This is a genomic window from Myxococcus sp. CA033, assembly GCF_013336625.1.
Taxonomy (GTDB): domain Bacteria; phylum Myxococcota; class Myxococcia; order Myxococcales; family Myxococcaceae; genus Myxococcus; species Myxococcus llanfairpwllgwyngyllgogerychwyrndrobwllllantysiliogogogochensis.
Genome location: NZ_JABUMU010000003.1, coordinates 229,486 through 286,442, shown reverse-complemented (window position 1 = coordinate 286,442; position 56,957 = coordinate 229,486). Strand labels below are relative to the sequence as shown.

Below are 56,957 nucleotides of genomic sequence, written 5' to 3'. Positions count from 1 at the left end.
GACGGCGCTGGGATTGGCGGCGCAGAAGCGACGCCCGTCGTGAGCCCTGGCGCGGGGGCTCAGTCCTTGTTCTCGCGCCGGTTCTCGAAGTGGACGAAGTCGATGAGGAACGTGGCGGCCACGGCCAGGGTGCGCAGGAGCGCGCCCCTCAGGGCGCCGTCGAACTGGACGCCGAAGCTGTCGGCGTCGGTGAACAGCTCCTTGCCGAAGCCGCTCCACCGCTTGGCGATGGTGCCCACCTCGCGACCGCCCTCTTCAATCACGAACGTCCACGGACGGAAGAGCGGGCCGCGCAGGTGGCCCAGCTCCTCTCCGCCGGGGCCGACGATGTCATAGGCGCGCGTGAAGAAGCGGAAGCGCTGGCGCACGCTGCCCAGGAGTCGCCCGTCGCCGTCCTCCACATCCATGCGGGCCAGCCAGAAGCGCCACGGCCGTCGCAGCCGCAGCGCGACGGCGCCCGAGGGCGACTTCAGCTCCATCGTGAAGGGGCGTTTGGCCTTGAAGAAGTTGCGCAGCAACAGCAGGCCCAGCCCGCTGCCCACCTCACCCGCGAAGAAGACCGTCTCTCCGTCGTCCCCCACCACCTGGTACTTGTTGCGTCCCTCGAAGCCGGTGAGGATTTCTCCCCACTCCTTCACCTGACGGACGCGCAGCGCGCGCTGATGTTGGAGGGACGCAAGGGCGGTGGAGTCGACGGGCATGGGCTCTTTCCAGGCACTGCGAGGCGGCGTGATTAGAACTGACCCGCCAGCGCCATGCCCGCGCCTTCCTTGCCCATCAGGGTGGGAGTCAACATCACCTGGGGGAGCCGGGGCGCGTCGAAGTTGCGCGTGAGATAGGCCGTGAGGGCCAGCCCGCCCAGGGCGCCGACGCCCGCGCTGATGAGGATGGCGTCGCCGTTGTCGCCGCTGTCGCCGTCGTCGCCGCCCGTGAAGGTGTACATGGTGCTGGCGCCGAGCAGTCCGCCGACGATGCCGCCCGCGTCGATGAGCAGCATGCGGCCCCGGGATACGGGCAGGCTGCGCGACAGCACCGCGAAGCCGATGATGCCGGCGGACGTCGCGGCCAGCTCGGCGGCGAAGAAGGACTTCGTGTTGTCGCTCTCCGACGTGGCCAGGAACAGGGCCGTCACCACGCCGGCCCACAGGCCACCGGAGTTGGCCATGGACACCTGCCCCGCGGTGGGCTGCACCAGGTTGGCGAGCAGGACGCCCACGCCGGTGAAGCCCGCGCCGCCGATGATGGCGGCCCTCAGCGCATCATCGTCCTCCAGGTCGAAGGCGAGCATCGACGCGATGCCGAACCAGAAACCCCATACGGTGCCGGAGTTGATGACGGCCGCCTGCCCGGAGGTGATGCCACCTTGCGACAGCAGCAGCGCGCTGGTGACTCCCGCGCCCGCTCCGAGCATGGACGCGGCCACGTAGCCCTGGTCCCTGCAGTCCGCGATGGCGCACAGCAGGATGCCCTGCGTCGCGCCGTGCAGCGTCTGCACCACCGTCAGCGAGGCGACGGCGGCGCCCGAGCGACGCTCCGTATTCTCATAGACCGCCGCCTGCGCCAGCTTCGCGCCGGGCTTGAGCCGGGCCCGGGTGAGCCGTCCGAACTCGGTGGCGTAGGGGTGCTGGGGACAGACGGCGAGGACCTCGGTGAAGGCCTCGGAGGCCTGGGTGTCCTTGCCTTGGATGAGCGCGTTGAAGCCCTCGTTGTAGCGAGCCTCCGCTTCGGGAGGGCACGCGTCGGGCGTGGTCATCAACGGAGGCGCCGTCAGGGTCTCCGACGTGAGAGGTGCTGATGAGGCAGGTGCGGTCTGCGCTTCATCCCCGACTTGGGTGGCACTGAGAGCAACGAGCAGGAGGGTGGCGAGCGTCATGGGCGCCACCCACTCTATGCGACGACCTCGGCCCGTTCACGAGGGAGGGGCCGAGGTCGCCGGAGACTTCAAGGAGTCATGCCCAGAAGCGCCGCGTCAGCGGGTGGCGAGCGTATCGACGTGCTGACGCAGCTCGGCGTCGTTGCCCAGTCGGCCGTTGAGCCCGGCGAGGGGCCTGGCCGCCTGCTCGATGCGACCCCGGGTGCGCGGGCCCGCCGCGACGAGCCAGGCCACGCCCAGGGCCAGCTCCGCGACCTCGGGAGCGCCGGTGAGCTGGGCGGCGAGCGTCAGCAGGGCCTCCACCGCCTTCTTCACCTGGGCACCATGGAGCGCGTGGCTGCTGGTGATGCCCTCGCGCAAGAGCTCCAGCAGCGCGAGCGCGGTGGCGCGAGCCTGCTGCACGGGCTCCGGTCCGGGGCCGGTCCCCGCCCACAGTCCATTGGCGAGCTGTCGTCCCAGCAGGGCCTCGGCCCCCGCTTCCTGGGGTTCGGCGTCGCGGGCGGACGCGGAGAAGCCCTCCTCCTGCTCGGAGGCCAGGCCGTCCGCGTAGGTGTCGTCATCATCGGAGAAGGAGGGTGGCTCCATCTTCGACTCCTTCATCACGGACTTTTCGGCCGAGCCTCCTCCGAAGAGGCCTCCCAGGAGGCCTCCCTTCTTCTTCTTCGCCATGTCCGGGGCCTGGGCCGTGCTGACAAGCTTCCTGAGCGGGGCGGCCGGTGCGGGGGCGGGAGGAGGCGGGGGTCCGCCGGCGGAAGCCATGACGGCGTGAGCGGGGGCCTGCCTCGACGGGGGGCCCGCGGCCACGGGTGCGCTACCACCCCGGCCGCGAGCACCAGGGCGCTGGATGACGGGAGCGACCTCGGCCTCTTCGTGCTTCTGCGTGCCGAACATGGCCCAGCCCGCGGGCGCATTCACCGGGACGACGCGCGTCTCCGGCTGGCCCGAGGCGCGCCTGTCACCGGTGCGCTCCTCCACGACGACGAAGGACGTGTAGCGCGTGACAATCTGGTGCTCGACGGCGAGCTCGACGATGCGCTTCTTCATGGAGTCGGCGCGGCGGCCGGTGAGGCTCGCGGCCTCCCAGCCCTTGATGCGCTCGGCGGCCCACAACTTCTCCACCGCGGGGCGGTCCGACTCGGCGGGAAAGTCCACGCGAACGGTGAGCGCGAAGGGCTCGCGGCCCGACCGGCCCCTCAGCGTCACCTTGCCGGTGCCCGGCGTGGGGTAGCGGCCCAGGAGCGTCCAGGGCATGCCGTCGACCATGGGAGGCAGCTCGCCGGGGGCCAGTTCCGTGCCCTCGACGCCGTCGAAGTAGACCTGGAGTTCAGTGATGCGCGGCGCGAGCGCGCGGGAGAACTGGGCGACGACCTTGTCGTCGATGCGCTCGCCGGGGTGGATGAACTCCACGTCGCCGCCGGTCTGCTTCGCCATGTCGCGCAGCAGGGCATCACTGACGTTGGTGCCGATGCCGAACGAGTACACGCGCGCGGACTTCCGCTCGGCGAGCACGGCGCGGAGGATTTCGTCCTCGTTGCCCACCTGTCCGTCCGTCAAGAGCACGAGCACGCCGTCCGGCGCGGTGCGAGCCGCGGCCTGCATGGGCCCGAGCAGCTCCGTGCCGCCGTCGGCCCGGAGCGCCGCCACCCACCGGTCCGCCTCTTCCAGCATGCGCTGGGTAAAGGGCACGGGCAGGGGCTGGAAGGAGCGGAAGGAACTCTCGAAGGCGATGACGTTGAAGCGGTCGCCTTCGCGCAGGTGTCGCAGGCAGAGCCGGAGCGCGGCCTGGGCCTGGGGCAGGCTGTCGCCGTCCATGGAGCCGGAGACGTCCACCAGGAAGATGACCTCCTGCTTGGGGGGCGCGGAGGCCATGCCCAGGAGGTCGGGCACCACGGTGAGGGCGAACGTGCCGGGCTTGTCGCCCTTGCGGTGCGTGGCGAGCGGGGTGAAGACGGCGCTCGTATCGGAGCTGCGCAGGGAGAGGACCAGGTCGCGGTCCAGGGACACCTCTCCGCGAGAGAAGCTCACGCGGGCGCGGGTGCCGCTCTCGCGGGTGACGGTGATGGCGTGCGAGGGGCTCTCGACGATGACCTCGCGGCCCAGGTCGACGAGCAGGTCCATGCGCAGGCCGTACTGCACCTGGCCGATGGGAGGAGAGATGCGGTCCGCGTCGGGGACTCGCGGCGTGGGCTCGGCGCTGCCGTGGCCGGTGCGGTCTCCGGCGGGCTTGCCGGGGATGTAGCGCGGGGCGACGAGCGTGGGGAGCATCCACCGGACGCTGCCTTCCTCGGCGGTGACGGCCTGGAGGAACTCCACCTCGACGATGGTCTCCTCGTTGGGGAGGAGGTTGCCCACCTGGGCGGTGAAGACGTTGGAGCGCTCCTCGTCGAGCAGGGCGGCGCCATGGCCCGCGGTGACGGCGTCGTCATAGGCGCGGAAGGCCTCCTCGCGCTCCTTGACGATGCCTTCGACGCGGCGGCCCGCGCACGTCATGGAGAAGGCGGAGAGGGTGCCATCCGAGGGCAGGGGGAAGGTGTAGACGGCTTCGATGGGGCGGGGCTCGTCGTTGCGGTAGCGCTGGCGCACGCGCACGCGCGCATGTCCGCCGAGCAGCTCACCAGTGACTTCGACGCCCTGAAGGGGAACCTGCGCGCCCTCGCGAGTGAACAGCCCTGCATGCTCTTTCGTCATGGCTTCTCCTTGTCCTGGAACTCTTCGATGAGGGCCCGTACGCGCTCGGCGAGGGCTCGAACCTTGGCATCCGCTGAATCCGCCACATGCAGCTCCAGACCGGGGATGAGTTCCCAGCGCTGGTAGCGTGTCGTCGTCGTGGGACGCGGGCCGGTGGCCGGCGGTGCCACGATTTGTGAATCGGTGAGGCTCGTCGGCCCGTACGTGGGCGGAGTCGGGGTGACGTCCGACTCGGCGAGCTTGCGCAGCTCGTCGAGCGACAGGCGCTGGAGCTCCACCTGGATGGCATCCAAGGGGAGGAACCGTGCCTGGAGGACCCGGATGGCCTTGAGTCGTATGACGTGCTCCTCGCCATACACGGTGTCCGGCCCCCGAAAGGGCGGCGCGGGGAGCAGACCCCGCTGGACGTAGTAGCGCACCGTGCGTGGCGAGACGCCCGCCTCCTCGGCCAGCTCCGCCAGCTTCCACTCGCTCTGTGTCTTCCGCGTGTTCACGACTCAGACAGTATGACTCGACACCTTTAGTGTCAAGTCATCAGTGTCGAGTTTTCGCGAGGGTGGTGTCGAGATGTCCGGGTGGGATGGTGTCGGAATGGTGCGGTTCGAGTGTCGAGATGGACTGTCGAGTTCGAAGGGTGAGGAGGGGGCCGAGGGGTGGGTTGCATGGGGGAGGGGAGGGGTGGAACAGAGGGGGGATGAACGGTGTGTCGGATGGGTTGGACCTCTCGTCGATACGGCTGATTGGGACGGCGGTGACGCCGGCGGTGATGGTGTCGGCGTGCGGCATCGTGGCGACGGGGTTGGACAATCAGATTGCGCGGATGACGACGCGGATGCGGGAGATGTTGAGGGAGGCGCGGCAGTTGCCGGAGGGGAACTCGCGGCGGGATTTGTTGCGGCAGGAGGTGGTCATCCTGGACCGGCGGCACGCGATACTCGCGAGGGCCATCGCGCTCACGTACACGGCGCTGTTGGCGTTCGTGGTGACGTCGTTGCTGTATCTGACGAAGCGTCAGCTCGACATCCCGGAGTCGCTGCCGGTGTTGTCCTTCGCCATCGGCGTGTTGTTGCTGGGAGCGGTGGCGGTGCTCGCGTTGGCCTCGCTGCGGCTGAGCCGCCTGGCCATCAAGCTGGAGCGGGAGGAACTCTTCGGAATCACCCGCCCGCCACCGCGCCTGTAGAGGTCCGCGTCAGGTGAGGCCGCCCACGGGAGGTCCGTCCTCGTCGCCATGACTGTTGGAGTGGCGCCTGTCGTCCTCGCCCGAGCCGAAGCCGCTGCGAGCCGCCGCGGCGCCGACGGCGCGCAGGATGTCGAGCGGGATGGGGAGGATGGTGTGATTGCCGCCCGTGGTGATCTCCACCAGCGTCTGCAGATATCGCAGTTGAAGCGTGGCGGGGTTGCGGCTGAGCACGTCCGCCGCCATGGCGAGCTTCTCGGCGGCCTGGTGTTCACCCTCGGCGGCGATGATTTTCGCGCGACGCTCGCGCTCGGCCTCGGCCTGTCGAGCGATGGCCCGCTGCATCTCCGGGGGCAGGTCGATGTGCTTCACCTCCACGTTGGAGACCTTGATGCCCCACGGGTCCGTGCGCGCGTCGAGCACCTGCTGGATTTCGTGGTTGATGCGCTCGCGCTCGCTGAGGAGTTGGTCCAGCTCCACCTGACCCAGAATCGCGCGCAGCGTCGTCTGCGCGAGCTGGCTGGTGGCATAGAGATAATCCTCCACCTGGAGCACGGCCTTGTCCGCATGGATGACGCGGAAGTAGACGACGGCGTTGACCTTCACGCTGACGTTGTCGCGGGTGATGACGTCCTGTGGAGGCACATCGCGAGTCACGGTGCGCAGGTCGATGATGACCATGCGCTCCACGAAGGGGATGAGCCAGCGAAAGCCCGCGCGCTTCAACCCCACGAAGCGGCCGAGCCGGAACACCACGCCGTTCTGGTACTCGTTGACGATGCGCACTCCGGACATGAACAACAGGAAGAGCACGCCCAGCGGAATGAGGAACCCGAGCAGTCCGAACAGGTCGGTCATGTCTTCACCTCGTCGACGAAGAGGGTGAGCCCTTCCACGCGCCGCACCACCACGTGTGCGCCGCGCTGGATGGGTGAGGGAGAGGTGGCGCGCCAGCGCTCACCATGGACGAACACTTCACCGCTCTCGGGAGTGACGGGGGCCAGCGTGGTGCCCTCCTCGCCCACGAGTCCCACGTCTCCGCCGCGCTGGGGCAGTCGCCGCGTCTGCGCGCTCCTCCACGCGACATAGGCCGCCGCGCCCGCGAGGACCAACGTGGTGGGAATCAGCCACGCCCACGACACCCCGAAGGAGCGGTCCACGAACCAGTCCGGGTCCACGCGGTCCACCAGGAACAGTCCTCCCAGGCCCAGCAACACCACGCCCGTGGCGCCGAGCAGTCCACTGGTGACGAACAGCTCCGCGATGATGAGCGCCGCGCCGAGCAGCAAGAGGAGCAAGGCCCCCGTGCTCACGGGCAGCGCGGACGAGGCCACCAGCGCGAGCACCAGCGCGACCACGCCGATGAGTCCGGGGGCGATACCACCCGGGTGTGCCAGCTCGACGACCAGTCCCAGCGCGGCCATGAGGAACAGCAGATAGACAATCGCGGGATGCGCGAGCGCATGGACCGCGCGCTGTGAAAGGCTCGGAGTCAGCTCCACGAGTCGAGCGTCGCGAGTGGACAGCCGCACCGTGTCCCCCCCCGCCACCTGCACCGAGCGCCCATCCGCCCAGGCGAGGAACTCCGACTCGCTGGAAGCGAGGTGCTCCACCACGCGCAGTTCGACCGCGGCGTTCGCGCTGATGGCGACGCTGTCGCGCACGGCGGAGGCGGCCCACGAGGCATTGCGGCCCCGCTGCCGAGCGATGCTCTCCGCGAACGCGACGGTGTCGTTCTCCACCTTCCGAGCCATCTGAGCACCACCGGTCGCCTCCGGGTCCTGCCCGGTGATTCCCGCGACAGGATGCGCGGCGCCGATGTTGGTGCCGGGAGCCATGGCCGCAAGAGTGGAAGCCAGGGTGATGAAGACGCCCGCGCTGCCCGCATGCGCGCCGGAGGGCCCCACCCAGACGAGCACCGGCACGGAGGATCCAAGGAACGCCCGGACGATGGCGCGAGTCGCCTCCAGCGAGCCGCCCGGCGTATCCAGTCGAACCAGCAGCGCCGAGTGTCCACCAGCCTCCGCGCGCCGCACGCAGTCGGACAGATAGGCGCCCGAGCCGGTGTCCACCACGCCTTCCAGTTCACAGGAGGCCACGGTGGAGGAGCCGGGCGTGGGGCTCGCTGGAGGTGTCGCCGCGAGCAGGCCCAGGGCCATCAGCATCAAGAGCAACGCGGCTCCGGTCTTCCCGAGCTGGACATGGCGTGAGCGCAAGTCACACCCCCTGAAGAGAGAGGGGGGAAGGATGCGATGGGACGATGTCTCGCGCGGGGAGGGGCCGTGCGGAGGACATGGCGTCGAGCAGCCTCAGGTGGTCCAGCAGCAGCCGTGGCATGAGGAAGTGCTGGCGCACATGCTCTCGGCCGCGTTCACCCAGGAGGTGGGCCTCTTCCGGCTGGCGCAGCAGGTGGAGCAGGGCCTCGGCGCACTCCTCTTCTGTGTCCACGAGGACTCCGCCCGTGCCCTCGGGAAGCTGCAGCGGAATGCCGCCCGTGCGACCGCCGACGACGGGAGTGCCCTTCCAGAGCGCTTCGGAGACGACGAGCCCGAAGCCTTCGCGCAGGGACTTCTGGACGACGACCTCCGAGCGCGCCTGGAGCGCGTTGACCTCGATGTTGCCCACACCGACCAGGTTGGTGAGGACGTGGATGAGTCCATCGTGCCGGGTAGCCGCGCGGAGCTCCTCGTAGACCTCCCAGCCTTCGGGGTCATCCAGGGCGAGCGAGCCGACCAGCGCGAGCTGCAGGTCGGGGACATGTGGACGCACGCGCTGGTAGGCGCGGACGACGCCCAGCGGGTCCTTCCAGCGGTCGAAGCGACTGACCTGCGTGACGAGGGGCCGGTGGGTGCGGATGCCAATCCACTCGAGCACGTCGCGCGCGAGGGGCTCGGGAAGGGGATGGTTCTTGGGACTGAGCGGGTCGATGGCCGGCGCGTGGACGCGCACGTTCCGGATGGGGAGCGCGGGAGGAATGAACTCCGGCAGGGTGAAGATGGCGGCGTCGTAGTCGAGCAGGTAGGGCGACAGCAGTTCCCAGAAGCTGGGGTTGGGTCGAGACGTGTCGATATGGCAGCGCCATATCCAACGCGCGTCGCGATTGCCGCTGAGGGCCGCGAGCGCCGCGGGCTGCGGGTCGTGGACGAAGATGAAGTCGTAGTCCTCGGAGTCGGAGATGAGTCGGCGGGCGTTGAGCTGGGAGTTGGCCAGATAGATGGCCTTCTCGGACTCGGTGAGCTCGCCCGGAGCGCCCTGGAGCCCGTTGTGGATGCGTTTGGTGACCTGGAAGAAGGCCTCGTCGCCGTGGATGAGCTTCCAGTCGGTCACGATGCCCAGGTCGTTGTAGAGGGGGACCAGCGAGCGGAGGATTTCGGAGACGCCTCCCCCATAGGGCGTGGCGCTGAGGTGCAGACAGCGAGCGCCGCGCAGTCGTTCAGCGCAGTGGGAGAGGGCGTCGAGCTGCGCGTCGGGAGCGACACCGCGATAGGTGGCGAGTGAGCGCTTGCCGACATCCACGACATCCAACATGGCTTGAGGCTCCCGGGGTGTGAGGCCACTCCCGAGCCAACGGTGCTCATGCCCGACGGGGTCTTCCCGAGGTGCCGCGTGCATGTCCGGTAGCCGGCATCAGAAGTGGGCGCCAGCCTGTCGGGCTGCTCACCGGGTGGTGAGCGCGCGCCACAGGCAGCACCTTTCCTCGTGCGGCGTGGGCCGCCCAAGTCGTGCCAAGACTCGAAGGGGAGGAGTCATGCGCCGTGTCGTCCTCATCGCCGCCCTGTGCCTGGCCGCCGTACCGCTGGCTTGCAAGACCACCCAGCCCCCTGGGGCGGAAGAGCAGGAGCCGCTTCAGGGCCCTGACCAGGTGAGGGAGCCCGTGCAAACCGTACCGGACGAACCGCCCGGGCCCGCCACGCCCATGCCCGCCCAGCCCGACGCGGGCACGACGGAGACGCAGCCGCAGCCGGAGTAGCGCGGCGTCACGCGACGGAGGTCCGCCGCGGCGAGTCGCGAGCCAGGAGGGTGCTCCTCTCCTGGTCCGCGAGGTCGTGACACACCACCCGACGGTCCTCGTGACACCGCCGCTCGGCTCGCGCACAGTTCGCGCGGACCCGCGTGGAGGCTGAATCCGCCGGGACAGGCGGAGGCGCACGGTGCAGACCACGGTCTATCTGGCAGAGCGAATCTGGACGCTGGACACGGAGCGTCCGCTGGCGCGAGCCCTGGCGGTGCGTGACGGGCGCGTGGTGGCGGTGGGCACTCGCGACGAAGTGAGAGCGACGGCTCCCGGTGCGCGAGAGGTGGACCTGGGAGCCGCCACGGTGGTGCCAGGACTGGTGGATGCTCACGCGCATCTGCACGGCCTGGGTCGCAGTCTGACGACGGTGCGACTGGAGAAGTCGCCGTCCGTGGAGGAGGCGGTGCGTCGGTTGTCACAAGCGCCCGAGTCCAGCTTCCAGGGCGACTGGCTTCTGGGAAGAGGCTGGGACCAGAACGAGTGGCCCGGTGGTGCCTTTCCGGGGAGGGCCGAGCTGGATGCCCATTTCCCCACGACGCCCGTGTTCCTCACGCGAGTGGACCACCACGCGGCCTGGGTGAACGGCGAGGCGCTGCGCAGGGCAGGCATCTCCCGCGACACGCAGGACCCCGAGGGTGGCCGCATCTTGAGGGATGCGAAGGGAGAGCCCACGGGCGTGCTGGTGGACAACGCCATGGACGTGGTGGCCGCGGCGATGCCGCCGCCCACGAAGGCGCAGCTCGAGACGCGGCTCCGGGCGGCGCTGGAGCGCTGTGCACAAGTAGGACTGACGGGAGTCCACGACGCCGGCATGGACCTGGATGCCTTCCGCCTGCTTCAACAGTGGGACGCGGAGGGCACGCTCCCGCTGCGCATCTACGCCATGGCCGCGGGCCAGGGGGACGAGCGGCACGCCTATCTGGAGCAGGGCCCCTGGCAGGGACGGATGTTGAAGATGCGGGCGGTGAAGTTCCTGGCGGATGGTGCGCTGGGCAGCCGGGGCGCGGCGCTTCATGAGGACTACTGTGACGAGCCCGGGCAGCGCGGCCTGTTGTTGATGTCGCCCGAGGAACTCGAGTCGCGGGCGCGTGCCTTCATGTCGAAGGGCTTCCAGGTCTGCATCCACGCCATTGGAGACCGTGCCAATACCTTGGTGGTGGATGTGCTGACGCGCGTGTCGGAGGAGACAGGCACGAAGGCGTTGAGGCACCGCGTGGAGCACGCGCAGATTCTGCGGCGCGAGGACATCACCCGCCTGGGGGCGGCGGGGCTGGTGGCGAGCGTGCAGCCCACCCATGCCACCAGCGACATGCCGTGGGCGGAAGCGAGGCTGGGCCGCGAGCGGCTCCGGGGTTCCTATGCGTGGCGCAGCCTGAAGGAAGCGGGGGCGAACCTCGCGCTGGGCAGCGACTTTCCCATCGAGAACCCGGACGTCCTGGCGGGGCTGTACGCGGCGCGCACGCGACAGGACGCCACGGGAAGACCGGAGGGCGGCTGGCTGCCGGAGGAGGCGCTGTCGGGGTACGAGGCCCTGGAGGGCTTCACGCGGGGGCCGGCGTGGGCCTCCTTCGAGGAGGCCAGGCGCGGCGGGCTGGCGCCAGGACAGGACGCGGACTTCGTGGCGCTGTCGGTGGACCCGGTGGAGGGACCCGCGAAGGCGCTGGTGGATGCACAGGTGCTGGCGACGGTGGTGGCGGGCGTGGAGGTGTACCGCGCCTAGCCTTGAGCGCCGGAGGGCTCACACGCTGAAGATTTGAGAGCGCGCCGCCTCGGCGATGGCGACGACGGCGGGGTGGCGCAGGCGGCGCTCGACGGTGATGGCGTAGAAGCAGGTCTCGATTTCGTCGGTGCGGCCGATGACGGAGCAGTTGTACTCACGCTCCATCTGCGCCTCGATGACGGAGGGCATGGCGAAGACGCCGTGGCCGCTCTGTCCAAAGGCCTGGAGCAGCGCGCTGTCGTCGAAGTCACCGGCGATGAGGGGGCGCAGGCCCTGTCGCTCGAACCAGAGGTCCAGCGAGCGGCGCACGGAGGACTCGTCCGAGGGCAGCAGCATGGGCGCGCCGTCGAGGGAGCGGGGGAAGTCCTTCTTGAGATGCCGCAGACTGTCGGCGGCGAAGAAGGACACGCCACACTTTCCGAGCAGGTGGTTGAAGGAGCGGACGCTGACGGGCTCGGAGCTGGGAGCGTCGGCGAGCACCACGTCCAGCTCGTGCAGGGCGAGCGAGGCGAGCAGCTGGGGCAGGGGGCCTTCGCGGCAGATGATGCGCAGCGACGGGCCTGCTTCGAGCGCGGGCTTGAGGAGCTGCTCGGCCACGAGCTTGGGAATGACGTCGAGGATGCCCACGTTGAGGCGGAGTTGTTGGCCGGGGGGCAGGCCAGCGACCACGTTCTTCAGCTCGTTGCCCAGGCGGAAGATTTCATCGGCGTAGCGCATGACGGTGCGCCCCACGTCCGTGAGGACCAGCTTTCGGCCCTGTCGCTCGAAGAGCTTGTGGCCCAGCGACTCCTCCAGCAGCTTGAGCTGGCTGCTGATGGTGGGTTGAGCGAGGTGCAGTTCTTCGCCCGCCTTGGCGATGCTGCCCGCCCGCGCAACCGTCCAGAAATACAGGAGATGGTGGTAGTTGAGCCAACTCATACCCATAGAGATAACCTATGGGTTGCGTTCAAACTACCTAATTTTATTAAGAATGGTCCTGGCTTATCTCTACGTGCATTCGGGGGCGAGTTCATCGCCCCGAAGAGACCGGAGGAGGTCCATGGAAGCCATCAACGTGAGCGTGTCCTGTGAGTCGCCTGAGCTTGTCGTGGTCGACGAGGCGGTGGAGGCGCGGGTGCGAGAGCACCTGGTGCTGGTGGAGCGGCTGGCGTGGAAGTACCGCTGGACGGGGTTGCCGCTGGACGAGCTGGTGGCGGAGGGCAACGTGGGGTTGATGGAGGCGGCGGGTCGGTTCGAGGAGCGGGGGATTCCGTTCGGGGCGTACGCGAGCCAGTGGATTCGGGCGCGCATCCGGGCGTACGTGGGCCGCAACTGGAGCATGGCGGGCGGGCGGGCGCCGTGGGTGGTGTTCCAGCTTCGGCGGGAGCGGGCGCGGCTGGAGGCCCGGTGGGGGGAGGGGCACCCGGAGGTGATGCGCCGGCTGGCGGACGCGCTGGGGAAGAAGGAGGAGGACGTGGCCCGTGCGACCGAGTCGTTGGCCAGGGACGTGTCGCTGGACGCGCCGGTGACGCCGGACGGGGAGGTGACGCGGCTGGAGGTGTTGGAGGGGGAGGGTGAGTCGCAGGAGGAGGTGGTGGACCGGGCGCAGTGGGCGGCGAGGCTGCGGGCGAGCGTGGAGGAGGCCTGGCCGGAGCTGGACGCGAGGGAGCGGGCGCTGGTGGAGGAGCGGATGTTGGCGGAGGAGGCGGCGAGCGCGGAGTTGCTGGCCCGGCGCTTCGGGGTGACGGCGGTGCGCATCCGGCAGATCGAGCAGGGGCTGAGGGCGAAGCTGAAGAAGAGGCTCACCGCGAGTCTGACGACCTGGGACGCGGAGGCGATGCCTCGTGCCGCATGACGAAGGGAAGGGGCGCCGGGAAAAGGGTGCTTGACGGCCCTGGGAAGGGCTCGATATGAGAGCGCGGCCTCTCGCGGTGACCCGTACGCCCAGGTAGCTCAGTCGGTAGAGCAGGGGACTGAAAATCCCCGTGTCGGTGGTTCGATTCCGCCCCTGGGCACACAGAGTTGAAAAGTTTGGGGCCCTGGACTTCGGTTCAGGGCCCTTTCTTTTTGGCCTGGAGGGCCCACGCTGACAGGGCCCCCAGGGTGTGCGTGCCGACGTCCTAGTTACAGGGCGCGCCGCAGACGCCAGCCTCACGGGCCACACATTGGGGCGTGTTGAGGCAGGGCAAGCCATCGCCCGTGCAGCAGCCGATCAACGCCTCGGACTCGACCGGTGGATTCGCGGGTGGAGCCGAGGGGATGAACAATCCCACCGCGAGGGCGAAACTCAGGACGACTCCCGAAACGAGCTTCAGCATCATCTGGGGCTCCTTGGGTTGAGAGGCATCTGGAAGGGTGCTCTCAATGGGGCTTCAATCCAAGACGCCCTCTGTCGATGGAGCCGCTCATATGTTGAGCGTCCATCGGTTTGTCTGTTCATCCCACTGCGCGCTTCCCCGGTACAGCCAGGGGGCCAGAGGTGCCTCTCGGCTGAAGACGAATGCGGTCTCTCCAGGTCTACGGTCCGCGATTCGCGACGCCATGACGCCGAGCGCCTCGAATTCGCCTTCTCCCGTGGCCATGAGGAACAGGTGGCCTTCGTGTCGTCCTGTCTTTGGGACGGCGCTCAATCCAAATCGGCCCATGAGCTGCTCGTCCGTGAGTTGTGCTCCTGGCGTAGGGCCCACGCTTTCGGGTGTCACGACCTCCACCAGCAGGGCGATGGGCATCAGGCCCTCGGCTGCCTGTGACGTGGCGTAGCTTGGATTGTCGGACCGCAGGACCCAACGGCCTTCGTCCTTCGCGAGCCTCTTCACTTGATAGGCATACCCTGCGGCGTCGGGGACCTGGATGAGCGCCACCCTGCCTTCCATCGCCTGGAGTGAGAGGTCGCGCGCGTAGCGCATCACCAGCCAGTCGCCGTTCCGGATGGGCCGCTCTCCTCCGTTCATGGAGTCGCCAGTGGCCCTCACCGCGAACAGCCCGTCACCCTGTGCCTGGATGGGAAGCCGGACATGTTCCGCCTCGGGTGCCTGCTCCAGCGCCAGTACATGGCTCGCGGCCCCCGCCGCGGCGCGCAGGGTGGGGAACGCGACACAGCGCACCGCTCGCTTGAAGGGAATCACCTCGGCCTGTATGGGCTCGACCGACCAACCCTCTGTTCGTGGCGTGAAGCGCACTCGAAATGCCGTGCCCCGCTTGCCAGCGGCGTCGCCGAACCATTGCGTCAGGAGCTTCGGGAGCTGGTTCTCCTCCGTCCCAGATGGCCTCGCGACGTTGACGGCGATCTTCACGAAGTTGAATCGCCAGACGGCTCCATCCGGAACCCTGACGTCGGTGAGGCCACTGGGAAGGTCCGGACGCTGCTGTCGCTCGGGCAGCTTGAGAATCGGGTGGCGCCCGTTGGTGATGACCTGTGCCTCGAAGGCTGTCCCTGGAGCCTGACTCTGGACGAGCCGGCGACGACGGTATTGCGCCAGTCGGTACTCGACCAGCTCTCGCGTCATCTCCTCGAAGGCTGCTCGTGTGTCCTCGGACACCGTGAACCGGGGCACGAGCCTGTCTCCCTCGATGCGGAACCACCTGCCGTCCTGTGTCCACTCGGTGACCGGGTTCGCCGTCCAGAACGCGAGGAACTTCGATGCGCTCGGCTCCCGTGGGTCATCCAGCGTCGTGACGCCATCGAGGTCCTGGAGCAGCTCGGGCGAACGCTGGAGAATGGACAGACTCCGGTGGGCCAGCTCGGACAATGACAGTCCTCCCCACAGTGCCTCCGCTTCGAGCAAGGCCTCCAGCAACACCAGCTTGAAGCACTTGCTCATGGGCGTGAGCTCGAGGTTCCGGAACCAACCCGGGTCCTGCTTCAGGGTGCGTGCCTGTGCTTCGGTCAGGTCGCGCTCCGCTTCCACGAAGTGGAACCAACCCGCGTACGCATCCCGCTTGAGCAAGGAGGCGGGGGAGTAGCCCGAGCGGTAGAGTTCTCCGATGGTCGGACGCTGGCCGCGCACGGTCCTCAGCTCGCGATACATGCGCGCGACATCGGTTTCGCCAGGGGCCAGGAAGTGTTGAAGCAACTGCTTGGCTTCCAGCGCGACCTGCACGGAGCAGCCCGGAGGGAGCTCGGGTTGCTTGCCTTGGACCAGGAAGTCCCTCAGCGAGACGGAACTCCGGCCCAGTGCCAGCAGCGTGCGCACCCGGTCGAGGAACATCCGATGGTTGCCCACGAAGTCGATGACGGTGACGCGCTCCTTGCCGTCGTGCTTGCGCAAGCCACGGCCCAGTTGCTGAAGGAAGACCACGGGTGACTCGGTCGGTCTGAGCAGGACCACGCGGTCGATGCTCGGCACATCCACCCCTTCATTGAAGAGGTCCACCGAGCACACCGCGTCCAGCGTGCCGTTCCCCAGTTCTCGCAAGGCCTGCGCCCGGTCCGCGGAGTCGGGCCCCGAGTACACCGCCGCCACCCGCACGCCCTGCCTGCTCAGCCACTGCTGGACGCAGTTCGCGTGGGAGACGGAGACGCAGAACACCAGGGTCCTGCTCGCCGCGTGCTCCTCCCAGGCGCGCCACAGCGTCTTCATGCGCGCTTCCGTCTGAACCGCCTCGCTCAACGCCTCCGGGTCGAAGCTCCGGCTGCGCCACGGAATGTTCTCGTACGGAACGTCGTCCTTCAGCCCGAAGTAGGCGAAGGGCGCGAGCAACCCTTGCTGAATGCCTTCGCCAAGGTCCGCGCGGTAGGCCAGGTGGTCATCGAACAGCCCCAGGATATCCCCGTCGTCCGCTCGCTCGGGCGTCGCCGTCAGGCCGAGCAGGAACGCCGGTTCGAGACGCGAGAGGATGGCCCGGTAGCTCGCGGCGGCGGCATGGTGCACCTCGTCCACGATGACGTAGTCGAAGGCCGCCGCTTCTCGCAGCGCCTGGAGTCCTTCGGGATTCGAGAGCTTCTGGACCGAGGCGAACACCAGGTCGCCCGCGAGCGACGACTTCGCTCCGACAAACCAACCGAAGCGCAGCGACGGGAACTGGCGGCGGAAGGTCTCCGCGGCCTGGACGAGCAGCTCCTCACGATGGGCCAGGAACAAGACGCGCGGCTTCTCGGCTCGCTCGTCACCGAAGGCCGCGACGTCCAGCGCGGCGAGCCACGTCTTGCCGAGTCCCGTCGCGAGCACCACGAGTGCTCGGCGGCGACCTTCTCCGCGACTCGTCCTCAACGCGAGCAGGGCTTCCTGTTGGAGGATGTGCGGCTGGCGTGGCGGGAGCGCGGGTTCCTGCTCCACGGGGGCGACGACGCGTTCCATGATTCGTGCACGGCGGGCGTACTGCTCGACCCAATCCGCTTCCAGGGGCGAGGCCCTTTCCCACCACAGCTCGAAGGCGTCGACCACTTCGCTCCAGGCCTTGGGGTCCCGGTCCTGCTCGACGCGCAGGTTCCACTCGATGCCTGTCTTCAGCGCGGACCGGGAGATGTTGCTCGAGCCCACGTATGCCACCGCGAGCCCCGGGCCCTTGAAGCGCCAGGACTTCGGATGGAAGGACGACACACGCGCCTTCTCCACTTCCACCACGCGCGCCTCGAAGTGTCCCCGGGCACCGCCTTTCAGGACCGTGTCTTCATCCATCCAGTCCAGCAGGCGACGCAGGGCCTCCGCCTGGGTGATGGTCAGATAGTCGCCCGTGAGGATTCGCACCCGCGCTCCTCGCGCCAGGGCCGCATCCACGGATTGCCGCAGCACCTCCAGCCCGCTGTCCTGAACGAAGGCCGCGAGCACCGCGATGTCCAGCGCGCGAGAGAACAACGGCTCCAGGTGAGTAAGGAACGGGTCCTCCAGTCCACCCGTGGCGAGTGGCTTTGTCTGAGCCGCCAGATAGTTGCCCTTGCCCGGGATGACGTGACGGATGCCCCCGCGCGCGTCCGCGACGTCATCCTGGAACCTCGGGATGACGTGTACATGCAGATGGAACACCGTCTGCCCGGCCGCCACGCCCACGTTGATGCCCAGGTTGTAGCCGTCCGGTCGCAGCTGCGTGTCCAGCCCCCGCTTCACCTCGTCCACCAGCTCGAAGAGGGCCCGCTGCTCCTCGGCCGTGGCGTCGAACCAGGTGGCCACGGAGCGGCGGGGAATCACCAGCGTGTGCCCGGGACTGACGGGAGAGCCATCCCGGATGGCGAAGGCGAGCGTGTTCGAGGCGACCCACTCGGCTTCGGGAATCAGCAGGAAAGGGGAGGACACCTCGCCACCCTATCCCAGCCACTTGGTTCTTCAGGACGGACCTGGCGTGTGGAGTGACATCGCCTCGCGGAAGGACTCAGAGCTCGTTGAAGATGAGCAGGCCGCGGGTCGAGTCCACGACGTACACGTAGCCGTCTCCTGGGACGCGGATGCCCATGGCGCCTTCGACATTCCAGTCACCTCGGTCGGGGTCGGACTCGCGGAAGGTGTTGAAGTAGGCGATTTCGCGCGGGTTGGTCGGAATGGAGACGTCCAATACCCGCAGCCCCTCCTGGTAGTAGGCGATGTAGAGCCGCTTGTCCTTGAGGATCATGTTGTGGATGGAGGCGTGGAAGCGGAGCTTGTACGTGCCGATGAGCGGGATGTTCGTGGGGTCCGTGACGTCCAGCACGCGCAGATGGGTTCCCTGTCCTTCTCCACCCTCGAAGGCGATGGTCCTCCCCGCGAAGGTGCCCACCGCGCCCGCATGGCTCATGGACGAGCTGTTCTCGGTCTGGAAGGTGTATGTGCCCAGCTCGCGCGGACTCATCGGGTCCTTCACGTCGAAGACCACATAGCCCGAGCTGAAGTGGTTGATGTAGAGCCGGTCCTGGTAGGCGAAGGCGTCGTGCGCCGAGGGGATATAGGACGTGGTGTCCGAGACGACGATGCGGTTGAGCAACGTCGGGTCGCGCGGCGTCGAGATGTCGAACACGAGCGTCTCCCCGGTGGGCGCGGGCCCGGGCGACACGGCATACAGCCTGTTGCCATCCACGAAGAGGGTGTGGACGTTGATGGGCTCACCCCCCGGCACATTGCGCACGAAGAGGGGGTCCGCGGGGTTGGAGATGTCGAAGACGATGACCCCTGAGTTCCTGCTGGCCACGTAGAGCGTGTCGTCCTTCGTCCACGCGGCGTTCCAGAACGAGTCCCCTGGCAAGGTGATGCTCTTCTTGAGGACGGGGTGGCTCGGGTCGCTGACGTCGAACACCGCGAGCCCACCCTCTGTCCCCGCTTCGAGGCTGGTGGACACGACGTAGGCGTGCTTGTGGGCGACGTAGACGTCCACATGGAGCCCGTTCTGGGGGACATCCGATTCGGAGATGAGGCGCAGGCCGCCCGATGACTCGCTCTCCCCTCGTCCCCACGTCATCCGCGCGGCCTCGAAGGTGCCCCAGGAGGCTTTTCCATTGGCGCAGCGGGCGAAACAGCCCGTCACCATCCCAGATGGCTGAACGCCACACCCGACGATGACGGTCTGCCGGACCAGGTTCCGCAGGGTGTAGCGTGACGAGAACTGGAAGCTTCCAGTCACCTGCTGACGTGTGAGGGGGCGGCCCTCCATCGTTCCCGTGCTGCCGTCCGGCGGAATCCGGACGCCAACGAAGTCCGGATAGCCCGCGACGTTGCGCACGTCCACCCCATAGATGCCGTGCGCATCGAGGGTGGAGAGCGAGGCGGTGTCACACTTCGACAGGTCGAAGAGCGATGGCGAGTCGCAGTCGACGATGGAGCCCTGCACCCCGGTGAAGGTGCACGGTGCGTAGGGGCCCCGGTCGACCCAGTCCGTCGTCTCCACGAGCGGCGTGTACGTCCCGTCCCAGGGTTCCACGGGAGGAGGCGGTGGCTCCGCCGGCCCCGGCTTGTCGGAGCAGGCGAAGCACAGCAAGGCGCAGCCAATGACAACCGCACGGGGGGACAGTGAACCGAGGGCCATGCGAGGCTCCTATCGGGAGGCGAGGTCCGGAACGGACGCCGCACGCGAAGGGAGCGATTAGCGCAGGATTGCCCTTCGGGTCTGTATGGCAATGCCCTTAGCCCGGCGGGATGGCATTCACCGGGCAAGGATTGTTTGACCTCCGGACCAGGAGGTGCTCACCCGGCCGGAGGCTTCACCCCAATCACAGACCCTCCATGGCTGCGGAGGCGATTCGCGGGGCATGGCCGCCAACGTGGGATGCCCGCGCGTGAGGCCGCCCGCTTGCCGCGCCCATCCCAGCGAGCGCCTCCGCCCCCGTCAGGACCATGGCCACGTCAGGCGCCGTGATTCGCCGGCGGACAGGCAGGCGAGGAAGCCCCTCCTGCCGAGGTGCCGTGCCTCCCGGGAAGTCCCGCGAGTCGCCTCGGCACTCGTTTCGGGATTCAGGTACGGTCGGCCCGTTTCAGCAATGGCGTGGCCGTCGACAGCGGCCCGGAGGGTAGAGCGCGATGGTGGTGAGAAGCGAGGCGGGACCGACAGACTCGACCCGACAGGGGCGCCGGTTGCCGCCAGGGATGGGCCAGGTCCTGCTGGCCCTGCTCGCGGGCGGCATCGTGTTCGGGGGCATGCGGCTGACCTGGCCGTCAGGTCCCTTCCCCCGGTTCGAGCGACACGTGCTCCAGACGAGCGACATGGTTCTCGCGCTCGTGGTGGCGGTGGGCACCTTCATGGTCGCCTGGTCCTTCAGCCAGGGCGCCCGGCGGGAAGACCCGGTCTCGGTCCGCCATCGGTGGCGCCTCTTCCTGGGGCTGTGGGCGCTGTTCGCCCTTCCCCTGCTGCTGTGGTGGGTGGGCGAGTGGCCCGGCCATCTGCACAGCGATGCACGCCAATCGCTGCTCATCTCGTCGCTGCTCCGCGTGGAGCCCTGGCTGAGCACGCTCTGGAGCATCTGGGTGCAAGGGATTCACCGGTCCACCGGTCAATTCCCCTTCCTCTCCCTCTTCTGCGTCGTGGGCCTCGCCGCGCTGCTGGCGGACTTCTTCTCCCTGCTGCTGCACCTGGGGTTGTCGCGACGCCTGGGCGGCGTCTTCATCGCGCTCGTGGCGACGTCCATCCCCGTCGCCGTGCTCGTCACCAACCTCTCCCATGACGCCCTCAATGCGCTGCTGCGGCTGGGAATCGCGCTCATCCTGCTGCGGGTCCTGTCGCGGAAGGTGCTCTCCGGACAGTCCGGCGTCACGCCCGTGACGTTGCCCTCACTGGCGCTCCTCACCGGGGTGGCCACGTTGCTGCGGGGCGACAGCTTGGTGCTGTTCCTCTATGTCCCCGCCGTGCTGCTCCTGTCGCGGCAGGTGCGCATCGGCGCCGCCGTGGTGTTGTTGCTGGTCCCGGTGGCCATCAACCAGGTGTTCCGTCGCGTCATCGAGCCGCGGTTGATACTGAACGGGCCCGAGCTGGCGGAGCGGTATGCGGTGTCGCTGCTGCTCAACCCGCTCGGGTTCATGGTGGTCAACAAATACGTCACCGCCACCCCAGAGGAGGACCAGGCCACCATCGAAGCCGTGGTGACCTATTCCTGCCTGAGGGACCGCTACATCCTCGAGGAGTCCCCCTGCTACTGGAGCGACCTGCGCGCTCCCATCACGCCCGAGAAGATTGTCAGGCTGCGCGCCCTCGTCCTTCGCATGGCGCGAGACAACCCGGCGCTGATGCTCTCCAACCGGCTCATCACCTTCGCGGGCACACTGGGCCTCAGCCCACGCGCCTCCTTCCCCGTCATGGACTTCCGGGAGACGGTTCGTCCCGAGGACCTCTACTCCCCCAACGGCGCGGAGCTGCTCCGGCGATACGGGTTGGAGCACTCCAAGGCGCCCCAGGCCCTGGCGCGTGTCACCCACTGGCTGCGCGACGCGAGCCTCCCCTACGAGCATGGACGCTGGCTCTACTTCCCCTGGAATGGCCTGCCAGCGCTCCTGCTCACGTTGTGGCTGGTGTCGCGGTGGCGCACCCTGCCCGTGTCGGCGATGGTGGCGGGCGCCATCCTGGCACCCGCGGGTCTCGTCTTCATCGCCGCGCCCGCAAGTCACCCCTCGTACGTCACGGACCTCTGGGTGTTTGGCTACCTCGCCGTGCCACTGGCCTGGTTCGAGGCCCGCGTCCTGCGTGTGAGGGCGGCTTCCCGGGCCTCAGCGGGTGGGGAAGGCGGGAGCGCGGGTGCGGTCGACGTGGCCCCCGCTCACCTGAGCCACCACGGTTGAGGTGTACGGCCGTCCAGGTTGGCTGCTCCAGTCCTTCGCGAGGAAGGCCTCCGGGCTCCTCGCGAACTCCAGCGCGATGCGGCCCGTCTGGAGCGACTGGCGCATCATCCGCACGTTGCTCACCTGGTCCTCCTCGCGCCAGCTGAGCGGGAAGAAGCCGAAGCGCGAGCGCCGGTGGATGCCCGCCAGCAGCATGTGGATGTTGAAGGTGAGGCTGTCCGGAAAGCCCAGGTAGAAGCGGGGCTCCAGATAGCGGGCCGAGTACAGGTTGAGACCCGAGCCCAGGTCATGGACGCGGTGGCGCGCCGCCGCGGAGAACAGCAGGTTGAAGACGTGGTTGCCCAGGGTGCGCACGTGCGAATAGCCCTGGAGCCGCGAGCCGCGCATGAAGCGGCTTCCCAGCAGCGAGTCCTGCGCCCGGTACGCCCCTTCGTCCAGGTGGGGCACCAGGTCGTTGATGTCCGCCTGGTCGTCGCCGTGGAGGACGACCACCTGGTCGAAGCCGTGCGCGAGCGCGTACTCGAAGGCCACCTTGTGGGAGCCGCCCAGGTTGTAGTTGTCGTCGTTGACGAGCACCTTGCCCGGCAGATGGACCAGCTTGGACAGGCCCGTCACGGCGGCTTCCACGCCGTTGTCGCGACTGCCGTTGTCCACCACGATGATTTCGGCGAAGCGACGCTGGAGGGCTTCGCCGAAGCGGGCGAGCACCCGGGGAATCTGCCGCTCGCAGTTGTACATGGGGATGAAGACGAGCATGCGTTCGGCGGCCACGAGAATCTCCTTCGAGGGATGAGGTGCTGCGACGCGGGGGCTGCCTGGCGGGCCCCTTCGCGCCATTCAAGGCACGGTGGGGCCCTGGGCCTCGTACTGGCGCAGCTCTTCCGGGGTGCCAAAGGAGGCATAGCGGGAGACGCGCGCGGAGCGCACCGTGCCTCCGGCCTCCAGGAGCAGGTTGTAGAGCAGTGACAGGTAGTACTCCCGCATCCCCTCCGTGATGGGCCGCTCCATGAGGTGCTGGCCCGCGGTGAGGAAGTGGCGCTCGGTGGCGAAGAAGTACGCGCCCATGATGGCCGCATCGGAGATGACCACCTTCTCCGCCGTGCGCACCACCTGGCCCGCCTCGCTCTTCGCGTAGCTGTAGCGGGGAAGCTGGGAGGGAAAGGTGAGCAGGCCGCCCGTCAACGTCGGGTCCTCCCCGGAGAGCGCGCCGCGCACCAGCTCGCGGTAGGCGGGGCTGTCGAACCACAAATCACAGTCCATCACCAAGAGGCCGCGCTCGCCCGTCATGCGCCCGGAGGCCGCCAGGGCCGTCTCCACCGCGCCTCGGGTCATCTCCTCCAGAATCACCACGTCCAGCCCAGGGATGGCCTCGCGCAGCAGCGTGGCCAGTTGGAACTGCTCCTCGTGGGGCCTTCGCACCACGGCGGTGTGCACCACGTCCAGCCCCCAGTCCGACAGGCTGGAGAGGGCCTTGAGCACCATGGGGATGCCATCCACGGGGATGAGGGGCTTGGGCGTGGTGAAGCCCGCATCGGCGAAGCGCGAGCCGAGGCCCGCCATGGGCAGCAGGACGTGGAGCGGACGCATGAGGGCGGGGACCTTTCCGGAAAGACGCTCAGGCCAGACGCTTGCGCGAGGGGTCCTCGCCCTGGAGCGGACTGGCGGACGTCTCCGACGCGTACTGGTCATTGAACTGGTTGAAGAGACGCACGGCGGTGGCGAAGAAGGCGGGCAGGCTGCTCGGGTTGATGCGGGCCCGGTAGGTGAGCATGCGGCAGTAGTGCACGGCCTCGTGGAAGAGCACCGTGCGGCGCACCTCGGGCGGCAGCGTGGTCTCGAAGCGCCGCTGGAGGTGGAGGTACAGCTCCGCGTAGCGCGAGGACATGGACTCCTCATACTCCACCACCGCGCCCTCCACCTTCGCGCGGGAGACCTGGCAGAGGAACTCGTAGCCGGAGTGCAGCGACTGGCACAGCTTGCCCAGGTCCACCACCGGGTCGCTGATGGCGTTCTCGTTGTTGGGGTCCAACACCAGGAAGTCGCCGTCCTCCTTGCGGACGATGAGGTTGTCCACCGTCAGGTCGCCGTGGATGGGGGTCTGCCGCATGCTGGCCAGCTCCGCCAGGGCGCGCGGGTTGGCTCTCAGTCGCGCGAGGGCCGGGCCCATGTTCTCGTAGTGCTGACCGTTGATGCAGAGCGTGTCGTGCGCGAGCAGCGCGGCCAGCGTCGGGCTCAGGGCCGCGGCGTCGTTCACCTTGGCCACGACCTTCTCGCGGAGGTAGCGCTCCAGCATGTCCGGCTCGTCGCGGCGCTCGGCGTGCTCGTAGAGGTGCTGGTCCACGAAGTCGAGGACCCGGTCCAGCACCTGCTTGCCGCGCTCCACATCCTCGGAGTGGATGAACTGGAAGAAGGGGACGTACTCCTTCCGGTACTCCAGGTCGAACGCGTAGTAGTCCTCCGTGCGCAGCTCCCGCAGGGGCCGTGGCAGGTGGGGCAGATGGCGGCGGGACTCCAGCCAGTCGTGCTGCGCCTTCAGCTTCTCCAGGTGCTGGGGCAGCGTCACCTTGCGCACGCGCAGGCCTTCACCGTCCCAGACCAGCAGGGTGCTCGCGTTGGAGCCGCCCTTGAAGGTGTGCACCATGCGGAAGTCGCCGCGCAGCTCGCCGGTGGACAACACGTGGCTGAGCGCCTGTCCGGAGAAGTACTCGTCCAGGAAGTGGCTGAACTCACGACTGATGTCCGAGTCGCGGTGCAGCTTGTTCTTCAAGGGCTCCAGGGCGACGGGGGCATCGGCGGCCTGCTCGCGGCCGCGCTGCAGCAGGAAGTAGAGCCCCACCGCGGAGAAGGGGCCGATGAGCACCGCCCAGGACACCAGCGACAGGCCCAGCGGGACGCCGTCGATGCCCAACATCCCGCGCGCCAGCTCGGAGAAATAGTAGTGGAAGGTCCCCAGGAAGCCCGGCCCCGACGGCACGCCCACCGCGAGGTAGGCGGAGACGGCGGTGCCCAGGATGGCCAGGGCCCCGTGGCCCGGCGCGAAGCCGTGGGCCAGCGCGGCCATGGAGCCCAGGTAGAGCACCCACATGCCCATGGAGGTGACGACGAAGCGGCCCAGGCGCGCGGAGCGGAAGATGACGTGGGTGCCGTAGATGATGGACCAGAGCACGAAGCGCGTCCGGTCCTTCAGTCTGTCATTGAGCAGCGCGGTGAAGGCGCCGACCGCGCGCAACATGCGGCGGTTCTGCGTGAAGAGCAGCCAGGCGAGGACGGCGACCGCGACGCTCGCCGCGCCCACGCCCATTGCCAGGCGCAGCATCAGCGCCGCCGCTTCAGGGGCCTGCGCGCGCGTCGCGAGTCCAATCCCCACCGCGCACAGCGCCAGCACGAGGCCATCCACCGCGCGCTCGAAGAGGATGGTGAAGAGCACCACCGCGCGGCTGATGCGCATCTGCCGACCGATGAGGTGCGCACGCACCAGCTCACCGAGCCGGAAGGGGAGCAGGGCGTTGAAGAGGAAGCCGACGGAGAGGCCGGAGAAGAGGATGCGCCATGTGGTGGGCCGCACCACACGCAAGAGCCGCTGGGCGTTCTTCGCGCGCAGGACATGGGCCAGCCCCTGGCAGAGCACGGCGAGGGGGATGACCCACACCGCCAGGGTGCTGTCGGGCACCCACTGACCGGACTGGTGAGACCCGTCGACGAAGCGGGAGAGGAAGGCGGCGCTGACGAGCAGCCCCACCGCCACCAGGGCCAGGCCCCAACCGCGAGCATGCTTCAAGGGGCCTCCTGGACGCGGACCACGGTGATGCCCGCGGCCTCGGCCGCCGCCACGCCACTGGCGCTGTCCTCGAAGGCGAGGCACTGCGCGGTGGGCACGTCAGCCAGTCGCGCCGCGCGGAGGTAGCCCTCCGGATGGGGCTTGGGGTGCTCCACGTCCTCGCCGAAGACGGTGACGTCGAAGAGGTGGGCCAGGTCGAAATGCGCCATCAGCGCACGCGCGTTGGTGGTCGCCGCCGTCGTCACCAGCCCGGTGACATGGTGGGCGCGCACCGAGCGCAGCAAGCCGATGAGCGGCAGGTTGGGGCGCACCTGGTCGAAGGACTCCGGATAGAAGCGGGCCTTGGCGTCGCGGACCCGCACGGCGGCCTGTGCGTCCAGCTTCGCGCCCACCTCGCGCACCATGGCGTCGAAGCGCAGGCCGAAGGCGCGCTGGTAGGCCGCTCGCTCCAGATTGAAGCCCTCCTCCGCGAAGGCTCGCCGGTACGCGACGAAGTTGGCCTCCTCCGTGAAGAGGAGCGTCCCATCCATGTCGAACAGCATGCAGCGGATCATCGACTCCCCGACGACGTGGCCTTGACCTTCGGGCACGCAACGCAAGGCCAGATACCGGGCCCCTGGCGTGAAGGCAAGGTTGGGCCCTTTGGTTTTCGTGGGCCTGGAGTCCTCGGGGCAGGGGCGGGGCCTGTGCTTCCGGTGCTCCCTCGCCCGGTGCTCACCCGGCCGGCGGGGCGAGCGAGGGAGGGGCCGACGCTCGGTGTCGCCACAGCCAGCGAAAGACAAGCAGGTGCCCGAACAGCGCCGCCTGGACCAGGACCACCGGCAGCCAGATGAAGGGCGCGGTGGTGATGACGGTATTGCGCGGCGTGGCCTCGAACACCCGGACGAACGGTGGCGATGCGAGCACCGCGATGGCGACGATGGTGAGCAGGAGCACCAGACCCGCCGTGTTCCAGGCTCCCACGAGCGCGCGGGGCGCTCGCCCCCTGTGGATGAGCCAGGCCATCACCGGCGCCGTCAGTCCCGTGAGGATGTCGAAGTTGAGCCCCTCGAACGTCATCTCGACCGGCACGATGCCCTCGCGGTGCAGCCCCCAGAGCGCCACCTCCACCGCGACGCGGAAGACCTGAAACCCCACGAGGGACTCCAGCGACAGCCCGAGCACCAGCCGCTCGCCAAACCTGGAGCCCGCGAGCACGAGCGTCAGCACCGTTGTGGGCAGGATGACGCCGAACACCGCGGGCGGCATGGAGTCCATGTCGGCGAGCGCGCCGCGCGCCGCGAGCACGCCACTCGAGCCCAGCACGAAGGCGACGACACCCACGGCCAACGCCGTCCAGCGCAGCGTCCCACGTGGGGTCTCCCCGAGTCGCCGCCCCGCGTGCCAGGTCGCCACCACCAGGAGGCCCGCGACGGCCAGGACCAGCACCCCGAAACCGCTCGTGAGGACCGACGACGGAGCCCGCATGGTGGTGTCTCCCGAGCTCTCCTTCTAGCTCGACGCTCCGTGGCGCGGCGAATGGGGATGGCGGATCTTCGACGGAGGCCGCTCCACGGAGGCTGGGGTCGAGGCGCCGAGCCCCCGATGCGGCGCCACTACAACGCGGGCACCGGCCAGCCCCGTGGGTAGATGAGATAGGCGGTGCCTCCCGAGCGAGACAGCCACAGCGGCTCCAGCTCCGAGCGGAAGTAGGTGCGCCGCACGGCGGTGTCGCCGGCGCCAGCTGGGTCGTTCACCACGGGGTTGCCGGTCGCGTCGAAGCCCGCGAGCACCAGGAGGTGGCCCGCGGTGGAGGGAATGGGAGCGCCGGTCAGCTCGCCCTTGCCCCACGCGACGCTGAGGATGGCCGGCACGCTGGCGGAGAGCCACGGCTCCAACTGGGCGAAGCTCGTGAAGCGCGCCACGTGAGCCTGAAAGCCCTGGCGGGCCGCATACGCCGTGTTGAACGGCCAGTTGCCGTGACCGCCGTAGTACCAGTCGTGGGTGCCGCTGACCGCCGCCCGCACACTCGACTCGCAGCCACCGGTGTCCTGCAACCAGTACTTCAGCACCATGGCCGTGGACGTGGGGCTGCACCAGACCTCGCCCCCATCGGGGTAGACCATCTGCGAGCACCGGGGCACGTCGAGCACCTGATTCCAGCGAGCGGGGTTGCCGGCCGGGACGGTGGGCCTGGCCTCCGGCGAGGTGGAGAAGGTGAGGGCGCTGGCATGCAGCGTGGGCGTGGCCACGCCGTCCGCGCTGAACAGCCGGGTCTTCACCTGCCACGCGCTCGCGGCCGACTTCTTGGCGGTGACGAGCAACGTGTCGATGGAGACCCTCGCCACGGTGTCCGCCTGCGAGTCCACCGAGTGGCGCCGCACCGTGGCGCCCTCCGAGGCCCACACGCCCAGGCTGAACCACTTCGTCCAGGCCCCTGCCACCTGCACGCGGACGAAGGTTTCCACCCAGGTCCCCGTGGGCGTGGTGGCCTCCCAGGAAGCGATGGCCTCGCGGAAGCTGAACGCACTGGTGATGATGGGGCTGGTGGCCTCGCCTTGAACGAACGAGCCGCCGTTGTAATACGTGCCCCCATGGTAGCCCCCGGGCCCGTACGGGTCCGTGCCGGCCCAGGCCTGACCTGGAAAGAGCTGAAGGGCGCCATCCGCCGCCCTGCTCACGCCGCTGAGTTGCCAGGTGACGAAATCGCCCCGGCTCGCCGCCCAGCGAATGGAGGCGCTCTGCCCCGCGGTGGCCATCGCCGGTACGAGCGCGAGGGTGATGAGCAGCACGAGCACGGCCGACCTGCACTCCCTCATGACGCCTCCTGGGTATCCTGGTCCGGCATTTATTGCCTGTTTGGGCGCCGAGCGCATCCCCAGGGCCCTGGGGGGCCCCAGGTGATGTCTGGATTTGAAGCAGGGGTCCTGGAGGTGACGGTGGCTGCCTCCGCAGGGGAGGCGAGCGGACGTCAGCGTGCGAAGCCGGGTGCACTGGAGGCCCGGGGCGGGGTAGAGAGGGGGCTCGGAGGCGTGAAAAGAGATGGACGCGAACGCAGTGGCGGAGCTGGAGAAGGCGGGCGTGAGGGTGGACGCTCCGGACCGGCTGTTTGTCGCAGTGGAGTGGGAAGACCAGAAGCACGTGGTTCCCGTCGGCGCTCGCGCCCAGGTGCGGGCCGGCGAGGTGCTCACGCACGTCACCCTCCAGCCCATCTCCAAGCTGTGGACCGGTGACAAGAAGCCCCCCAGCTTCGCCAAGACCCCGCCGCCCGAGTACCACCCCTTCTTCATCCTCATCGAGGCGACCGCCGCCGGCTATTGCCGCGCCGTGCGCAACACGGAGACCGACCAGGAGTTCGAGCGGCTCTACCGCCACCTGGCGCGCCGGCCCGACGGCACCGACCGCAACCCCTTGTTCTCGTACCTCCAGGGCGCAGCCCGGCTCTACATGTCCCTGCGCGACGTCAGCCAGGCCGAGTTCGAGGCCGTCGTCCTGCGCCTCCACCAGTCCGCCAAACACCACCAGACGCACGTCGGAAGCATCAACTACTTCCAGGACGTGCTGCGCGGCGTGCTCGGAGCCTGAGCTTCACCCGTCCCGCCGCGTAGGTACGGGGGGCTGAAACTGGAATATCGTGCGCCGCCGCCCGTTCCCGGGCGTCTTCCTCTTTGACAGGAGCACGGATGTTCCGTCAGTCCCTCCTCTGGACGTCGTGCCTGGCGCTGCTGGTGGCTCCCGCCGCCGGCGCCCAGGCGCAAGGCAAGGCGGCCTCCAAGCCCGCCGCCTCGTCCTTCCAGAAGCTCGGCGCCAGCGTCGAGACCCGCACCTTCAAGAACGGCCTCAAGGTCATCGTCTGGCCCGACCACGACATCCCCAACGTCGCCCTCTACAACTGGTTCCGCGTTGGCAGCCGCAACGAATACCCAGGCATCACCGGCCTGTCCCACTTCTTCGAACACATGATGTTCAACGGCGCCAAGAAGTTCGGCCCCGGTGAGTTCGACCGCGTCATGGAGGCCAACGGCGGCTCCAACAACGCCTTCACGTCCGAGGACGTCACCGTCTACCAGGACTGGTTCCCTCGCACCGCGCTCGACATCATCTTCCAGCTCGAAGCCGACCGCCTCCAGCACCTCGCCTTCGACCCCAAGGTCATCGAGTCCGAGCGCGGCGTCGTCTACTCGGAGCGCCGCTCCGGCGTGGACAACAACAACGAGGGCGCTCTCGCCGAGCAGGTCCAGGCCACCGCCTTCGTCGCCCATCCCTACCAGTTCCCCGTCATCGGCTGGCCCTCCGACATCGAGTCGTGGCGAATCGAAGACCTCCAGCGCTACTTCAAGACCTACTACGCCCCCAACAACGGCACGCTCATCTTCACCGGCGCCGTCACGCCCGCTGAAATCTTCGCGCTCGTGGAGAAGTACCTCGAGCCCATCCCCGCCCAGCCCGCGCCCGAGCCCGTCCGCACCCAGGAGCCCGAGCAGCAGGGAGAGCGCCGCGTCGTCGTGAAGAAGATCTCCCAGTCCCCGCTGCTCCAGCTTGCCTACCACGGCATGTCCGGCAAGGACGCCGACGTGGAGGCCCTCACCCTCCTGCTCAACATCCTCGGCGACGGCGACTCCTCCCGCCTCCACCGCCGCCTCGTCGAGGAAGAGCGCGTCGCCATCCGCACCAACACCATGTACACCCCCGGCTTCGACCCGGGCCTCGTCTGGTTCACCGCCGACCTGCCCACGGGCGGCGACCTGGCGCGCGTCGAAGCCCTCATCACCGAGGAGCTCGCCCGCGTCGTGAAGGACGGCGTCACCGACGCCGAGCTGCGCAAGGCTCGCAACATCACCCTCGCCAACTTCTGGCGCTCGCTGGAGACCATCAACGGGCGCGCGTACGCGCTCGGCTCCTCCGAGGTCTTCCGCGGCGACTTCCGCAAGGTCTTCGACGCCCCCGCCCGCTACGAGCGCGTCTCCCGCGACGACATCCGCAAGGTCGCCGCTCGCGTCTTCGTCCCCCAGCGTCGCACCGTCGGCTGGCTCGTCCCCACCGACGCCGCCGACTCCGCCACCCCCGCCACCCGCAAGGAGGCCGCGCGATGATTGCCCCCCTCTCCTGGAAGACCGTCCTCGCCGCCGTCCTGCTCTCCTCGGGCCCGGCCGCCGCCCAGGGCACCACTCCTCCGAAGCCCGCCACCGCGACCACCGCGGCCCCCCAGGGCGTGACTCTCCCCAAGCCCACCACCGTCACGCTGAAGAACGGCGCGCGCGTGCTGCTGGTGGAGCGCAAGGACCTGCCGCTCGTCGCCTTCAGCGCGTGGCTGCGCGGCGGCGCGCTCGCGGACCCCGCTGGCAAGGAGGGCCTGTCCGCCCTCACCGCGGAGCTGCTCCAGAAGGGCGCGGGCACCCGTGACGCCCGCCAGTTCGCCGAGGCCGTGGACGGCGTCGGCGGTGTGCTGGAGACGCGCGCGGAGCTGGAGAACCTGGTCGTCAGCGGCCAGTTCATGTCCCGCGACAGCGCGCTGATGGTGGAGCTGCTCGCGGACCTGCTCACCCGCCCGCGCTTCGCCCAGGACGAACTGGAGAAGACGCGCGCGCGCATGGCCTCCGAAATCACCGCCGCCAAGGATGGTGACCCGCGCGGCCTCATCAACACCTACTTCGAGGCCTTCCAGTTCACCGGCCACCCCTACGGCACCCCCGTGGACGGCACCGAGGCGTCCCTGCCGGGCCTCTCCCGCGACGACGTGCTCGCCTACGCCAAGAGCCAGCTCGGCGGCGACAGGCTCATCCTCTCCGTCGTCGGTGACTTCGACAGCAAGGCGCTCGCCGCGAAGCTGGAGGCCGCGCTCGGCGGCTGGGCCCGCGCCGCCAGCCCCGCCCCGGAGGTCGCCACCACCACCGTCTCCAAGGGCCGCCGCGTCCTGCTGGTGGACAAGCCCGACGCCACCCAGACGTACTTCTCCATCGGCAACACCGGCATCGCCCGGAACGACCCGGACCGCGTCACCGCGAACCTGGCGGGCACGGTGCTCGGCGGACGCTTCACCTCGCTGCTCAACACCGAGCTGCGCGTGAAGTCCGGCCTGACCTATGGCGCCCGCGCCGGCTTCTCCCCGAGCGCCCACCCCGGCCCGTTTGTCATCAGCTCCTTCACCCAGACGGACAAGACAGACAAGGCCATCGACATGGCCCTGGATGTCTTCACCCGCTACCGCAAGTCCGGCATGGATGACGCCATGCTGGCGTCCGCCAAGTCCTACGTGCTGGGCCAGTTCCCGCCCCGGCTCGAGACGGGCGGCCAGGTGGCCGACAAGCTTTCGGAGCTGGCCTTCTACGGCCTGGATGCCAGCGACGTGGATGGCTTCGCCACCGCCGTGGCCGCCACCACCCGCGAGGGCGTGGGCACCGTCATCCAGCGCGCGCTGCCCGCCCCGGAGAACCTCACCTTCGTCCTCATCGGCAAGGCCTCCGCCATCCGGGAGATGGCTCGCAAGTACGGCCCCGTCACGGAGATGAAGATTTCAGACAAGCGCTTCTCCCCGCCGCCCGCGCCCACCAAGCGCTGAAGCAAGCTCCCACGTCATCCGGGCCCGACACACTTGAGCACCCGTCGGGCCCGGGTGTCACACATGGCGCGCAATGCCTTGCGCCGTGAACACGAATGCCCCTGTTGGGCCTCCCCGATGCCATCGGCTAGGGTTGACTGGCCTTACTTGAATTGGGGGCTTCACGTGAAGATGCTGCGTTTTTCTTTCCTGCTGGGCGCGACGTGTGTCGCGGCGCTGGCGGGGTGTGGAAGTGATTCGTCCGTGCCAGGGGGACTCGGAGAGGGCTTGTCCTCCGTGGACACGGATTCCAATGCCTCGGGTGACGGGACGTGGATGGGGGAGCCCGTCGCCGAGGGTTGTGGGCCGGATGCGGGAGTGCCCGGGGATGGTGGCTCGCCCGACGCCGGCGTGGATGGAGGGCCTTCGAATCAGCGCGCGGTGCTGGTGAAGGACACCACCCGCTTCTACACGTCGGTGGGCGTCGCCGAGCGCGAGGAGGACCTGTCAGCGAATCCTCCCGAGGTGCTCGTGTTCAACGGGTCCACCTTCACGCTGTTCCTGGGCTCGGCGGCGAACGGAGGGTGGCTCTTCACGGGGGTTCCGCCGGGGCCGTTCTACCTGCGCACGGGGGGGACCTACCTGGTGACGTCCTCGCGCTACGTGGACATCGGCCGCAACCGCCTGGGCCGGCCGGATGCCGAGTACGCGGATGTCTCCATCTCGCCCCTCCAGGCCAACCTGCTGGGCCTGGCGCCGTGGAAGCCCTACACGGGCAGCTTCCAGCATGGCTCCAGCCTGCAGCTCACCTCCGGGCAGGTGGACCTGTATGCGTCTCCCTTCTTCTACGAGGGGGTTGCCGACGGAGCCACCTCCATCGTCACCTCCCAGGCCGAGCTGGGCTCGAACCTGGGCCACTTCCCCGTCTTCGAGGCGGACCGAGGGGACCGGCTGTACATCAATCAGCTCAGTGAGTTCAGCGCGGGCTCGCTCCCGGATGGACGTCCGCTGGGGTACTCCGCCGTGGAGCGCGCGGTGCAGGCGGGTGCTTTCGACCACAGGCCCGACGGCATCACCCCGATTCCCGTCACGGGTCTGCTCCAGCCGGTGCGGATGCGGGAGTTCCCCCTCGAGTGGCGCCTGCCGGAGTTCGCCCGGCTCACTTCGGAGGTCCATCCCAACGCGCTGCCCGGACTGCCCCGGTTCGATATCGTGCCTGGCCCGCACGGGCTGGCGGACGGGTGGATTGGTTATACCGGTGAGCTGCTCACGGTGGACCTGCCCCGGGGGGCCGCGTATGACTTCACGGCCCGCCTGAAGTTCGGCAATCCCTATCCGTCGAACTGGGGCCTGGTTGGCGTGGTGTCCTACTCGTTCCGGAATCAGGAGGCGCTGCCGGATGGCTCGGGCAGGCTGGGCAGCATCTCCGGGAGCTACACGGCCTGGGATGAGTTTGACCACCTCATCGCGGGGCCCGTGGTGCCGCGGGTGTCGCCGCCCCGGTCCTTCACCATCGACGGCGTGCCCGCGAGCGCTCCGCGCAAGGTGGGCACCGCCAGCCCCGTGCTTGCCTGGGTTCCGCCGGCGATCGGCACGCCCGCGGCCTACCGGGTGTCCATCTCGCGGCTCGACCTGGAGTCCGGCTTCTCATCGACGTGGAGGGCGTTCTACCTGCCCGGCTCGGCCACCCAGCTCCGGCTGCCTCCGGAAGTCCTGGAGCCCGGCACCACGTACCACGCCACGGTGGCCGCCATCGACAGCCCCCAGCTCGACATCGAGTCGTACCCCTTCAGGACCCTGGAGCGGCTGCCCTACCGCTCCGCCAGCACCGTGAGCTCCTACTTCACCACGCCGTGAAGCGTGCGTGACGGTTGATGGAATGGCACCCGGGCCCCGGCGTTCTTCATGACGCCGGGGCCTTCGTGTGTCTGGTGTTGCCGGTGGCGAGCGCCCCGCGCGCGCGAAACGCACGGCGCCTCGAGATGTCTCAGGGACGTCTCAAGTACTTGCGCGGTGAAGGCGGGTCAGGCGTCCCTGGGGAGTCTCCATGGTATCGGGCGGGGAGCACGATTCCTCCTGAGACAGGTGTTTCTTCATGATGATGCCGCGGAGTTCTTCCCTGCTGGGCGCGACGTGTGTCGTGTGGCTGGCGGGGTGTGGAAGTGGTGCGTCCTCCTCCGAGCGGGAGCCCCAGGCGACAGGCCAGACGCTGCTCGCCGATGACACGGTGCTGGTGACGAGCACCACGCGCTTCTACACCTCGGTGGGCATCGCCGAACGCGTCGAGGACCTGTCGGCGAGTCCTCCTGAAATCTACACCCATGACGGGGTCCGCTTCTCGCGAAACACCGGCTCCGCGGTGCCGGGAGGGTGGCGATTCACGGGCGTGCCGCGAGGGGAGTACTACCTGCGCGCGGACCGCATCAACATGACCGACATCCTCACGTCCGCGCGTCACGTGGATATCGGCATCAACCGTCTGGGGCGTCCGGATGCCGTCTATACGGACGTCGACTGGTTTCCCCTCCAGCTCGACCTGCGAAACCTGTCGCCCTGGGTGCCGTGGACGGGCGACTACCAGCAGGGCTCCAGCTTTCAGGTGGTCTCCTCGGAGGTGGACATGTTGGGGGAACTGGCCCTCTTCGAGGCTGTCCCCGAGGGGGCGACCTCCCTCGTCACCAATGAAGCGGGGCTGCTCTCCTATCTCTGGACCAACATCCCCGTGTTCCAGGCGGACCGGGGGGACCGGCTGTACGTCAATCAGTTCAGTGAGTTCATCGCGGGCAGGACGTCCGATGGGACGTTGGTGGGCTACTCCTCCTTGACGCGCTCCGTGCGACTGGCGCCCTTCGACCTGGTGCCGAGCTGGGAGGAACCCTTGCCCCTGCCCATCTCCACGGAGCTCCAGCCCGTGGATGAAAGGGAGGTCTCTTTCGATTGGCGCCTGTCCGAGTTCGCTCGCATGGCTCCGGAGGTCCACCCGCGCGCCGTCCCCAGGGGGTCCTCGTTCGCGGTCCGGCCCGCTCCCCATGGACCGGCGGATGGGTGGGTTGGCTACGCGGGGGAGTTGCTCTGGATGAACATGCCCCAAGGGACGGCGTCTGACTTCCCGACTCGCCTGCGGTTTGGCAACCCGTACCCTTCGAACTGGGGCGTGGTCGGCAGTGTGTCCACCCTTTATTTCTCTCCGACACAACTGCCGAGCAACCCGGCGCGTTTCATCAATCTGGCGAGTTCCTATACCGCGACCGAGGCGATCGAGGACCTCACCGCCGGCCCGGTGATTCCGAAGGTGTCGCCGCCTCGCTCCTTTCGCATCGACCGGAAGCCGGCCAGCGACCCTCAGCGGGTGAGCTCGCTCAACCCCATGATTTCCTGGGTCCCTCCCGCCGTCGGCAAGCCCACGGCCTATGAGGTCAAGGTCAGGCAGTACCTCCCCGAGTTCGGGGCCATGCTGGACCTGGGGTCCATCTATGTCCCCGGCTCGGTCAGGGACGTGCGACTGCCCCCCGGAAAGTTGGAGCCGGGCGCCGAATGCTACGTGACGGTGACCGCCGTCTACGCGCCCCTGTGGGACGTGGAGCATGCTCCGTTCAGCACGCGGGACACGGTGCCCTACCACTCCGCCGGCGCCTTCAGTTCCTTCTTCACCGTGCCCTGAGGCGGCGCTGATGGCCCCGGCGTTCGTCGTGACGCCGGGAATGTCACTTGGGGCGGGTGACGTTCCGGGGCGGGGCGGGCGGCTTCGTCAGCGCGCTGTAGCGGCCCTGGCACTTCTGGAAGCGCGCATCCACCGAGCGCGCGAACCACGCCGTGGTGCGCTCTCCCTTCAGCTTGGGGCTCTGGAGCGTCACCTGGGGGAGCTGGGCGTACGCGGGGGATTCCCCTGTCTGGTTCGCGTACACGCGCTTCACCGCGCGGAAGGTCTCCGTGGACTCGAAGTCCTCTTCCTTCTCCTTCTTCACGTCGCGGCGGACCTGCCGCTCGCTCAGCTCCGGGGCGTGGTCTCGACGGAAGGCGAGCAGCGCCGCCAGGGACTTGCTGTCCTCCGAGCGGGGGTCGCCGTTCTTGTCATAGAGTTGCAGGTCTCCGTCCAGCACCAGCGACACCCGGGTGAGCTGGCCCACCTGGGCCTGGAGCGCGGCGTTGCGCGAGGCGTAGACGCCAGCGTTGTAGTCGGCGAAGCGGAAGAGGGGCTGGGGATACGCGGCCTCGTAGCCGAGCAGCCGCGCCGTGCCGAAGCGCACTCCACCCGTGCGCGTGTACAGCGACTCGCGCACCTTCACCGGGTCGGCGTCCTCGCCTTCCTTCTCCACCGCGTACCGGACGCTCACCTGCATGGAGCCCGCGGTGGTGACGGGGTTGAGGTCCTCCAGGCGCCGCGAGGAGAACAGGGCGCTGGCCAGGTTCATCGTCGCGAACGTCGTGGGGTACTCGGCTTCGTAGTACGCGAGCATGTCCCGGAAGAGTCGGTCGAGGTCTCGTTCCGTGCGCACGGTGCGCAGGCGCTCGTCGAAGGTGCGCTTCTGGCCGGCAGCCTTGCCCGCGAGCACCGAGGCCAATGCCTTGTGGCCCAGCGGGCCCAGCGTGTCCGCGTGCTCCTCCAGTCGTGTGCGGACCATGCGCGGGAGGTTCGGGACCGCGGGGTCCGACTGGAAGCCGGATTCCTGTTCGATGACGGCGAGCACGGAGCAAACGGCCGAGGGCGACGGCGGCACGTCCTCCGCTTCCAGCGCGGCGAGGACGTCTCGTGCCCAACCTTCGCGCTCCTTCACGTGGGGCGGGAGGAGCTGGGTGACCTGCTGGACCGAGAGACGCGGCGGTGGTGGCACGGTGGGCTCGGGCGTGCCCACGCCTCGCGGTGTACACGCGGCGAGTGCGCAGACCAGGGCCCAGGCGACGCGTGCACGTCCGCGCCGCCGCGTTCCGGTTCCACCTGGGCCTGGGTCATCCATCCGCTTTGCCTCCGGGCACGACACGAGGTTCCACCGAGGTTCGACGGTGGAACAGCCGGCGCGGCGACATCGTCCCGCCGCCGTGTTCCTCGACGGCGGGGCAGCGGGGCCATTCAGTCCGTGACTCGGGGCGTCATCCTACCTTGCCCCGAGGTGGCGGAGGGAGTGGGTTTCAGGCGGACTTCGGCTCAGCGGCGGATGCGCACGTCGCGCGCCACGGAGCGCCCACCCATGAGGACGAAGCGCGCTCGCACGGGGGTGCCTGCCTGGAGCTGGCGCAGGGAGACGCGCCGTCCCTGGCGCACGCCCTGGCTGCGCTCGTCGAGCGTCAGTACGTAGTCGCTGCCGTCGCTGTCGCGCACGGTGATGGTGTCGCGGCTCACGCGGGTGACTCGGCCGCTCACGGCGCTGGAGGCGATGACGACGTCCTCGAGCGCGCGGTTCGAGGTGTTCTCGGGGAGCGCGGCCTGCGCTGCGCGCGCGGCGCCCTTGAACCAGTCTTCATCGTCACTTGCCTGGACCGCTTCGGTGCCGATCATCACCCTGCCGGTCCCGGGGGCCTGGGCTGTCGCGCCGGTGGTGGTGCCGGTGCCCGTTGTGTTGCCGACCGCGGTGTTGCCGGTGCCCGTTGCACTGCTGGCCGCAGCGTTGCCCGTGTTTCTCGCGGCGTTGCCGGTGCCCGTTGCATTGCCGGCCGCCGCGTTGCCCGTGCTCCTCGCGGCGTTGCCGGTGCCCGTCGCATTGCCGGCCGACGTGTTGCCCGTGCTCCTCGTGGCGTTGCTGGTATTCCGTGCCGCCGCGTTGCCCGTGTTCCCGGTCGCCGCGTTGCCAGTTCCCGGTACGGTGCCGGTGTTCCTGTCCGCGTTGCCTGGAGCTTCAGCGGAGTCCTGCGTGGCGCCAGTCTGGCCCGTGACTCCTCCCGCCATGCTCGGAGGTGGCACCGCCTGCTTCGACTGTCCACTCGCGGACTGCGCACTCGTCGCGGGGTCTTGTCCTTGCCGCTCGGCACACCCAGACACCCACGCGCAGAGCCCCAACATTCCCACCCACGCCCATCGCCTGCCCATCCAGTCACCTCGCGTTCCCATTCCGCGTTACGTGCCAGGAGATCTGTGCAAGAGGCGTGCTCCTATCGACCAGGGCGTGGGCCTGAGCGCTCGTGAGGGCTCACCGCGAAGTGCCTCGGGCAGCCGAGGGACCTTCAACGCTCGGTCGCCTGCTCGCGAGGTGGGGCGGCTGGGGGCGCGACGTCAGCTCACGTGGGGTCCGCGTCGCTCAGGCCGTCATCGTGCGAGCCACGGCCTTCACGTGTGTGCGCACCAGTTCCCGCGCCGCCATCAACTCCGTGGCGTTGGCGGGCGTGTATCCCAGGCACAGCACCACGTCGTCCTCGGGTGACGCCCGCACGCCCAGCTTCATGTAATCGAGCATTCGCGGCACCGGCTCGCCCTCCGTGTCGCGCGTGAAGCGGCCGAAGACCGCGGCGTTCGGGTCTCTTCGGGGCGCTGTCTCCTTCAGCGCGAACAGCCGCCGTGTCGCCGCGAGGACGTCCGGCTTCTCCACCATCCGCTCCGGGCGCGCCGGTCCCGCGAGCTCCCACTCCAGCAGTCGCAGGCAGCCGCGCACGAACTCCACGTCGGTGATGACCAGGCCGTACAGGTACCAGTCCGCGCACGCGGCAAGCACCAGTCGCGCCTGCGCGTCCGTGAGCCAGCCGAAGGAGGGGCAGGTGAAGGTCTCGCACACCGATGAGCGGTAGACGCCGCAGTCGCGCAGGTCCGCGCCCCCCGTCACCTTCGGATGCCCCAGGCACCCCACCTGCTTGCGCTCCTTGTCCAGGAAGCCCAGCAGCGGACACACCCGGACTGCGGCGAACATCGGCGCCGCGCGCCGTGCCTCCACCAGCTCCCGCGCCGCCGCATGCCACGACTCCGGCTCCATCGGCGCTCGACGCAGCCGCTCCGTCTGCATGGCGAGCTGCTCCGTCAGCGCGACGCGCGAGTGGTCCTTGAAGTTGTAGAGGCCACAGCAGGCGCCGCACGAGGCGCCTCCACCGGGCTGACACAGGTGGAAGGAAACCGTCACGACTCACATCTTACGAACACCAACGATTTATGCAGCGGAATCGTAGCGAGCAGGCGGGCAACCGGCCCCAGGAGGGCAGGCGAGCGGGCGCCTCGGCCTGTCTGGGAGGCTCGCTCCACTCCTTCGAGGGTCGCCCCCCGGGAGAAAGACTCCCGGGACTCGGCGTGGCTTCACCCCTTCACCCGTCGGTGGGCGGTGGGCTCAGAACCACTCGGGCCGCATCCGGGCGTAGGAGTCCTCGCCGGTGCGGCACAGGTGAATCAGCAGGGGAATCCGGGGCAGCTCCACGGCGAACCAGTACTGCGCCGTCGCGAGCTTGCCCTCGTAGAAGTCCGCGTCGCCCTGGCCCCGCGCGAGTCCTTCCTTCGCGGCGGCGGCCTGCTCCAGCCAGCGCCACGCCACCGCCAGCACGCTGAACAGGTCCAGGAAGTCCGCGCTGTGGCGCAGCATCAGCTCCACCTCTCCCGCCGCCCCCCGAGCCCCCAGCTCCGCGACCAGCTCCGCCACCTCGCCCGTGGTGCGCTCCAGCGCCTCACCCCACGTGGCCTCCACGCCGGCCTTCCGGGCCCGCGCCACCGTGCGGCCCACCGCGTCCGCGAACGTCGCCAGCGCCGCGCCACCACCGGCCACCACCTTGCGACCCAGCAGGTCGAGCCCCTGGATGCCCGTGGTGCCCTCATGGATGCTGTTGAGCTTCTGGTCCCTCAGCCATGCTTCCGGCAGGTACTCACTGGAGTAGCCGTAGCCGCCGTGCACCTGCACCGCGAGCGCGTTGGCCTCGAAGCCGCGCTCCGCGGGGAAGCTCTTCGCCACGGGCGTCAGCAAATCCACCAGCAGCCCCGCGCTGCGCCGCGTGTCCTCGTCCTGGGCATGCGTCGCGAGGTCCGCCTGATACGCCGCCGTCACCAGCAGCGACAGGCCGCCTTCGACTATCGCCTTCTGACGCAACAACATGCGCCGCACATCCGCGTGCTCGATGATGGGGTGCTGCGGGCGCGTGGCGTCCTTGGCTCCCACGGGGCGGCCCTGGGGTCGCTCGCGCGCATAGGCCACGGCCTCGTGGTACGCGACGGACGCGGTGGCCACGCCGTTGAGGCCGACCATGATGCGCGCCTCGTTCATCATCTGGAACATGCACGCCAGCCCGCGCCCGGGCTGCCCCACCATCCACCCCCGGCAGTCGCCCGACTCGCCGTAGTTGAGCACGAGGCTGGGGATGCCCTTCCAGCCAATCTTGTGGATGACGCCAGCCACGCGGACGTCGTTGTCCACCAGCGCGTCACCCTCGCGCCGCCGCGCCGGCACCGCGAACAGGGAGATGCCTCGCGTGCCGCTCTCCACGCCCTCCGTGCGCGCCAGCGTGAGGTGCACGATGTTCTCGCTGAAGTCCTGGTCTCCACCGCTGATGAAAATCTTGGAGCCCTGGATGCGCCACGTCCCATCCGCCGCCAGCGTCGCGCGCGTCCTCACGTCCGCCAGGCTGCTGCCCGCCTGCGGCTCGGTGAGGGCCATGGTTCCCGTCCACTCGCCCCGGTACAGCGGCTCCATGAAGGCCGCCTTCACCTCCGCGGTGCCGAAGGCCTCCAAGAGGTGCGCCGCGCCGTGCGTCAGTCCCAGATAGGCATACGCGCTCAGGTTGGCCGCCATCAGATAGGCGCTGGCCAGCGCGTGGACGGTGAGCGGGAGCTGCTGTCCGCCGACTTCCGGAGGCCTTGTAGCGGTGAGCATCCCCAGCTCCACCAGGCGCGGATACAACTCGCGCATCAGCGGATGGACGCGGACTCGGCCGTTCTCGAACGTGGGCGGCTCCGCGTCCAGCGTCCGATACGTGGGGTAGAGCACCTCGCGCGCGAAGCGACGCGCGCTGTCCAGGAGCAGGCCGAAGGTCTCTCGTGAGTGCTCCGCGAAGGCGGGCAGTTCGCACAGGGCGGCGACACGCACCACCTCGTCGAGCTGGAAGTCCACGTCGCGGTCCGACAACAACGGATTGGGGCGGGGCGCGGTCATGCCCCGGTTGTTAGCAGGAGCATTACCAGGAGGCGATGGCCACTTCGAAGTCGAGCGCCTCCTCGTCGTGCTCTTCACCCGCCCCGCCGCCGCGCGTTCGCAGTGCGGAACGTCGCCAGCGCTTTCCCGGTCCGCGCGGTGACTGGTGTCGCTCACCCAGGGCTTCCAGAACGGCGAAGGTCATCGGCTCCACGCCCAGTCCCCTGCTGCCCGAGGGCCGACGCATCCGCCCCAGGATTCGGCGCCTCCGAGGTCCTTCATCCCAGCCCGACGCTGATGTGCTCCACATGACAGGCTCCTGCTCCTCGGAGGCATGCGTTTCCACTTGCACGTCTGGCGGCTGAAGTTGGGTCTGCACCTGGGTCCATGCCAGTGTGGGGAGCGCTCGCCCCTTCGCCGTCAGTAGGGAGGGCAACGGAGAGGCCGAGCGATTGTCTGCTCGTCTGCCATGACTCGCCGACCACTCACCCCGAGGACTCGACCGTCCGTCGTGGCTGCCCGCGCGGCGCGGTGTCGGGCACCGGATACTCCCGTCCATGCGACGCACGCTCATGCTCCTGGCCACGGCGCTGACGCTGGTCGCCGTCTTCCTGCTGCTGCACCTGCTGGGAGGACGCCAGTACGTGGGCGCGCTGTCCGGCACGAGGGAGGGCGGCGCGCTGGGGTTCGTCCTGGGCCTGCTCTACGCGCTGGCGTGGTTCGGCGCGGTGCTGTTGGCCCCCATCCTGTTGCTGGCGGGACTGGCGGGAGCCTCGCTCCAGAGAGCTCCCCCCACGCGACGCGGTTGAAAGTCCGCGCGAGGCCCGCGCGTTCTCGCGCATCATCGGGCGCATGAACCGCCCCGCGCTCGGAGCCGTCCTCGTGTCCGTTCTCTGCGTCCTCACTGGCTGTGCCGGCACCGCGCCGAACGTCCGGCACGTTCCCGAGGTGGACGCGCTCTTCGCGGACTACAACGGCCCGGAGCGGCCCGGGGCCAGCCTCGTCGTGCTGCGGGAGGGGAAGGTCGTGCTCAGCCGCGCCTATGGCCTGGCGGACGTGGGCACCCGGACGAAGGCCACGCCGGAGAGTCATTACCGGCTGGCCTCGCTCACCAAGCAGTTCACCGCGATGGCCATCCTGCTGTTGGTGGACGAGGGCAAGCTCCGGCTGGAGGACCGCGTGGTGGACGTGCTCCCCGGGTTCCCCTCGTACCTGGGCGAGGTCCGCATCCACCACCTGCTCCAGCACACCTCCGGCATCTGGGACTACGAGGCGTTCGTCCCGGCCACGCAGACCGAACAGGTGAAGGACCGCGACGTGCTCCAATTGCTCTCGCGCGCGGACCGCACGTACTTCCCGCCGGGAAGCGCGGTGCGCTACAGCAACTCCGCCTACGCGGTGCTCGCCCTCGTCGTGGAGCAGGTGAGCGGCACGTCCTTCGCCAGCTTCCTGCGCGCACGAATCTTCACCCCCAGCGGCATGGCCTCCGCCGTCGCCCACCAGGAGGGGGTCTCCACGGTGTCCCAGCGCGCCTACGGTCATGCGAGCCGCGAGGAGGGCTTCGTCCCGAGGGACCAGAGCAACACCAGCGCCGTGCTGGGGGATGGCGGTGTCTATGCGTCCGGGGTGGACCTGGCCGCGTGGGATGTCGCGTTGGATTCACACGCGCTGGTGGACGCGAAGACGCAGGCGCTCGCGTGGACGCCGGTGAAGCTCCCGGATGGCGCCTCCGGACGTTATGGCTTTGGCTGGTTCGTCGACGAGGACCAGGGCCGCACGCGCCTGTCACATCACGGTGAGACGTGTGGCTTCACCAACGCCATCGTGAAGTATCCGGACCAGCGTCTCACCGTCATCGTCCTGACGAACCGCGCGGGCGGCGCGCCGTGGACGCTCGCGCAGCAGGTCGCCGACCTGTGGCTGGGCACGGCCGCGACGCCGCGCCCCTGGCCTTTCGAAAGCATGGCCAACGCGCACTGAAACAGCGCGACAAGCCTCAGTGGCTCAGCCGCTCCGTCAACCAGACGCGCGCGTAGGCCCAGTCTCGTTTCATCGTGGCCTGCGACACACCCAGCGCCGTCGCCGTCTCGGGGAGGCTCAGGCCCGCGAAGTAGCGCAGCTCCACCAGCCGGGCGAGCCGGGGTTGGAAGGTCTCCAGCTCCGACAAGGCCCCCTCCAACTGGAGGACCTCCAGGTCAGGGCCCGGGGCTTCCAGGTCCAGGTGGCGGATGCTCAGCCACTCCCGCCGCGCGTCGCGCCGCTGATGGAGTGAGGCGCGGGCCCGGTCCACCAGCACCCGCCGCAGCGCCTGGACGGCGACCCCGAAGAAGTGGCGACGGTCCTCGGGTTGGAGCGCGTCCGTCCCGAACAAGCGCGTCCAGGCATCCTGAATCAGCACGGTGGGCTGTAGGGGATTGTGGGGAGCCACCTCGGGTTGGACGGCGCGGGCCATCCGCCGCAGCTCCCGATAGGTCGCCGCCGTCAGCGCGTCCCTCGCGCCCAGGTCTCCCTCTCGTGCTCCCTCCAACAAGACCGCCAGCTCCGTCGTGCTCATGGTGTCCCCCGCGGCTCCAACCGCGCCGCCCCACGGAAGCTCTCTCCGCGTCCCTCCTTAACGACGGATTCGCGGGAAATCCTTGAGTGGCCGGAAAGTACCCCTCACGCGGAAACCATCGGGCAAGGCCTGGAGATCGGAGTGGACGCCCGGAGCACGGCGCCGGGAGGTCGCGAGCGCTCGGCGGCCGTCCGCGCTTCGATACATCCCGAGTTGATACATCGACACGGACGCGGGCGGGCTTGTCACCGGGCTCAACGCAGCTCGTCGTTTGATGACAGGTCGCTGTTCCATGAACACAGTGGAGTTCTGCTCCAGATGTCGAGCCTGTCGACATGTCACAAGGTATCGCGCGAGGAGCAGACGGGCGGGGCGAGGAGGACCCGTTTACATTCGTGTCCAAGAAGCCCGAGCATCGTGTTCATCCATGCTTTTGCTCCGCGGTTCGTGTCACGTGTCGACAGCTTGTCGTGTCTCGGGTTTTTCAACGTGTCCCCCTGTGCAGGGTGGTTTCGCGGGGAGGGCCGTCTCGGGGTTGGCGAGGCTGGGGTGGATGGTGCTCATGCTGCTCGTGCTCGCGCCCTCGGCGCGGGCGGAAGGCCCGGGCGCGCGGAGCGTGGAGCTGGAGAGCGGGTGGCGGTATCGCTGGGGTGATTCGCCGGTGGGGCCGGATGGCGTGCCCACGTGGGCGCATGAGGCGGACGCGGAGGACTGGCGGCCCATGGTCGCGTTGCGTGAGCCTCCAGGGAAGGAGTCGAACACCTTCCTGTGGCTGAGCCTCCCCGTGCCGCACGGGACGTGGCCGGAGCCCGCGCTCTTCCTGGGCACGGTGGCGAATGCGTTCGAAGTGTACGCCGGGGGCCGCCGCGTCTACGCGAGTGGGACGCTGAATCCGTCGGGCCATGAGTCGATGGAGAACATGGCGTGGAATCTGGTGACGCTGCCTCCCTCGGTGCCAGGCACGCGGGTGCTGCTGCGCATCCAGAGCACCGGGCAGACCATCGGCGCGAGCCGGGAGGCGCGGGTGGGCTCGCGGCACGAGCTGGCCGCGCGGGTGACGCGTGACGGGCTTGCACCCTTCGTCATGGGCACGCTGCTGCTCGTCGTCGCGGCGGTCTCCGCGGGGGCGGCCCTGCTGCGGCGCCAGAGACGGATGTTGGTGGCGCTCACGGTCTTCGCCGGAGGTTCGGGGCTGATGTTGCTGGGCTCCAGCGGGCTGCTGGTGTCCCTTTGGGACGCGAAGCTCTTGAGCAGCCAGCTCACGCTGCTGGGCGCCTACCTCCTCCTGCCGGGACTCGGGTGGTTCATCTCCGACAGCATCCTGGAGGGCCAGCTGCGCTGGTTCCGCTGGGGCGCGACGGTGCTCTCCGTGCCCGCCGCCCTCCAGAGCCTGATGTTGTTCGTGGACCTGGGGACCGTGTATCGGCAGCTGCACCTCTTCACGTTCTACTCGCTGCCGTGCCTGTTCCTGTGCGTCATCGTCGCGGCCCGCGCCGCGTGGCGGGGGAGCATCGACGCGCGCATCTTCGTCGTGGGCCTGGGCGTGCTCACCTTCGTGCTGCTGCTCAGCACGCTGCCCCTGCTCGGGTTCACGGAGGTGACGGGCACCTACCACCACTGGGGCTTCATGGCGCTCACGGTGTCCCTGGTGGGCATCGTCGCGCGGCGCTCGACGATGGTGGTGCGCTCATTGGCGTCACACACGCGCCAGCTGGAGGCGCGGAGCAAGGACGTGCGGGAGCTGGCCACGGGCATGGGCCGCGGCGCCGGGGAGCTGGCGACGGTGGTGCAGCAGCTGCGCACGTCGAGCGAGGAGCAGACGGTGGGCATTGGCCGTCAGGCGACGGCGCTCAAGGAGTTGGAGCAGACGGTGCAGGAAATCCGTCAGGGCTCGCTGGTGACGGCGGACAAGACGCGCCTGCTGGCCAGCTCCATCGTCGTCGCGGAAGAGGCGGGTCGCGACGGCGGCGCGGCCATCGACCGGACGTTGAGCAACCTGGAGGCCATCCGGGTGGAGGTGTCGGAGATGGCCCGGCGCATCCTCGCGCTGGATGCGCGCACGCGGGAGATTTCCGGCATCGTCGACACGGTGAAGGGGCTCGCGGACCAGTCCAACATGCTGGCCGTCAACGCGGCGATTGAAGCCGCGCGCAGCGGTGAGCACGGCCGGGGTTTCGCCGTGGTGTCGCGCGAGGTGCGCAGCCTCGCGGACCAGTCCATCCTCGCCACGCAGCGCATCCGCGAGGTGCTGGAAGGGGTGAACACCAGCATGCGCGAGGCCGCGAAGATGAGCGAGCAGGGCGAGCAGCGGGTGAAGGTGAGCCTGGACGCGGTGCGCGTCTCCGGCTCGCAGCTGCAGAAGCTGGCGGGCATCATTGGCGACACCAGCAGCAGCGTGCGGCAGATTTCCATGGCCGTGTCCCAGCAGGACGCGGGCACGTCCCAGATAGCCATGGCCATCCAGGACCTGTCCGGACAGATGCAGCAGACGCTGCGGGTCGTGGAGGAGACGCAGCGGGTGTCGCGCTCGGTGCAGACGCTGGCGGAGAGCATGTCCGGCGCGGCTGGCAAGGCGCTCCAGTCGGGCACGCTGGGCGCGTGAGTGCCCGTGACGACCTCCGCCATGCGCGTGGCCACGTGCAGGCGCGTGCCGCCATGGTCGAAGCGCGTTCCCGGCGCGGCGACGGGGGCCAGCGTGGAGTGGGTGTTCACACACGCGGCCAGGGTGATGCCAGGCCGCGTGGTGAACGGGAGTTCCTTCTCCATGCCCACGCCCGGTGCGCCGAGCGAGGACAGGCCATGTCCCAGCTCAGTTCAGCGAGTGGGTTGGCCCGGACAGACGCCGCTCCAGTACCCGACATACGGCGTCGAGGTGTCACCCCAGGTGACGACGGTGCCTCGGCACTTGCAGATGATTCCGCCCACCTGCTCGAAATGGGAGGCGTCGCTGTAGAAGTTGTACTCCCACAGCATCGTGCCGTCGCACGCGTCGAGCGCACCCACCTGGCTGACGTTGGGGGCCTGCTCCGCGTCTTCCTCGCCCGTGACGCCGCACCCCGAGAGGACTCCGAACGCCAGCATGGCTCCGATGAGGTGACGCGACTTCATGTCGAACTCCGTGGGTGGAAGGTCTGATGCCACTGCGTGGCGATAGTAATCGAAGTCAGGGGTCGATGGGGGCGGGGCAGAGGGGGATGACGGAGTCGCACGCGAAGCGCTGGGTGCAGTAGCCGCCCGCCTGCGTGGGCCAGGCGTAGGCCGTCCCGTAGGCGGAGCCCGGGGGACACTCCAGGGTGTGCTCACTGACATGGCACCATTCAGCGGGGTCGCACTCCCAGGGGCCGGAGAGCGACTGGCGGACCGCGGCCTCGGCCTCGGGGCCTTGCGATTCAGCGCCTCCTCCACAGCCAGTCAGCAGCAAGGCCACCACGAAGGCACCGCTCCACGTCTGACGATTCATTGAACGCTCCCGGGGATGAGGGAGTGCGACTTCACTTCCAGTGGCGGCTGGCGCCAAGGAGAATCGAGGGGGCGGCGGTCCTGGCCGGGCGCGTCACCACCCGCTGGAGCCACCCCTGTCGCCAGCGCGCGTGTCCCGGCGAGTGTCCCCGAGGAGGCCTGCTCGCTGGGGCATTTGCGTGATTGCCTCGCGAGTGTGGTCGAATCTCCCAAGAAACAGCGCCTCGGGACTCCTAGGGTGGCTCATGGGAGGCCCGGGTAGAGGGAGTGGTTCGCATGCGGCGCATTCGTGTCATCGACAGTCATACCGGGGGTGAGCCCACGCGCGTGGTGACGGACGGAGGCCCGGAGCTGGGAGCGGGCGATCTGGCGAGCCTGCGCGAGCGCTTCCGCGAGAAGTTCGACGCCTTTCGCAAGGCCATTGTCTGCGAGCCTCGTGGGTCCGACGTCATGGTGGGCGCGCTGCTGTGTCCGCCCGTCAGCGCGGCGAGCGTCGCGGGCATCATCTTCTTCAACAACGTCGGCTATCTCGGGATGTGTGGCCACGGGACCATCGGCGTGGTGAAGACGCTGGAGTACCTGGGGCGCATCGGTCCTGGTGTCCACTCGCTGGAGACTCCCGTCGGCGTGGTGAAGGCCACGCTGCATCCGGACGGGCGCGTCAGCATCGCCAATGTGCCGAGCTACCGGTGGGCGCACGACGTAGCCGTGTCCGTGCCGGGGCATGGCGAGGTGCGCGGCGACATCGCCTGGGGTGGCAACTGGTTCTTCCTCTCCCGCGCCACGCACCTGCCGCTGGAGCTGTCACGGACGCCCGCGCTCCTGGCGTACACCTCCGCCATCAAGCAGGCGCTCGCGGACCAGGGCATCACCGGGGAGGGCGGCGCGGAAATCGACCACGTCGAGCTGTATGCCCCGTCTCCGACGCCGGGGGTGGATGCTCGCAACTTCGTGCTCTGTCCGGGGCTGGCCTATGACCGGTCTCCGTGTGGCACCGGGACGAGCGCGAAGGTCGCGTGCCTGGCCGCCGAGGGTGTGCTCGCGGAAGGCGCGACGTGGGTGCAGGAGAGCATCCTCGGCAGTCGCTTCGAGGCGCGTTACGTCCGTGACGGTGCGCGCATCCTGCCCACCATCACCGGCACCGCGTCCGTCAACGCGGAGGCCACGTTGCTGGTGGACCCGACGGACCCGTTCGCCTGGGGCATTGGATGAGCGCCTTCGACTGCGTCATCGTCGGCGGTGGCATCGTCGGCGCGGCGCTCGCGGATGTGCTCAGCGCCGACGGTGTGTCGGTGGCGCTCGTGGAGGCGCGGTCCATCGGCGCGGGGACGACGGCGTGTGGCATGGGCCACCTGGTGGCGATGGATGACAACGCGGCGGAGCTCGCGCTGACGTCGTGGTCCGTGTCGCTGTGGCGAGAGCTCGCCGATGGACTGCCTCGCACGGTGGAGTACGACGCGTGTGGCACCCTCTGGCTCGCCGCCGATGATGAGGAGATGGCCGCTGTCTCCGCGAAGGTGGCGAACTACCGCGCCGCGGGTGTCCGTGTCGAAGTGCTCGACAGCGCGGCGCTCTATGAGGCCGAGCCCGCGCTTGCTCCGGGACTCGTGGGGGCGCTGCGCGTCGTGGATGATGCCGTGCTGTATCCGCCGCTCGCCGCGCGGACCTTCGCGCTGCGTGCCCAGGCCCGTGGCGCGCGGCTGATGACGGGGTGTCCGGTTCGGGAGCTGCGCCCGGGAAGTGTCGTGCTCTCCAACGGTGACGTGCTGACGGCACGGCACATCGTGCTCGCGGCGGGGGTGGCCAGTCCCGCGCTCTGCCCTGGGCTGCCCATCTCTCCGCGCAAGGGACACCTGCTCATCACCCGGCGCGGGGCTCCCGTGGTGCATCACCAGTTGGTGGAGCTGGGTTACCTCAAGAGCGCGCACGGGACGGACGGCGCTTCCGTGGCGTTCAATGCCCAGCCACGTGTCACGGGGCAGCTCTTGCTGGGCTCATCGCGACAGCCGGGCGATGCGACGCGCGAGGTGGACGCGGCGCTCCTGGAGCGCATGCTGAAGCGCGCGGCCATGTTCCTGCCGGGGCTCGATGGCTTGCAGGCACTACGCGTCTGGACGGGGCTGCGTCCGGCGACCCCCGATGGGCTGCCGTTGCTGGGGCCGCATCCGGAGAAGCCGTGGCTCTGGCTGGCGTGTGGCCATGAGGGGCTCGGTATCACCACGGCCACGGGCAGCGCGCGACTGGTGGCGGACCAACTGCTCGGGCGCACCAGCGCCATTGATGCGCGTCCGTATTCACCCGCGCGCTTCCTGACGGCGTCTTCTCGGGAGACTGCTCATGCGTGAGACAGCGTCGAAGGCCGTCACGCTCGTCACCCTGCGCATCAACGGGCGCGCTGTCACGGTGCCGGTGGGGACGTCTGTCGCGGCTGCGCTGGCGATGACGGACAGCTTCGTCAGCCGCGCGGACTTGAGCGGGCGCCCTCGTGGGCCCCTCTGTGGAATGGGCGTCTGCTTCGAGTGCCGAGCCACCATCGATGGCGTGCCCGAGGTCCTCATGTGCCTGACGCCGTGCCGTGAGGACCAGGAGGTGGTGACCGATGCGTGAGGCCTGTGACCTCTTGGCTGGTGCCGGTCTCGGAAGGTTCGCCGCGGCTTGCCGCTCGGATGAGGTGCGCACCCATGCGTGAGGCGTGTGACCTCTTGGCTGGTGCCGGTCTCGGAAGGTTCGCCGCGGCTTGCCGCGCGGGTGAGGTGCGCACTCATGCGTGAGGCCTGTGACCTCGTGGTCGTCGGCGCAGGACCGGGCGGACTCGCCGCCGCTTGCCGTGCGGCCGAAGCTGGGCTGGATGTCCTTGTCCTCGACGCCCAGCCAGAGCCCGGTGGTCAGGTCTGGCGAGGCGAGGCCCGAAAGGGCACGAATCGTCTCGCGCGTCGGTGGCTCTCCCGCTTCTCCGCGTCGGGCGCTCGTTTTCGTCCAGGCGCCCGCGTCGTCGCCGCCCCCGAGCCGGGCGTGCTCCTGGTCGAAGAGGGTTCCTCCTCGTTCGCGGTGCGCTACGGCCGCGCGGTGCTCGCCACCGGCGCTCGCGAGCGCTTCCTCCCGTTCCCCGGTTGGACACTGCCGGGCGTGCTGGGCGTCAGCGGCCTCCAGGTGCTCGTGAAGGATGGCCTCCCCATGCGCGGCAAGCGCGTGGTGCTCGCCGGCACGGGCCCGCTGTTGCTCGCCGCCGCCGCGACGATTCACGCCCACGGTGGCGAGGTCCTCTACATCGCCGAGCAGGCCTCCGCCGCGAGCCACTGGAGCTTCGCCCTCCAGCTCTGGCGACACCCGGCCAAGCTGCTCCAAGGCGCCCTGATGTCCGCGACGCTCATCAGCGTGCCCACGTCCACGGACGCCTGGGTCATCGCCGCTGAAGGCGAGGACCGGTTGGTGTCGGTCCGCCTGTCCGTACGCGGTCGCGAGGAGCAACTCCAGTGTGACTACCTGGGCGCGGCCTATGGGCTCGTGCCCAATCTGGAAGTGGCCCGGCTGCTGGGCTGTGAGACCTCGGCGGGAGCGGTGGTCGTGAACGAGCGCCTGGAGACACGCGTCCCCAAGGTCCACGCCGTGGGCGAACTGCTCGGCATCGGCGGCGTGGACCAGGCGCTCGTCACCGGAGAACTGGCCGGACTCGTCGCCGCCGAGCAACCCATTCCCATCGAGCTGGAGCGCACCTGGCATCGCGTCCGCGCGTTCGCCGCCCGGCTCGCGCTGCATGACGCGCCCCGCGCGGAGCTACGACGACTGGCCACGCCCGACACGCTGCTGTGCCGCTGCGAGGACGTGCCCATGTCCGCGCTGGAGGGCTGTCAGAACCTGCGCGAGGCCCGGCTGTACGCCCGGCTGGGTATGGGCGCCTGTCAGGGCCGCACCTGCGGAACGGCGGCGCAAACCCTCTTCGGCTGGTCGGGCGAGGACGTGCGCCCACCGTGCCTCCCGGCGCGCATCGGCAGCCTGCGCCTTCCCTCGGAAGTTTCCTCTACCCACACGAGAGAGTCATGAGCCTCTGGACTGGTGTCCTCCCCGCCATCACCACCCCCTTCAACACGGACCTGTCCGTCGACCACGGCACGGTGCGCTCACACGTGCGCTGGCTGGTGTCGCAGGGCTGCACCGGCATCATCCCCTGCGGCTCACTGGGCGAGGGCGCGACGCTGAGCCTGGAAGAGAAGGCCGCGGTGATGCGCACGTGCGTGGACGCGGTGAAGGCGCCCGTCATCCCGGGCATCGCCGCGCTGTCCACCGCGGAGGCCGTGCGGCTGGCTCGCGCCGCGGAGGAGGCGGGCTGCGCCGGGCTGATGGTGTTGCCCCCGTATGTCTATTCCAGCGACTGGCGCGAGATGAAGGCACACATGTCCGCTGTCCTGCGCGCGACGAAGCTGCCGTGCCTGCTCTACAACAACCCCGTCGCCTACAAGACGGACTTCACCCCCGCCCACCTCGCGGAGCTGGCCGCCGAGCATGACAATGCGGTCGCCGTGAAGGAGTCCTCCACCGATGCCCGTCGCGTCACCGCCATTCGCGCCCTCCTGGGAGACCGGCTGGCCCTGGGCGTGGGCGTGGACGACTGCCTCGTCGAGGGCGTGGACGCGGGCGCGCGCTTCTGGGTGGCGGGATTGGTCAATGCGTTCCCCGCCGAGTCCGTGCGACTGCTCGAGCTGTCCCTCGCCGGAAAGAAGCAGGCCGCGTTCGAGCTGTACCGCTGGTTCCTGCCGCTCCTGCGCCTGGACACCGTCACCAAGTTCGTCCAGCTCATCAAGCTGGTACAGCAGGAAGTGGGCTGGGGCCACGAGCGGGTGCGTGGGCCTCGGCTGGAGCTGGCGGGTGCCGAGCGCGAGGAGTGCCTGCGCGTGTTGCGCGAGGCCCTGGCGAACCGGCCCGCGCTGTAGTGGCCGTTGCGCGGTGCGAAGTGTCCTGTATCGAAGCTGGAGGGGCGATGGGCCCCTCCCGGAGTGAGGTCGCTGCATGAGCTGGATGGGACTGTCCTTGATTGGCGCCGAACGCGGCGAGCCCGGTGGGCCGACGTTCACCGGCTGGAATCCCGCGGAGGGCGTGGCGCTCGAGCCTCGCTTCCACGGCGCGCGGCCCCAGGAGGTGGAGCGGGCCTGCGTGCTCGCGGAGCAGGCCGCCCCCACGCTCGCGGCGCTGTCCTCGCGTCAGCGCGCCGTATTCCTGGAGCACATCGCCGAGGCGCTCCTCGCGGCGGAGGCGGACTTCCTCGCCGTGACGCCGAAGGAGACCGGCCTTCCCCCCGCGCGCATCCAGGGGGAGCTGGGCCGCGCGGCCGGACAGTTCCGTCAGTTCGCTCGGCTGCTGGAGGAAGGCAGTTGGGTGGATGCACGTATCGACCGGGCCCTGCCCGAGCGCCGTCCCCTGCCGCGTGCGGACCTGCGCTCCCTGCTGCGCCCCGTGGGGCCCGTGGCCGTGTTCGGCGCGAGCAACTTCCCGCTCGCGTTCTCCGTCGCCGGAGGTGACACCGCGTCCGCGCTGGCCGCCGGCTGTCCCGTCGTCGCCAAGGCCCATCCCGCGCACCCCGCGACGTCGGAGCGCGCGGGCCTGGCCATCCGCGCGGCCGTGGCGGCGTGTGGGCTGCATGAAGGCGTGTTCTCGCTGCTGTTCGACGCGGGCACGGAGGTGGGCGCCTCGCTCGTGCGTCACCCCGCCATCCGCGCCGTCGGCTTCACGGGCTCTCGTGGCGGAGGTCGCGCGCTGATGGCGCTGGCCGCCGCCCGGCCCGTTCCCATTCCCGTCTTCGCGGAGATGGGCTCCATCAACCCCATCTTCCTCCTGCCGGAGGCGCTGGCCGCCCGTCCCCAGGCGATGGCGGACGCGCTGGCCGCGTCCATCCTCCAGGGCGCGGGCCAGTTCTGCACCTCGCCCGGATTGCTCGTGGCGGTGGAGGGCCCGGGGTACGAGGCCTTCCGCGCGCGGCTCGCGGAGAAGCTGGGGGCCGCCTCGGCCGCGCCCATGTTGTCGCCCGCCATCGCCGAGCGCTTTCGCGAGGGCGTGAGCCGTCTCGCCGCTCGCACGGACACGCGGACTTGTGCGCGGGGGGAGTCGAAGGCCGCGCTGGGCGCCGCCGCGCTGTTCGAGGCGGAGGCCCGCGTGGTGCTCGCCGAGAGCGCGCTCACCGAAGAGGTGTTCGGGAGCTGCGCGGTGCTGACCGTGGCGCGTGACGCGGCGGAGCTGGTGCGCGTGGCCTCGCGACTGGAAGGTCAGCTCACCGCGACGGTGATGATGGATGCGGGAGACACGGCGCTGGCCTCCGAGCTGCTCCCCACGTTGTCGGACCGCGTGGGGCGCGTGCTGATGAACGGTGTCCCCACCGGCGTGGAGGTCTGCCCGGCCATGGTGCACGGCGGCCCCTTTCCGGCCAGCTCGGATGGCCGCTTCACCGCCGTGGGCACGGGCGCCATCCGCCGCTTCGTGCGGCCGGTGTGCTTCCAGGATGTGCCGGACGCGCTGCTCCCTCCGGAGCTGCGCGAGGCGAACCCCCTGGGCCTGTGGCGAACGGTGGAGGGTGTACTGCGGCGGGAGTGACTCCCGGGTGCCCCGTCTTCACCCGGGAGTCACTCCCGGGCTTCACGGCGTCGCGTCGAAGCGGGCCTCCAGCTTCACGCCCGCGAACGCCGCGCGGGCTCTCACCATGGCGTAGTAGTAGACGCCGGTCTGCGGCGAGGGGATGTCCACCACCTCGTTGTTGCCGGCCAGATACGGGCGGTAGTCATACGCCGTCGTCGACGGCCACTGGTTGGCGCGGATGTAGAGGTCCGCGTTGCCCGTGCCGCCGCTCATCTGGAAGCGCAGGTTGCGCGCGCCGGCGGGCACCCAGAGGTAGAAGTACTGGATGTTGTTGCCGGCCAGCGGGCCCCGGTAGCAGCCGTTGTCCAGCATCCGCGTGTCCGCGCCCGTGCACGCCGTGCCGGTGCCAGGACCGGGGCCCGGGTCCGGATTCGCGCAGGTGCTCGGGTCGGTCGCGGTGGAGACGCAGTCAATCCACTGGTGGAACTCCGCGTCGTACGCCGAGCCCAGGCCGTCCAGCGACGTGCGATACCCGGTGTAGTTCCCCGCGCGGAACTGGCCGACGAAGGTGTCCACCTGCGTCGAGTGGCGCTCGAACATGAAGCGCACCGCGAGGTAGCCCCAGTAGTACACGCGCTCGGTGCCGCTGTTGTAGTCGTTGCGCAGAATCTGGCTGAGCTGGAAGCTCTTGCTGGTGCCAATCTCCACCGCGTCCGCGTTGTCGTCCTTCTTGGAGACGTACTCACCCAGGCCCTCAATCCACCAGATGGTGGGCTGGCTGATGCTGTCGCCGAAGTCGCCCTTCATGTCGAAGCGGCCGTCCAGGTAGTGGACGTACTCGTGGCGCAGGTTCCAGATTTCGAACGCGGGCCGAACCCACTCCGCCTCGTAGGCGATGAAGCGGGCCTGATTGCCGGACGCCGCCGGGTCTCCCTCCAGGTACATGCCACCGTTGTTGGTGTCGATGCCGAACAGCGCGCCGGCATACGTCTGGTAGTCCAGGCTGCTGTCGAAGATGACCATCTCCAGCGACGTGTTGTTGTCACTGGCGACGGGCAGGCGGCCCGTCTTCAGCTTGTCGTGGAAGTAGGTCTCCTGCGTGGCGAGCAGGCCACAGCTCTGCGTGAGCTGCGTGGCCGTCATCTCCTGGGCGCGCATGCGCAGCGTGGCGCCGCAGTTGTGCGTCACGCGCAGCACCGCCTGCTCCAGCGTCCTGCGGAAGTCGCAGATGCCGTAGTACGCGCAGTTGGTGCCGTCGTAGTAGTCGGCCATCTCCGCCGCGCCCACCCAGACGCCCGCGGTGGGGCCCGTCATCGAGTGGTTGGTGATGAGCGCCTTCACCTTGGGGCGCGTCTTCGTCTGCACCGTCCCCGGGTACTGGAGGAAGCGGGACAGCTCGCGGGCCGCGTTGACGGTGAGGTACTGGTTGTCGGTGCCCAGCAGGTGCTCGGTGCGCAGGCCGAAGGAGTCCAGCGAGTCGATGATGGACGTGTCCTGCTGCACGGCCGCCACGAAGTCGTCGTTGTAGTGGCCGCGGAACAGGCCGACGAAGACGTTGTTGGTGGCGCTGCGCATGTACCAGGAGGCCAGGGCGGTGTTGTTGAAGCGGTCCAGCAGGCCCTTGAAGGTGCCCAGGTGCCGCGCGTTCTCGCTCGAGCTGTCGATGAGCGTCACGAACTCACTGAGCACCGCGCCGTGGTCGTCGTTGACGTCCCGGAAGTGGCTGTTGGCCACGAAGGCGGCCAGGGCCGGGCGGATGGCGTTGGCCAGCGCCGTGCCGTAGCTGCCCACGACGTCTGGGGCGTAGTACTGCACGTAGTACCCCGCGCGCAGGAACATGATGAGCTGGAGCGTCTGGCCGCTGTTGTTCCCCACATAGGCCTGCGCGCTGGGGGTGAGCGCGTTGGCGATGGTGACCATCTTGCTCTCGATGAACACCTGCCGGGCGAGCGTGCCCGAGACGCTGAACAGCGTGTTGATGCAGTCCGTCGGGGAGCCCTTCACCAACGTGACGAGCGCCGTGCCAGAAGCGGACCCGAAGGCCGCCGCGTCACACGCCAGCAGGGAGCGCTTCGGCGCGGGCGGGGTGAGCGCCTGACGCAGCTGCTCCGGGGAGACATCCGGCTGCCGTTCGTCGGGTTGGATGCGTTGGTGCGCATGCTCCAGTCCATGGACGCGCTGAGCAGGCTCGGCCGGGGGAGGACCTCCAGGGCGGGCGTCCGCTCCGGGTGCGAACAGGGTGAGACAACAGATGGCGAGGACGATGTGACAGCGACACCAATCCGTGATTGGACTGCGCATGGCTTCGTGCTCCTCGAGTGGGGGGCTTGCCGCACGGTGTCGTCCCTTCCGAGTGACACCGACGTGGGTTTCACGCGGTGTTCAAGGTATTCCTGAGCACGTGTGACGTTCTTGTGTCTTTCCCTTGTGGGGACGAATGGAAACCACCAAAACGCGTGAAACCTTGGAACACTGGCGGATGGGCTTCATGGGGCGGGTGGCGAATCCGCTGTTCGCGGAGGAGCTGTTCGACCGGGTGCCGGACATCGTCTTCTCGGTGAAGGACATCCGGGGGCGCTACGTGTGCATCAGCGAGGCGTGCGCGGAGCGCTGTGGCCTGAAGAGCAAGGCGGCGGCGGTGGGGCGCACGGCGCACGAGCTGTTCCCCCAGCACATGGCGGACCGGTACGTGCGACAGGACGAGAAGGTGTTCCGGACGGGGCGCGCGCTCGTGGACAACCTGGACCTGACGTTGTTCAACAGCCGCAAGCCGGGCTGGTGTCTGACGAGCAAGGTGCCGCTGTTCGACGCCACGGGCGAGGTGATGGGGCTGGCATGTCTGTCCAAGGACGTGCACGAGCCGGGGCGCGCGGGGCTGGTGGACGAGCGCTTCGCGGGGACCATCGACTACATCCAGGCGAACTATGGGGAGCGGCTGCGCATCGACTCGCTGGCGCGGCGGGCGGGGATGTCCGCGGCGCAGTTCGAGCGGCGGATGCGGCGCATCTTCCAGCTGTCGGCGGGGCAGTTCATCATGAAGACTCGCATCGACGCGGCGGCGGAGCGACTGGTGGAGGATGCGCAGCCCATCGCCGCCATCGCGCTGGCGGTGGGCTTCTGTGACCAGAGCGCGCTGTCGCGCCAGTTCAAACAGGTGACGGGGTTGAGCCCGCGACAGTACCGGCAGCTCGTCGTCGCCACGTCCGCGTCGGGAGCGCCCCGGGGCAAGCGGGCCCGCTGAAGGGAGGGGGCCTTCCCCAAACCCTCGCGGATGTGGTGCGCTGGCGGGCACCGATGAAAGCGACCGCGTTCCCCGTGTCCACCGTCGCATTCCATGTCGTGGCGCTGGCGTTCTTCGGCGGCTGCGCGGCGTGGCTCGTCCAGGAGTCGCAGGCGCTCGGTGGGCGTCGGGGGATGATGGCCCTGGCGGTGGCCGTGGCCTCG

Annotated in this window: 47 protein-coding genes and 1 tRNA gene (2 of these 48 only partly in view); 23 read left to right on the top strand and 25 right to left on the bottom strand. The window is 69.1% G+C overall.

Going from position 1 to position 56,957, the window contains the following annotated elements:
• Positions 1 to 43, top strand: partial view of a myxosortase-dependent M36 family metallopeptidase gene (locus tag HUA78_RS11470; protein WP_174476278.1) — the final stretch only. 3,908 nt of this gene lie to the left of the window's left edge; the window shows 43 of its 3,951 coding nt (coding positions 3,909-3,951); its start codon lies beyond the left edge, outside the window; it ends in the stop codon at positions 41 to 43.
• Positions 44 to 59: 16 nt separating this feature from the next.
• On the opposite strand, the gene HUA78_RS11465 is transcribed toward HUA78_RS11470, so the two are convergent.
• The 4 genes from HUA78_RS11465 to HUA78_RS11450 all read right to left on the bottom strand — a co-directional run bounded on the left by HUA78_RS11465 (position 60) and on the right by HUA78_RS11450 (position 5,055).
• Positions 60 to 701, bottom strand: a complete 642-nt coding sequence (locus tag HUA78_RS11465) for a phospholipid scramblase-related protein (RefSeq protein WP_141647572.1) — start codon at positions 699 to 701, stop codon at positions 60 to 62.
• 32 nt (positions 702 to 733) lie between these two features.
• A complete protein-coding gene (locus tag HUA78_RS11460; RefSeq protein WP_174476277.1) occupies positions 734 to 1,873 on the bottom strand; it encodes a hypothetical protein in 1,140 nt (379 codons plus the stop codon).
• Positions 1,874 to 1,969: 96 nt separating this feature from the next.
• On the bottom strand, positions 1,970 to 4,561 hold the full coding sequence (locus HUA78_RS11455) for a VIT domain-containing protein (RefSeq protein WP_174476276.1): 2,592 nt from the start codon (positions 4,559 to 4,561) through the stop codon (positions 1,970 to 1,972).
• On the bottom strand, positions 4,558 to 5,055 hold the full coding sequence (locus HUA78_RS11450; RefSeq protein ID WP_141649444.1) for a MerR family transcriptional regulator: 498 nt from the start codon (positions 5,053 to 5,055) through the stop codon (positions 4,558 to 4,560). Before HUA78_RS11450 ends, HUA78_RS11455 begins: the two co-directional genes overlap by 4 nt.
• Positions 5,056 to 5,255: 200 nt before the next feature.
• Here HUA78_RS11450 and HUA78_RS11445 point away from each other — a divergent pair, with 200 nt between their 5' ends.
• Positions 5,256 to 5,741: a DUF2721 domain-containing protein gene (locus HUA78_RS11445; RefSeq protein WP_174457385.1), complete on the top strand. Its 486-nt coding sequence runs from the start codon at positions 5,256 to 5,258 to the stop codon at positions 5,739 to 5,741.
• Between the two features lie 9 nt (positions 5,742 to 5,750).
• Here the strand turns inward: HUA78_RS11445 and HUA78_RS11440 are convergent, their stop codons facing one another.
• The 3 genes from HUA78_RS11440 to HUA78_RS11430 are packed head-to-tail and all read right to left on the bottom strand — an operon-like array spanning position 5,751 to position 9,266.
• Positions 5,751 to 6,596, bottom strand: coding sequence for a slipin family protein (locus HUA78_RS11440; protein ID WP_141645532.1), 846 nt, complete (start codon positions 6,594 to 6,596; stop codon positions 5,751 to 5,753).
• A complete protein-coding gene (locus HUA78_RS11435; RefSeq protein ID WP_174476387.1) occupies positions 6,593 to 7,903 on the bottom strand; it encodes an NfeD family protein in 1,311 nt (436 codons plus the stop codon). The genes HUA78_RS11440 and HUA78_RS11435 overlap by 4 nt, the downstream gene beginning before the upstream one ends.
• A 52-nt stretch (positions 7,904 to 7,955) precedes the next feature.
• Positions 7,956 to 9,266, bottom strand: a complete 1,311-nt coding sequence (locus tag HUA78_RS11430) for a glycosyltransferase (RefSeq protein ID WP_174459921.1) — start codon at positions 9,264 to 9,266, stop codon at positions 7,956 to 7,958.
• 220 nt (positions 9,267 to 9,486) lie between these two features.
• On the opposite strand from HUA78_RS11430, the gene HUA78_RS11425 reads away from it, so the two are divergent.
• Together HUA78_RS11425 and HUA78_RS11420 are read left to right on the top strand one after the other, a co-directional pair.
• On the top strand, positions 9,487 to 9,708 hold the full coding sequence (locus HUA78_RS11425; RefSeq protein WP_174457384.1) for a hypothetical protein: 222 nt from the start codon (positions 9,487 to 9,489) through the stop codon (positions 9,706 to 9,708).
• Positions 9,709 to 9,889: 181 nt separating this feature from the next.
• On the top strand, positions 9,890 to 11,473 hold the full coding sequence (locus HUA78_RS11420; RefSeq protein WP_174459920.1) for an amidohydrolase: 1,584 nt from the start codon (positions 9,890 to 9,892) through the stop codon (positions 11,471 to 11,473).
• Positions 11,474 to 11,491: 18 nt separating this feature from the next.
• Here HUA78_RS11420 and nhaR read toward each other — a convergent pair whose 3' ends face one another.
• Positions 11,492 to 12,391: a transcriptional activator NhaR gene (nhaR, locus tag HUA78_RS11415; RefSeq protein ID WP_141645528.1), complete on the bottom strand. Its 900-nt coding sequence runs from the start codon at positions 12,389 to 12,391 to the stop codon at positions 11,492 to 11,494.
• A 121-nt stretch (positions 12,392 to 12,512) separates the two neighbouring features.
• Here nhaR and HUA78_RS11410 point away from each other — a divergent pair, with 121 nt between their 5' ends.
• Both HUA78_RS11410 and HUA78_RS11405 read left to right on the top strand, forming a co-directional pair.
• A complete protein-coding gene (locus tag HUA78_RS11410) occupies positions 12,513 to 13,307 on the top strand; it encodes a sigma-70 family RNA polymerase sigma factor (protein WP_174459919.1) in 795 nt (264 codons plus the stop codon).
• An 87-nt stretch (positions 13,308 to 13,394) separates the two neighbouring features.
• A tRNA-Phe gene (locus HUA78_RS11405) sits at positions 13,395 to 13,467 on the top strand.
• A 390-nt stretch (positions 13,468 to 13,857) separates the two neighbouring features.
• Here the strand turns inward: HUA78_RS11405 and HUA78_RS11400 are convergent.
• Positions 13,858 to 17,682, bottom strand: a complete 3,825-nt coding sequence (locus HUA78_RS11400) for a DEAD/DEAH box helicase family protein (protein ID WP_174476275.1) — start codon at positions 17,680 to 17,682, stop codon at positions 13,858 to 13,860.
• A gap of 76 nt (positions 17,683 to 17,758) precedes the next feature.
• On the bottom strand, positions 17,759 to 19,378 hold the full coding sequence (locus tag HUA78_RS11395; protein WP_174459917.1) for an LVIVD repeat-containing protein: 1,620 nt from the start codon (positions 19,376 to 19,378) through the stop codon (positions 17,759 to 17,761).
• 557 nt (positions 19,379 to 19,935) lie between these two features.
• Between HUA78_RS11395 and HUA78_RS11390 the strand changes: the two genes are divergently transcribed.
• Positions 19,936 to 21,618 (top strand): hypothetical protein, encoded by a 1,683-nt coding sequence (locus HUA78_RS11390; protein ID WP_174476274.1) that lies wholly within the window; start codon positions 19,936 to 19,938, stop codon positions 21,616 to 21,618.
• On the opposite strand, the gene HUA78_RS11385 is transcribed toward HUA78_RS11390, so the two are convergent.
• The 6 genes from HUA78_RS11385 to HUA78_RS11360 all read right to left on the bottom strand — a co-directional run bounded on the left by HUA78_RS11385 (position 21,547) and on the right by HUA78_RS11360 (position 28,194).
• The gene (locus tag HUA78_RS11385) at positions 21,547 to 22,389 is read right to left on the bottom strand and encodes a glycosyltransferase family 2 protein (protein ID WP_217442043.1); all 843 of its coding nucleotides are present in this window, start codon (positions 22,387 to 22,389) and stop codon (positions 21,547 to 21,549) included. The two genes, HUA78_RS11390 and HUA78_RS11385, sit on opposite strands and share 72 nt — an antisense overlap.
• A 66-nt stretch (positions 22,390 to 22,455) precedes the next feature.
• Complete coding sequence (locus HUA78_RS11380) at positions 22,456 to 23,205, bottom strand: NTP transferase domain-containing protein (protein WP_174459914.1); 750 nt, start codon at positions 23,203 to 23,205, stop codon at positions 22,456 to 22,458.
• Between the two features lie 28 nt (positions 23,206 to 23,233).
• Positions 23,234 to 25,396 carry a lysylphosphatidylglycerol synthase domain-containing protein gene (locus HUA78_RS11375; protein ID WP_174467597.1) on the bottom strand — a complete coding sequence of 721 codons (2,163 nt, stop codon included), beginning with the start codon at positions 25,394 to 25,396 and terminating at the stop codon, positions 23,234 to 23,236.
• The gene (locus HUA78_RS11370; RefSeq protein WP_141645513.1) at positions 25,393 to 25,986 is read right to left on the bottom strand and encodes an HAD family phosphatase; all 594 of its coding nucleotides are present in this window, start codon (positions 25,984 to 25,986) and stop codon (positions 25,393 to 25,395) included. The genes HUA78_RS11375 and HUA78_RS11370 overlap by 4 nt, the downstream gene beginning before the upstream one ends.
• 124 nt (positions 25,987 to 26,110) lie before the next feature.
• Entirely contained in the window at positions 26,111 to 26,863 is a 753-nt protein-coding gene (locus tag HUA78_RS11365; protein ID WP_174467595.1) for a hypothetical protein, read from the bottom strand.
• A gap of 128 nt (positions 26,864 to 26,991) precedes the next feature.
• Entirely contained in the window at positions 26,992 to 28,194 is a 1,203-nt protein-coding gene (locus HUA78_RS11360; protein ID WP_174467594.1) for a C39 family peptidase, read from the bottom strand.
• A gap of 223 nt (positions 28,195 to 28,417) precedes the next feature.
• Between HUA78_RS11360 and HUA78_RS11355 the strand changes: the two genes are divergently transcribed.
• The 5 genes from HUA78_RS11355 to HUA78_RS11335 all read left to right on the top strand — a co-directional run bounded on the left by HUA78_RS11355 (position 28,418) and on the right by HUA78_RS11335 (position 35,574).
• The gene (locus HUA78_RS11355) at positions 28,418 to 28,960 is read left to right on the top strand and encodes a hypothetical protein (protein WP_141645510.1); all 543 of its coding nucleotides are present in this window, start codon (positions 28,418 to 28,420) and stop codon (positions 28,958 to 28,960) included.
• Between the two features lie 98 nt (positions 28,961 to 29,058).
• Positions 29,059 to 30,468: a pitrilysin family protein gene (locus tag HUA78_RS11350; protein ID WP_174459909.1), complete on the top strand. Its 1,410-nt coding sequence runs from the start codon at positions 29,059 to 29,061 to the stop codon at positions 30,466 to 30,468.
• The gene (locus HUA78_RS11345; RefSeq protein ID WP_174465396.1) at positions 30,465 to 31,934 is read left to right on the top strand and encodes a pitrilysin family protein; all 1,470 of its coding nucleotides are present in this window, start codon (positions 30,465 to 30,467) and stop codon (positions 31,932 to 31,934) included. Before HUA78_RS11350 ends, HUA78_RS11345 begins: the two co-directional genes overlap by 4 nt.
• 171 nt (positions 31,935 to 32,105) lie before the next feature.
• The gene (locus HUA78_RS11340; RefSeq protein WP_254623670.1) at positions 32,106 to 33,770 is read left to right on the top strand and encodes a fibronectin type III domain-containing protein; all 1,665 of its coding nucleotides are present in this window, start codon (positions 32,106 to 32,108) and stop codon (positions 33,768 to 33,770) included.
• 238 nt (positions 33,771 to 34,008) lie between these two features.
• Positions 34,009 to 35,574, top strand: a complete 1,566-nt coding sequence (locus HUA78_RS11335) for a hypothetical protein (protein WP_174457374.1) — start codon at positions 34,009 to 34,011, stop codon at positions 35,572 to 35,574.
• 43 nt (positions 35,575 to 35,617) lie between these two features.
• On the opposite strand, the gene HUA78_RS11330 is transcribed toward HUA78_RS11335, so the two are convergent.
• From HUA78_RS11330 to HUA78_RS11310, 5 genes are all read right to left on the bottom strand, one after another.
• A complete protein-coding gene (locus HUA78_RS11330; protein ID WP_371745551.1) occupies positions 35,618 to 36,766 on the bottom strand; it encodes a DUF1615 family protein in 1,149 nt (382 codons plus the stop codon).
• Positions 36,767 to 37,056: 290 nt separating this feature from the next.
• Positions 37,057 to 37,794 (bottom strand): hypothetical protein, encoded by a 738-nt coding sequence (locus tag HUA78_RS11325; protein ID WP_174476273.1) that lies wholly within the window; start codon positions 37,792 to 37,794, stop codon positions 37,057 to 37,059.
• Positions 37,795 to 38,143: 349 nt separating this feature from the next.
• Complete coding sequence (locus HUA78_RS11320) at positions 38,144 to 38,953, bottom strand: hypothetical protein (protein ID WP_174459903.1); 810 nt, start codon at positions 38,951 to 38,953, stop codon at positions 38,144 to 38,146.
• A gap of 201 nt (positions 38,954 to 39,154) precedes the next feature.
• Positions 39,155 to 40,960: an acyl-CoA dehydrogenase gene (locus HUA78_RS11315; protein ID WP_174459902.1), complete on the bottom strand. Its 1,806-nt coding sequence runs from the start codon at positions 40,958 to 40,960 to the stop codon at positions 39,155 to 39,157.
• A gap of 22 nt (positions 40,961 to 40,982) precedes the next feature.
• Complete coding sequence (locus HUA78_RS11310) at positions 40,983 to 41,249, bottom strand: hypothetical protein (protein ID WP_174465393.1); 267 nt, start codon at positions 41,247 to 41,249, stop codon at positions 40,983 to 40,985.
• Between the two features lie 247 nt (positions 41,250 to 41,496).
• On the opposite strand from HUA78_RS11310, the gene HUA78_RS11305 reads away from it, so the two are divergent.
• Positions 41,497 to 41,748 (top strand): hypothetical protein, encoded by a 252-nt coding sequence (locus HUA78_RS11305; RefSeq protein ID WP_174457368.1) that lies wholly within the window; start codon positions 41,497 to 41,499, stop codon positions 41,746 to 41,748.
• Between the two features lie 43 nt (positions 41,749 to 41,791).
• Entirely contained in the window at positions 41,792 to 42,919 is a 1,128-nt protein-coding gene (locus HUA78_RS11300) for a serine hydrolase (protein ID WP_174476272.1), read from the top strand.
• 16 nt (positions 42,920 to 42,935) lie between these two features.
• On the opposite strand, the gene HUA78_RS11295 is transcribed toward HUA78_RS11300, so the two are convergent.
• A complete protein-coding gene (locus HUA78_RS11295; RefSeq protein ID WP_174476271.1) occupies positions 42,936 to 43,493 on the bottom strand; it encodes an ECF-type sigma factor in 558 nt (185 codons plus the stop codon).
• 553 nt (positions 43,494 to 44,046) lie between these two features.
• Here HUA78_RS11295 and HUA78_RS11290 point away from each other — a divergent pair.
• Positions 44,047 to 46,095, top strand: coding sequence for a methyl-accepting chemotaxis protein (locus HUA78_RS11290; RefSeq protein WP_174457365.1), 2,049 nt, complete (start codon positions 44,047 to 44,049; stop codon positions 46,093 to 46,095).
• A 212-nt stretch (positions 46,096 to 46,307) separates the two neighbouring features.
• Here the strand turns inward: HUA78_RS11290 and HUA78_RS11285 are convergent, their stop codons facing one another.
• Positions 46,308 to 46,601, bottom strand: a complete 294-nt coding sequence (locus HUA78_RS11285) for a hypothetical protein (protein WP_141643001.1) — start codon at positions 46,599 to 46,601, stop codon at positions 46,308 to 46,310.
• 55 nt (positions 46,602 to 46,656) lie between these two features.
• Positions 46,657 to 46,953, bottom strand: coding sequence for a hypothetical protein (locus HUA78_RS11280; RefSeq protein WP_174457363.1), 297 nt, complete (start codon positions 46,951 to 46,953; stop codon positions 46,657 to 46,659).
• 275 nt (positions 46,954 to 47,228) lie between these two features.
• Here HUA78_RS11280 and HUA78_RS11275 point away from each other — a divergent pair, with 275 nt between their 5' ends.
• The 6 genes from HUA78_RS11275 (at position 47,229) to HUA78_RS11250 (ending at position 53,531) form a co-directional block, all read left to right on the top strand.
• A complete protein-coding gene (locus HUA78_RS11275) occupies positions 47,229 to 48,164 on the top strand; it encodes a proline racemase family protein (protein ID WP_141643003.1) in 936 nt (311 codons plus the stop codon).
• Positions 48,161 to 49,297, top strand: coding sequence for an FAD-binding oxidoreductase (locus HUA78_RS11270; protein WP_174465390.1), 1,137 nt, complete (start codon positions 48,161 to 48,163; stop codon positions 49,295 to 49,297). The genes HUA78_RS11275 and HUA78_RS11270 overlap by 4 nt, the downstream gene beginning before the upstream one ends.
• A complete protein-coding gene (locus tag HUA78_RS11265; RefSeq protein ID WP_141643005.1) occupies positions 49,290 to 49,559 on the top strand; it encodes a (2Fe-2S)-binding protein in 270 nt (89 codons plus the stop codon). The genes HUA78_RS11270 and HUA78_RS11265 overlap by 8 nt, the downstream gene beginning before the upstream one ends.
• Before the next feature lie 156 nt (positions 49,560 to 49,715).
• On the top strand, positions 49,716 to 50,993 hold the full coding sequence (locus tag HUA78_RS11260; protein ID WP_174476270.1) for an FAD/NAD(P)-binding oxidoreductase: 1,278 nt from the start codon (positions 49,716 to 49,718) through the stop codon (positions 50,991 to 50,993).
• The gene (locus HUA78_RS11255; protein WP_174457358.1) at positions 50,990 to 51,880 is read left to right on the top strand and encodes a dihydrodipicolinate synthase family protein; all 891 of its coding nucleotides are present in this window, start codon (positions 50,990 to 50,992) and stop codon (positions 51,878 to 51,880) included. Before HUA78_RS11260 ends, HUA78_RS11255 begins: the two co-directional genes overlap by 4 nt.
• Positions 51,881 to 51,956: 76 nt before the next feature.
• Positions 51,957 to 53,531 carry an aldehyde dehydrogenase (NADP(+)) gene (locus HUA78_RS11250; RefSeq protein ID WP_174459895.1) on the top strand — a complete coding sequence of 525 codons (1,575 nt, stop codon included), beginning with the start codon at positions 51,957 to 51,959 and terminating at the stop codon, positions 53,529 to 53,531.
• Between the two features lie 42 nt (positions 53,532 to 53,573).
• On the opposite strand, the gene HUA78_RS11245 is transcribed toward HUA78_RS11250, so the two are convergent.
• Positions 53,574 to 55,814, bottom strand: coding sequence for a M9 family metallopeptidase (locus tag HUA78_RS11245; protein WP_174476269.1), 2,241 nt, complete (start codon positions 55,812 to 55,814; stop codon positions 53,574 to 53,576).
• Between the two features lie 136 nt (positions 55,815 to 55,950).
• Between HUA78_RS11245 and HUA78_RS11240 the strand changes: the two genes are divergently transcribed.
• Both HUA78_RS11240 and HUA78_RS11235 read left to right on the top strand, forming a co-directional pair.
• Positions 55,951 to 56,754, top strand: a complete 804-nt coding sequence (locus HUA78_RS11240; RefSeq protein ID WP_254623669.1) for an AraC family transcriptional regulator — start codon at positions 55,951 to 55,953, stop codon at positions 56,752 to 56,754.
• A gap of 53 nt (positions 56,755 to 56,807) precedes the next feature.
• Positions 56,808 to 56,957 carry the start of a hypothetical protein gene (locus HUA78_RS11235; RefSeq protein ID WP_174476267.1) on the top strand. The gene runs 468 nt beyond the window's last position, so the window shows 150 of its 618 coding nt (coding positions 1-150); the start codon lies at positions 56,808 to 56,810; the stop codon falls past the right edge of the window.

Coding starts and splice junctions, on each gene's coding strand:
- HUA78_RS11445 (WP_174457385.1), top strand. CDS start 5,256: ATGAACGGTGTGTCGGATGGGTTGGACCTCTCGTCGATACGGCTGATT.
- HUA78_RS11360 (WP_174467594.1), bottom strand. CDS start 28,194: ATGAGGGAGTGCAGGTCGGCCGTGCTCGTGCTGCTCATCACCCTCGCG.
- HUA78_RS11435 (WP_174476387.1), bottom strand. CDS start 7,903: ATGCTGATGGCCCTGGGCCTGCTCGCGGCGACACCTCCAGCGAGCCCC.
- HUA78_RS11250 (WP_174459895.1), top strand. CDS start 51,957: ATGAGCTGGATGGGACTGTCCTTGATTGGCGCCGAACGCGGCGAGCCC.
- nhaR (WP_141645528.1), bottom strand. CDS start 12,391: ATGAGTTGGCTCAACTACCACCATCTCCTGTATTTCTGGACGGTTGCG.
- HUA78_RS11440 (WP_141645532.1), bottom strand. CDS start 6,596: ATGACCGACCTGTTCGGACTGCTCGGGTTCCTCATTCCGCTGGGCGTG.
- HUA78_RS11310 (WP_174465393.1), bottom strand. CDS start 41,249: ATGTGGAGCACATCAGCGTCGGGCTGGGATGAAGGACCTCGGAGGCGC.
- HUA78_RS11290 (WP_174457365.1), top strand. CDS start 44,047: ATGGTGCTCATGCTGCTCGTGCTCGCGCCCTCGGCGCGGGCGGAAGGC.
- HUA78_RS11315 (WP_174459902.1), bottom strand. CDS start 40,960: ATGACCGCGCCCCGCCCCAATCCGTTGTTGTCGGACCGCGACGTGGAC.
- HUA78_RS11460 (WP_174476277.1), bottom strand. CDS start 1,873: ATGACGCTCGCCACCCTCCTGCTCGTTGCTCTCAGTGCCACCCAAGTC.
- HUA78_RS11285 (WP_141643001.1), bottom strand. CDS start 46,601: ATGAAGTCGCGTCACCTCATCGGAGCCATGCTGGCGTTCGGAGTCCTC.
- HUA78_RS11390 (WP_174476274.1), top strand. CDS start 19,936: ATGGGCCAGGTCCTGCTGGCCCTGCTCGCGGGCGGCATCGTGTTCGGG.
- HUA78_RS11355 (WP_141645510.1), top strand. CDS start 28,418: ATGGACGCGAACGCAGTGGCGGAGCTGGAGAAGGCGGGCGTGAGGGTG.
- HUA78_RS11245 (WP_174476269.1), bottom strand. CDS start 55,814: ATGCGCAGTCCAATCACGGATTGGTGTCGCTGTCACATCGTCCTCGCC.
- HUA78_RS11335 (WP_174457374.1), top strand. CDS start 34,009: ATGATGATGCCGCGGAGTTCTTCCCTGCTGGGCGCGACGTGTGTCGTG.
- HUA78_RS11410 (WP_174459919.1), top strand. CDS start 12,513: ATGGAAGCCATCAACGTGAGCGTGTCCTGTGAGTCGCCTGAGCTTGTC.
- HUA78_RS11305 (WP_174457368.1), top strand. CDS start 41,497: ATGCGACGCACGCTCATGCTCCTGGCCACGGCGCTGACGCTGGTCGCC.
- HUA78_RS11295 (WP_174476271.1), bottom strand. CDS start 43,493: ATGAGCACGACGGAGCTGGCGGTCTTGTTGGAGGGAGCACGAGAGGGA.
- HUA78_RS11255 (WP_174457358.1), top strand. CDS start 50,990: ATGAGCCTCTGGACTGGTGTCCTCCCCGCCATCACCACCCCCTTCAAC.
- HUA78_RS11455 (WP_174476276.1), bottom strand. CDS start 4,561: ATGACGAAAGAGCATGCAGGGCTGTTCACTCGCGAGGGCGCGCAGGTT.
- HUA78_RS11325 (WP_174476273.1), bottom strand. CDS start 37,794: ATGGCGGGAGGAGTCACGGGCCAGACTGGCGCCACGCAGGACTCCGCT.
- HUA78_RS11365 (WP_174467595.1), bottom strand. CDS start 26,863: ATGCGGGCTCCGTCGTCGGTCCTCACGAGCGGTTTCGGGGTGCTGGTC.
- HUA78_RS11350 (WP_174459909.1), top strand. CDS start 29,059: ATGTTCCGTCAGTCCCTCCTCTGGACGTCGTGCCTGGCGCTGCTGGTG.
- HUA78_RS11380 (WP_174459914.1), bottom strand. CDS start 23,205: ATGCGTCCGCTCCACGTCCTGCTGCCCATGGCGGGCCTCGGCTCGCGC.
- HUA78_RS11340 (WP_254623670.1), top strand. CDS start 32,106: ATGCTGCGTTTTTCTTTCCTGCTGGGCGCGACGTGTGTCGCGGCGCTG.
- HUA78_RS11265 (WP_141643005.1), top strand. CDS start 49,290: ATGCGTGAGACAGCGTCGAAGGCCGTCACGCTCGTCACCCTGCGCATC.
- HUA78_RS11395 (WP_174459917.1), bottom strand. CDS start 19,378: ATGGCCCTCGGTTCACTGTCCCCCCGTGCGGTTGTCATTGGCTGCGCC.
- HUA78_RS11275 (WP_141643003.1), top strand. CDS start 47,229: ATGCGGCGCATTCGTGTCATCGACAGTCATACCGGGGGTGAGCCCACG.
- HUA78_RS11260 (WP_174476270.1), top strand. CDS start 49,716: ATGCGTGAGGCCTGTGACCTCGTGGTCGTCGGCGCAGGACCGGGCGGA.
- HUA78_RS11430 (WP_174459921.1), bottom strand. CDS start 9,266: ATGTTGGATGTCGTGGATGTCGGCAAGCGCTCACTCGCCACCTATCGC.
- HUA78_RS11280 (WP_174457363.1), bottom strand. CDS start 46,953: ATGAATCGTCAGACGTGGAGCGGTGCCTTCGTGGTGGCCTTGCTGCTG.
- HUA78_RS11240 (WP_254623669.1), top strand. CDS start 55,951: ATGGAAACCACCAAAACGCGTGAAACCTTGGAACACTGGCGGATGGGC.
- HUA78_RS11425 (WP_174457384.1), top strand. CDS start 9,487: ATGCGCCGTGTCGTCCTCATCGCCGCCCTGTGCCTGGCCGCCGTACCG.
- HUA78_RS11300 (WP_174476272.1), top strand. CDS start 41,792: ATGAACCGCCCCGCGCTCGGAGCCGTCCTCGTGTCCGTTCTCTGCGTC.
- HUA78_RS11270 (WP_174465390.1), top strand. CDS start 48,161: ATGAGCGCCTTCGACTGCGTCATCGTCGGCGGTGGCATCGTCGGCGCG.
- HUA78_RS11345 (WP_174465396.1), top strand. CDS start 30,465: ATGATTGCCCCCCTCTCCTGGAAGACCGTCCTCGCCGCCGTCCTGCTC.
- HUA78_RS11465 (WP_141647572.1), bottom strand. CDS start 701: ATGCCCGTCGACTCCACCGCCCTTGCGTCCCTCCAACATCAGCGCGCG.